General features: G+C 73.5%; 48 protein-coding genes and 3 pseudogenes (1 of these 51 only partly in view). 37 read left to right on the top strand and 14 right to left on the bottom strand.

Annotation, left to right across the window (positions count from 1 at the left end):
* Positions 1 to 1,035: the 5' portion of an FAD-dependent oxidoreductase gene (locus ACZ518_RS30660; RefSeq protein WP_469116277.1), read on the bottom strand. 198 nt of this gene lie to the left of the window's left edge; only the first 1,035 of its 1,233 coding nucleotides appear in the window; the start codon lies at positions 1,033 to 1,035; its stop codon lies off the left edge, out of view.
* Between the two features lie 380 nt (positions 1,036 to 1,415).
* Here ACZ518_RS30660 and ACZ518_RS30655 point away from each other — a divergent pair, with 380 nt between their 5' ends.
* Positions 1,416 to 1,640, top strand: coding sequence for a hypothetical protein (locus tag ACZ518_RS30655; protein ID WP_469116276.1), 225 nt, complete (start codon positions 1,416 to 1,418; stop codon positions 1,638 to 1,640).
* A 109-nt stretch (positions 1,641 to 1,749) separates the two neighbouring features.
* On the opposite strand, the pseudogene ACZ518_RS30650 reads toward ACZ518_RS30655, so the two are convergent.
* A pseudogene (locus ACZ518_RS30650) lies at positions 1,750 to 1,947 on the bottom strand (isocitrate lyase); the annotation flags it as partial.
* Between ACZ518_RS30650 and ACZ518_RS30645 the strand changes: the two are divergent.
* The 3 genes and pseudogenes from ACZ518_RS30645 to ACZ518_RS30635 form a co-directional block, all read left to right on the top strand.
* Positions 1,945 to 2,462: pseudogene (locus ACZ518_RS30645) on the top strand (ImmA/IrrE family metallo-endopeptidase); the annotation flags it as partial. The pseudogenes ACZ518_RS30650 and ACZ518_RS30645 overlap by 3 nt on opposite strands.
* Positions 2,463 to 2,733: 271 nt before the next feature.
* The gene (locus ACZ518_RS30640) at positions 2,734 to 2,961 is read left to right on the top strand and encodes a CbtB domain-containing protein (protein WP_469116275.1); all 228 of its coding nucleotides are present in this window, start codon (positions 2,734 to 2,736) and stop codon (positions 2,959 to 2,961) included.
* Between the two features lie 13 nt (positions 2,962 to 2,974).
* On the top strand, positions 2,975 to 3,805 hold the full coding sequence (locus ACZ518_RS30635) for a CbtA family protein (RefSeq protein ID WP_469116274.1): 831 nt from the start codon (positions 2,975 to 2,977) through the stop codon (positions 3,803 to 3,805).
* 139 nt (positions 3,806 to 3,944) lie between these two features.
* Here the strand turns inward: ACZ518_RS30635 and ACZ518_RS30630 are convergent, their stop codons facing one another.
* The 3 genes from ACZ518_RS30630 to ACZ518_RS30620 form a co-directional block, all read right to left on the bottom strand.
* Positions 3,945 to 5,069, bottom strand: coding sequence for an MFS transporter (locus tag ACZ518_RS30630; protein ID WP_469116273.1), 1,125 nt, complete (start codon positions 5,067 to 5,069; stop codon positions 3,945 to 3,947).
* 123 nt (positions 5,070 to 5,192) lie between these two features.
* Positions 5,193 to 6,500, bottom strand: coding sequence for a DegT/DnrJ/EryC1/StrS family aminotransferase (locus ACZ518_RS30625; protein ID WP_469116272.1), 1,308 nt, complete (start codon positions 6,498 to 6,500; stop codon positions 5,193 to 5,195).
* On the bottom strand, positions 6,494 to 7,537 hold the full coding sequence (locus tag ACZ518_RS30620; RefSeq protein WP_469116271.1) for an NAD-dependent epimerase/dehydratase family protein: 1,044 nt from the start codon (positions 7,535 to 7,537) through the stop codon (positions 6,494 to 6,496). The genes ACZ518_RS30625 and ACZ518_RS30620 overlap by 7 nt, the downstream gene beginning before the upstream one ends.
* A 915-nt stretch (positions 7,538 to 8,452) precedes the next feature.
* Here ACZ518_RS30620 and ACZ518_RS30615 point away from each other — a divergent pair.
* The 21 genes from ACZ518_RS30615 (at position 8,453) to ACZ518_RS30515 (ending at position 36,123) form a co-directional block, all read left to right on the top strand.
* Entirely contained in the window at positions 8,453 to 9,937 is a 1,485-nt protein-coding gene (locus tag ACZ518_RS30615) for a sugar transferase (RefSeq protein ID WP_469116270.1), read from the top strand.
* An 88-nt stretch (positions 9,938 to 10,025) separates the two neighbouring features.
* Positions 10,026 to 11,342, top strand: a complete 1,317-nt coding sequence (locus ACZ518_RS30610; RefSeq protein ID WP_469116269.1) for a nucleotide sugar dehydrogenase — start codon at positions 10,026 to 10,028, stop codon at positions 11,340 to 11,342.
* A complete protein-coding gene (locus ACZ518_RS30605; RefSeq protein ID WP_469116268.1) occupies positions 11,332 to 12,612 on the top strand; it encodes a glycosyltransferase family 4 protein in 1,281 nt (426 codons plus the stop codon). The genes ACZ518_RS30610 and ACZ518_RS30605 overlap by 11 nt, the downstream gene beginning before the upstream one ends.
* Entirely contained in the window at positions 12,609 to 13,985 is a 1,377-nt protein-coding gene (locus ACZ518_RS30600) for a Wzz/FepE/Etk N-terminal domain-containing protein (protein WP_469116267.1), read from the top strand. The genes ACZ518_RS30605 and ACZ518_RS30600 overlap by 4 nt, the downstream gene beginning before the upstream one ends.
* Positions 13,982 to 15,532, top strand: coding sequence for a Wzz/FepE/Etk N-terminal domain-containing protein (locus ACZ518_RS30595; protein WP_469116266.1), 1,551 nt, complete (start codon positions 13,982 to 13,984; stop codon positions 15,530 to 15,532). The genes ACZ518_RS30600 and ACZ518_RS30595 overlap by 4 nt, the downstream gene beginning before the upstream one ends.
* A 3-nt stretch (positions 15,533 to 15,535) precedes the next feature.
* Complete coding sequence (asnB, locus tag ACZ518_RS30590) at positions 15,536 to 17,470, top strand: asparagine synthase (glutamine-hydrolyzing) (RefSeq protein ID WP_469116265.1); 1,935 nt, start codon at positions 15,536 to 15,538, stop codon at positions 17,468 to 17,470.
* Between the two features lie 19 nt (positions 17,471 to 17,489).
* Complete coding sequence (locus ACZ518_RS30585) at positions 17,490 to 19,691, top strand: bi-domain-containing oxidoreductase (protein WP_469116264.1); 2,202 nt, start codon at positions 17,490 to 17,492, stop codon at positions 19,689 to 19,691.
* Entirely contained in the window at positions 19,688 to 21,658 is a 1,971-nt protein-coding gene (locus ACZ518_RS30580) for a heparinase II/III family protein (protein ID WP_469116263.1), read from the top strand. The genes ACZ518_RS30585 and ACZ518_RS30580 overlap by 4 nt, the downstream gene beginning before the upstream one ends.
* 16 nt (positions 21,659 to 21,674) lie before the next feature.
* Positions 21,675 to 23,219 carry a right-handed parallel beta-helix repeat-containing protein gene (locus tag ACZ518_RS30575; protein ID WP_469116432.1) on the top strand — a complete coding sequence of 515 codons (1,545 nt, stop codon included), beginning with the start codon at positions 21,675 to 21,677 and terminating at the stop codon, positions 23,217 to 23,219.
* 1 nt (position 23,220) lies between these two features.
* A complete protein-coding gene (locus ACZ518_RS30570; RefSeq protein ID WP_469116262.1) occupies positions 23,221 to 24,444 on the top strand; it encodes an O-antigen ligase domain-containing protein in 1,224 nt (407 codons plus the stop codon).
* A gap of 2 nt (positions 24,445 to 24,446) precedes the next feature.
* A complete protein-coding gene (locus ACZ518_RS30565) occupies positions 24,447 to 25,718 on the top strand; it encodes a glycosyltransferase (protein WP_469116261.1) in 1,272 nt (423 codons plus the stop codon).
* On the top strand, positions 25,719 to 26,954 hold the full coding sequence (locus tag ACZ518_RS30560; protein ID WP_469116260.1) for a class I SAM-dependent methyltransferase: 1,236 nt from the start codon (positions 25,719 to 25,721) through the stop codon (positions 26,952 to 26,954).
* Entirely contained in the window at positions 26,951 to 27,760 is an 810-nt protein-coding gene (locus tag ACZ518_RS30555) for a glycosyltransferase family protein (RefSeq protein ID WP_469116259.1), read from the top strand. The genes ACZ518_RS30560 and ACZ518_RS30555 overlap by 4 nt, the downstream gene beginning before the upstream one ends.
* Positions 27,757 to 28,404, top strand: a complete 648-nt coding sequence (locus ACZ518_RS30550; protein ID WP_469116258.1) for a PIG-L deacetylase family protein — start codon at positions 27,757 to 27,759, stop codon at positions 28,402 to 28,404. Before ACZ518_RS30555 ends, ACZ518_RS30550 begins: the two co-directional genes overlap by 4 nt.
* A 3-nt stretch (positions 28,405 to 28,407) precedes the next feature.
* On the top strand, positions 28,408 to 29,433 hold the full coding sequence (locus ACZ518_RS30545; protein WP_469116257.1) for an NAD-dependent epimerase/dehydratase family protein: 1,026 nt from the start codon (positions 28,408 to 28,410) through the stop codon (positions 29,431 to 29,433).
* On the top strand, positions 29,421 to 30,704 hold the full coding sequence (locus ACZ518_RS30540) for a DUF4910 domain-containing protein (RefSeq protein WP_469116256.1): 1,284 nt from the start codon (positions 29,421 to 29,423) through the stop codon (positions 30,702 to 30,704). The genes ACZ518_RS30545 and ACZ518_RS30540 overlap by 13 nt, the downstream gene beginning before the upstream one ends.
* Positions 30,701 to 32,029 carry a hypothetical protein gene (locus ACZ518_RS30535; protein ID WP_469116255.1) on the top strand — a complete coding sequence of 443 codons (1,329 nt, stop codon included), beginning with the start codon at positions 30,701 to 30,703 and terminating at the stop codon, positions 32,027 to 32,029. Before ACZ518_RS30540 ends, ACZ518_RS30535 begins: the two co-directional genes overlap by 4 nt.
* The gene (locus ACZ518_RS30530) at positions 32,026 to 32,973 is read left to right on the top strand and encodes a glycosyltransferase family 2 protein (protein ID WP_469116254.1); all 948 of its coding nucleotides are present in this window, start codon (positions 32,026 to 32,028) and stop codon (positions 32,971 to 32,973) included. Before ACZ518_RS30535 ends, ACZ518_RS30530 begins: the two co-directional genes overlap by 4 nt.
* On the top strand, positions 32,970 to 34,232 hold the full coding sequence (locus ACZ518_RS30525) for a polysaccharide pyruvyl transferase family protein (RefSeq protein ID WP_469116253.1): 1,263 nt from the start codon (positions 32,970 to 32,972) through the stop codon (positions 34,230 to 34,232). Before ACZ518_RS30530 ends, ACZ518_RS30525 begins: the two co-directional genes overlap by 4 nt.
* Positions 34,229 to 34,780, top strand: a complete 552-nt coding sequence (gene rfbC, locus ACZ518_RS30520) for a dTDP-4-dehydrorhamnose 3,5-epimerase (protein ID WP_469116252.1) — start codon at positions 34,229 to 34,231, stop codon at positions 34,778 to 34,780. The genes ACZ518_RS30525 and rfbC overlap by 4 nt, the downstream gene beginning before the upstream one ends.
* A gap of 8 nt (positions 34,781 to 34,788) precedes the next feature.
* A complete protein-coding gene (locus ACZ518_RS30515; RefSeq protein WP_469116251.1) occupies positions 34,789 to 36,123 on the top strand; it encodes a glutamate-1-semialdehyde 2,1-aminomutase in 1,335 nt (444 codons plus the stop codon).
* 53 nt (positions 36,124 to 36,176) lie between these two features.
* Here ACZ518_RS30515 and ACZ518_RS30510 read toward each other — a convergent pair whose 3' ends face one another.
* Positions 36,177 to 36,854: a phosphatase PAP2 family protein gene (locus ACZ518_RS30510; protein WP_469116250.1), complete on the bottom strand. Its 678-nt coding sequence runs from the start codon at positions 36,852 to 36,854 to the stop codon at positions 36,177 to 36,179.
* Positions 36,855 to 36,974: 120 nt separating this feature from the next.
* Here ACZ518_RS30510 and ACZ518_RS30505 point away from each other — a divergent pair, with 120 nt between their 5' ends.
* Positions 36,975 to 38,219, top strand: a complete 1,245-nt coding sequence (locus tag ACZ518_RS30505) for a cytochrome P450 (RefSeq protein ID WP_469116249.1) — start codon at positions 36,975 to 36,977, stop codon at positions 38,217 to 38,219.
* A 19-nt stretch (positions 38,220 to 38,238) separates the two neighbouring features.
* On the opposite strand, the gene ACZ518_RS30500 is transcribed toward ACZ518_RS30505, so the two are convergent.
* From ACZ518_RS30500 to ACZ518_RS30485, 4 genes are all read right to left on the bottom strand, one after another.
* The gene (locus ACZ518_RS30500; RefSeq protein ID WP_469116248.1) at positions 38,239 to 41,445 is read right to left on the bottom strand and encodes an ATP-binding protein; all 3,207 of its coding nucleotides are present in this window, start codon (positions 41,443 to 41,445) and stop codon (positions 38,239 to 38,241) included.
* Positions 41,446 to 41,513: 68 nt separating this feature from the next.
* The gene (locus ACZ518_RS30495) at positions 41,514 to 42,254 is read right to left on the bottom strand and encodes a class I SAM-dependent methyltransferase (RefSeq protein ID WP_469116247.1); all 741 of its coding nucleotides are present in this window, start codon (positions 42,252 to 42,254) and stop codon (positions 41,514 to 41,516) included.
* A 295-nt stretch (positions 42,255 to 42,549) separates the two neighbouring features.
* Entirely contained in the window at positions 42,550 to 43,245 is a 696-nt protein-coding gene (locus ACZ518_RS30490) for a response regulator (protein ID WP_469116246.1), read from the bottom strand.
* Positions 43,246 to 43,264: 19 nt separating this feature from the next.
* Positions 43,265 to 44,449 carry a sensor histidine kinase gene (locus tag ACZ518_RS30485; RefSeq protein ID WP_469116245.1) on the bottom strand — a complete coding sequence of 395 codons (1,185 nt, stop codon included), beginning with the start codon at positions 44,447 to 44,449 and terminating at the stop codon, positions 43,265 to 43,267.
* Between the two features lie 354 nt (positions 44,450 to 44,803).
* Here ACZ518_RS30485 and ACZ518_RS30480 point away from each other — a divergent pair, with 354 nt between their 5' ends.
* From ACZ518_RS30480 to ACZ518_RS30455, 6 genes are all read left to right on the top strand, one after another.
* Positions 44,804 to 45,331 carry a hypothetical protein gene (locus tag ACZ518_RS30480; protein WP_469116244.1) on the top strand — a complete coding sequence of 176 codons (528 nt, stop codon included), beginning with the start codon at positions 44,804 to 44,806 and terminating at the stop codon, positions 45,329 to 45,331.
* A 30-nt stretch (positions 45,332 to 45,361) separates the two neighbouring features.
* Positions 45,362 to 46,360, top strand: coding sequence for a penicillin-insensitive murein endopeptidase (locus tag ACZ518_RS30475; RefSeq protein WP_469116243.1), 999 nt, complete (start codon positions 45,362 to 45,364; stop codon positions 46,358 to 46,360).
* A 22-nt stretch (positions 46,361 to 46,382) separates the two neighbouring features.
* Positions 46,383 to 46,784, top strand: coding sequence for a hypothetical protein (locus ACZ518_RS30470; protein WP_469116242.1), 402 nt, complete (start codon positions 46,383 to 46,385; stop codon positions 46,782 to 46,784).
* Between the two features lie 129 nt (positions 46,785 to 46,913).
* A complete protein-coding gene (locus ACZ518_RS30465; RefSeq protein WP_469116241.1) occupies positions 46,914 to 48,590 on the top strand; it encodes an NAD(P)/FAD-dependent oxidoreductase in 1,677 nt (558 codons plus the stop codon).
* Between the two features lie 26 nt (positions 48,591 to 48,616).
* Entirely contained in the window at positions 48,617 to 50,053 is a 1,437-nt protein-coding gene (locus ACZ518_RS30460) for an ATP-binding protein (RefSeq protein ID WP_469116431.1), read from the top strand.
* A complete protein-coding gene (locus tag ACZ518_RS30455; protein ID WP_469116240.1) occupies positions 50,050 to 50,421 on the top strand; it encodes a UBP-type zinc finger domain-containing protein in 372 nt (123 codons plus the stop codon). Before ACZ518_RS30460 ends, ACZ518_RS30455 begins: the two co-directional genes overlap by 4 nt.
* Here the strand turns inward: ACZ518_RS30455 and ACZ518_RS30450 are convergent.
* Together ACZ518_RS30450 and ACZ518_RS30445 are read right to left on the bottom strand one after the other, a co-directional pair.
* Positions 50,330 to 51,292 carry an aldo/keto reductase gene (locus tag ACZ518_RS30450; protein ID WP_469116239.1) on the bottom strand — a complete coding sequence of 321 codons (963 nt, stop codon included), beginning with the start codon at positions 51,290 to 51,292 and terminating at the stop codon, positions 50,330 to 50,332. The two genes, ACZ518_RS30455 and ACZ518_RS30450, sit on opposite strands and share 92 nt — an antisense overlap.
* A gap of 15 nt (positions 51,293 to 51,307) precedes the next feature.
* Positions 51,308 to 52,276, bottom strand: coding sequence for an NAD-dependent epimerase/dehydratase family protein (locus ACZ518_RS30445; RefSeq protein ID WP_469116238.1), 969 nt, complete (start codon positions 52,274 to 52,276; stop codon positions 51,308 to 51,310).
* 70 nt (positions 52,277 to 52,346) lie between these two features.
* On the opposite strand from ACZ518_RS30445, the gene ACZ518_RS30440 reads away from it, so the two are divergent.
* Positions 52,347 to 53,255, top strand: coding sequence for a LysR family transcriptional regulator (locus ACZ518_RS30440; RefSeq protein WP_469116237.1), 909 nt, complete (start codon positions 52,347 to 52,349; stop codon positions 53,253 to 53,255).
* Positions 53,256 to 53,271: 16 nt separating this feature from the next.
* On the opposite strand, the gene ACZ518_RS30435 is transcribed toward ACZ518_RS30440, so the two are convergent.
* A complete protein-coding gene (locus ACZ518_RS30435; protein WP_469116236.1) occupies positions 53,272 to 53,757 on the bottom strand; it encodes a dihydrofolate reductase in 486 nt (161 codons plus the stop codon).
* On the bottom strand, positions 53,754 to 54,551 hold the full coding sequence (locus ACZ518_RS30430) for a thymidylate synthase (RefSeq protein ID WP_469116235.1): 798 nt from the start codon (positions 54,549 to 54,551) through the stop codon (positions 53,754 to 53,756). Before ACZ518_RS30430 ends, ACZ518_RS30435 begins: the two co-directional genes overlap by 4 nt.
* Positions 54,552 to 55,080: 529 nt before the next feature.
* Between ACZ518_RS30430 and ACZ518_RS30425 the strand changes: the two genes are divergently transcribed.
* The 4 genes and pseudogenes from ACZ518_RS30425 to ACZ518_RS30410 form a co-directional block, all read left to right on the top strand.
* Entirely contained in the window at positions 55,081 to 56,286 is a 1,206-nt protein-coding gene (locus tag ACZ518_RS30425) for an acyl-CoA dehydrogenase family protein (protein WP_469116234.1), read from the top strand.
* A gap of 50 nt (positions 56,287 to 56,336) precedes the next feature.
* Positions 56,337 to 56,795 carry an RrF2 family transcriptional regulator gene (locus ACZ518_RS30420; protein ID WP_469116233.1) on the top strand — a complete coding sequence of 153 codons (459 nt, stop codon included), beginning with the start codon at positions 56,337 to 56,339 and terminating at the stop codon, positions 56,793 to 56,795.
* A 134-nt stretch (positions 56,796 to 56,929) separates the two neighbouring features.
* Positions 56,930 to 57,028 (top strand): putative leader peptide, encoded by a 99-nt coding sequence (locus ACZ518_RS30415; RefSeq protein ID WP_469116232.1) that lies wholly within the window; start codon positions 56,930 to 56,932, stop codon positions 57,026 to 57,028.
* A gap of 235 nt (positions 57,029 to 57,263) precedes the next feature.
* Positions 57,264 to 57,480 (top strand): annotated as a pseudogene (locus ACZ518_RS30410) (sulfate ABC transporter substrate-binding protein); the annotation flags it as partial.

The following is a 57,480-nucleotide window of genomic DNA, read 5'->3' as shown; positions in this document are numbered from 1 at the left end:
CATCACCGTGGTGGGCCAGCGGCGCAGTTGGACGCGCCGGACGTCGTGCAGCCCCACGGTTCCCGCGCGGAGCGGCCGCACCAGGTGGCGGGCCGCGGCCACCGCGTCCTGGACGGCCAGGTTGATGCCGATGCCGAAGACGGGCGACATGGCGTGGGCGGCGTCGCCGATGCAGAGCAGCCCCGGGCGGTGCCAGCGGCGCAGCCGGTCGAGCCGTACGTCGAGCAGCTTGACCTCGTCCCAGGAGGTGACGGCGCCGGCCCGGTCGGCCAGCCACGGCACGGCGCCCGTGAAGCGGGTCATGAAGCGCTCCAGCCCCTCGGCGCGGCGTTCGGTGTCCGTGCCCTTGGGGATGAGCGCCGCGCACTGCCAGTAGTCGCCGCGGTCGATGAGGGCGGTGAAGAACCGGTCGCCCAGGCCGCCGACGAGCCCGCTGGGGTCGTCCTCGTGGCGAGGCAGGCGGAACCACCAGGCGTCCATGGGGCAGGGGAAGCCCTCCAGGCCGAGTTCCGGCAGGGCCCGGGCCAGCGAGCCGCGGCCGTCGCAGGCCACGGTCAGTGTGGCCCGCAGTTCGCCGGTGCGGCCGTCGGCGGTCCGGTAGCGGACGCCCGCGACCCTTCCGCGTTCCATGAGGAAGGAGGTCGCCCCGGTGTCCATGCGCAGCCGGAAGGAGGGTTCCTTGCGGGCTTCGTCGGCGAGCAGGTCGAGGAGGTCCCACTGGGGCACCATCGCGATGTAGTTGTACTTCCCGGGCAGTGCCGCGATGTTCCCGACGGTGACCAGGGACCGGTCCGGCCCGAGGGGCAGCTGGACCGAGGACACCCGGCGCTGCGGCAGCCGGGCGAAGCGTTCGGCGAGGCCGATGTCGTCCAGGAGCGAGAGGGTCGTCGGGTGCACGGTGTCGCCGCGGAAGTCGCGCAGGAAGTCCCCGTGCTTCTCCAGCACCGTCACCTCGACCCCGGCCCGGGCCAGCAGCAGCCCCAGCACCATGCCGGCCGGGCCACCCCCCACCACACAGCACGTCGTGCGTTCCACAGCAGCAGCCACAGCGGCACACCCCTTCACCCGTAGCGGGAATTCCGGCGGGCCCGAGGAGACGTATACCGCACGGCAGCGGCGTGGTCGGTGACGCGCGCCGCGTCCCCGGATCCCGAGGTGACGATCCACACGTAGGTGACTAGCATGGACAGGAGACGGCCGCCATCGCGGGTACGGGCCTTTCGCCCGCGGTGATTCACACGGCCCGGGGAAAGCGCGATCCAGCCCCATGGTCCGCGGCTCGAACAGCCGCGTTGACGGCGGACACGCCCTCCACACCTTCACTGGCAAAGGCAGAACTCCGTGCTGTGGGCGGAAGGAGGTCGCACGCACTTCGCGCCGTATGGGCGGCGCAGTTTCGAGAAGGGTTTTGAACCATGCGAGCACTGAGAGTGAAGCGGCTCTTCGCGGCGTCCGCGATCGGAGTCCTGATGGCGGGCGGCGCCGCCATCGGAGCAGCGGGTACGGCCTCGGCGGCGGTGCCCACCTACTCGGTCGCCTCCGTCAGCCACGGTGGCGGCGGTTGGGACGACGACGACTACGGCCACGGCTGGTACGACGACGATGACGACTGGGGCGGAGGGTACGACGACGACTGCTGACGGCTGACCCGTCCGCGGGACTGTGCGGACCGCCGAGCCGACGGTCCGCACAGTCCCCTGCCCACTGACCGCCCGCGCGGGCGGCGCCGGTCCGGCCGGACAGCACGGCCTAGTGGAACTGCTCCTCCTCCGTGGAGCCGGTGAGCGCGGTGGTGGAGGAGGCCGGGTTCACGGCGGTGGAGACCAGCTCGAAGTAGCCGGTGCCGACCTCGCGTTGGTGCTTGACGGCGGTGAAGCCGTGCCGCTGTGCGGCGAAGTCGCGCTCCTGGAGGTCGACGTAGGCGGTCATGCCTCGCCGCCGGCCGCCACCGACCGGCTGCACCACTTCGACCGGCGGGCCCGGGTCCTGCACCTGTCCGGCCGGCTCCGGCCCGGCCAGCAGGCGTTCCGGATGGCCACCCAGCTCGCCCTGCTGGAGCACGGGGAGGAACTGGACCGGCTGGCCGCCGAGGACTTCGAGCACGGCTCCCCCGCACACGGCCTCGCCCGGATCGGCATCGCCAACTACTTCGCCGCCGCGCTGGTCCTGCCGTACGGTGCCTTCCACGCGGCCGCCGAGGAGTACCGGTACGACATGGAGCGGCTCACCGGCCACTTCGGCCTCGGCCACGAGACCGTCTGCCACCGCCTCAGCGCGCTCCAGCGGCCGCGGGCCGGACCTCGCCAACGCCTCCGCCGACACCCCCATCGGCATGGGCCTGCCGCCTCTGCGAACGCCTCGACTGCCCCCAGCGGGCGGTACCGCCCCTCGGCCGCGCCCTCACCGTCGACGAGAACAGCAGCAGCTTCGTCCCCTACCCGGTCGCCCCCGAGCGGACCTGAGCCGGCGCGGCGCGCCGTCTCGCGGCCCGGACGTCCTGTGTGATCAGCGACTCATCCGCTTGGTCGAAAGGCCCGTGGGGTTGTAGCGTCACGGCGACATAAAGACATAGCGACGACGGCGAGACGGAAGTCCGGTGTGAATCCGGCATGGTCGCGCCACTGTGTGCTGCGACGGCTCCCCTCCCCGGGGTGGCGGCGTGGCGAGTCAGACCCGAGGACCGTCGTACCGCACCACCACATGGGACGCGTTGATCCCCCAGGAGGTTCCCCCATGGCCGAGGCTCTCGCTTCCGCTGCCGTACCCGCCCCCGTCCTCTCGCCGTCCGCGCCGCTGCCCGTGCGCGCGGTGCTGCCCTGGGCTCTCTTCGTCGGCCTGCTGATGCTCGTGGCCCTGTACTTCGTCGGCGCGGAGCAGGGCGCCACCGCCGTGTTCTCCGGCGAGGGCGTCCACGAGTGGGTGCACGACGGCCGTCACCTGCTCGGTTTCCCCTGCCACTGAGAGGCGGCGCACCATGTACGCCTCCACTGTCAGAGGTCTCCTGGTCCGCGGCATGCTCGCGGGCCTGATCGCCGGTCTGTTCGCCTTCGCCGTCGCCTACGCGGTCGGTGAGCCGCCGGTGCGGGGCTCCATCGCCGTCGAAGAGGCGGCGGCCGCCAAGGAAGCCGTGCCCGCGGCCGGCCACGCCGGTCACGGCGGCGGCGACGCCCCCGCCGCGGCGGAGGAGGAGGAAGAACTCGTCAGCCGGCCCGTGCAGTCCACCGTCGGCCTCGCCACCGGCGTGCTGGTCTACGGGGTCGCGCTGGGCGGCATCGCCTCCCTCGCGTTCTCCTTCGCCCTGGGCCGCGTGGGCGGGTTCAGTGCCCGCGCCACGGCCGCCCTCACCGCCGGGGGCGCGTTCGCGCTGGTCTACCTGGTGCCGTTCCTCAAGTACCCGGCGACCCCGCCGGCCGTCGGGAACCCGGACACCATCGGCCAGCGCACCACGCTGTTCTTCCTGATGATCCTGCTCAGCGTGCTGCTGGGCGTCGGCGCGATCGTCCTGGGACGGCGCCTGGCACCGCGCCTGGGCAACTGGAACGCGACGCTGGCGGCCGGGGCGGGCTTCGTCGTCGCCACGGGGCTGGCCTTCCTGGTGCTCCCGGACAACACCGACGCCGTCAAGCCCGAGTTCCCCGCCGCCCTGCTGTGGGAGTTCCGGGTCGCCTCGGTGTCCGTCCAGCTCGTGCTGTGGGCCGTGTTCGGGATCGTCTTCGGAGTCCTCGCCCAGCGGCTGCTCGCCCAGCGCACCGATGCCGCCGGTGCGGAGGCGGCCGTGCCCCAGCCGGCCTCCGCCCTCGGCTGATCCACGCACCGCGCTCACCTTCAGAGCCCTGCCGCCCCGGACCTCCGGGGCGGCAGGGCTCTGTGCGTAGGGGTCATCCGCGGTCGCCGGCGAGGGCGGCGCGGACCTCACGGGCGGCGGCCACCAGGTCGACGCGGTGTCAGGGGCCGCGCAGGCGGGGGGCCAGGGCCGCCATCGCCGCCATCAGCGCCGGCAGGACCAGCATCGCCCACCGCAGGCTGGTCGCCTCCGCCAGGGCGCCGATGACAGGGGGGCCCGCGAGGAAGCCGACGTAGCCCACGGCCGAGACGGCGGCGATGGAGGAGCCGGTGTGCCCGGGGCGCAGGGCCGCCGCGTGGGCGAAGACGAGGGGGATGACCGCGGCCATGCCCAGGCCCAGCAGGGTGTAGCCGATGAAGCCCGCCGTGGTCGTGGCGTCGAGGATCGGGATCAGGGCGCCGGTGCCCGCCACGACGGCGCACAGGAACGTGAAGCGGGCCGTTCCGAGGCGGGCGCGCAGCCGGTCGGCGGTGAGGCGGCCGATGACCATGCCCGCGGAGAAGACGGCGTACCCCAGGCCCGCGCCGCCGGCCGAGGCTCCGGTCTCCTCCTTCAGGTACACGGCGCCCCAGTCGTTGACGACCCCCTCCCCCATCAGGGCGCAGAACGCCACGAGTCCGGGGATCCACAGGCCCGGTCCGGGGAGGGCCAGCAGGGGGCCGGTCCTGGCGTGGTCCGCGGCCGGCGGTGGTTCGGGGGCGAGGGCCGTGGCGGCCGTGCCCGCCACCACCAGCAGGACGAGGGCCGTCACCGTGAAGTGGGTCCGGATGCCGACTCCGGCGGAGGCCGCGAGGCCGCCCGCCGTGGCGCCGGCGATGCCGCCGAGGCTGAACATGGCGTGGAAGCCCCCGAGGACGGGGCGGCCGTAGGCGCGTTCGACCAGGACGCCCTGGGTGTTCATCGCGACGTCGACGGCCGTGTTGCCGCACGCGAAGACGGCCAGGGCGGCCGTCAGTACGGCGAGGTTCGGGACGAGGGGCAGGCTCGCGAGTGCGCCCAGGTAGGCGGCCATGCCGGTGCACAGGACCCTGCGGCTGCCGTACCTGGCCACCAGGCCGCCCACCAGCGGGAGCCCGGCGAAGGCGCCCCCGCTCAGGCCGACGAGGGCCACGGCCAGTTCCCCGGCGGACAGGTCCAGCCGGCTCTGGACGCCGGGTACCCGGGCCGCCCAGGTGGCGAAGGCCGCCCCGGTGACGAAGAAGACCGCGCAGACTGCCAGCCGCATCGTCCGGGGGCTCCGGCCGCGGTCAGGCGCGGGCGGTGCCGCGCGTCCGCCCGCGGTATCGGGCTCGTTGCGCATCTGCGTCCGTCCCCTTGTCGTTCGTGTCCGGGGCGTGCCCCCGGCCTGTCAGTGCGCCGAGCCGGCCATCCGCCGGGTCAGGGCGACCAGCCCGTCCCGTTCCTCGACAAGGACCTTGTACAGGACTTCGGCGTAGCGGTGCATCGTGGTGACGTCGTTGGGCGGGCCGAGGGAGCTGAGGCTCTGTCCGAGCACCAGGCGGCGCAGGCAGACGTCCTCGCTGACGGGGTACTGCGCCGGATCGTAGTGGTGACCGGGGCGGGCGTGCCCGCAGCTCCAGGGGCATCCGCGGCCGTAACCGCGCAGTTCCCGGAACAGGGTCTGCCCGGGGACGGGCTGGGGCTGCCAGCGCGTGATGTGCAGGCCTTCGGCGTTCACCGCCCGGGCGAGCGCGTCGCGGAAGGCGGCGACGGGCAGGCCGTCCAGGCCGAGTTCCTCGGGCGTGACCAGCAGTGGGTAGAAGAAGTACACGTGCGTGCGGTCCTCGGGCACGGCCGGCGTGCGGATGCCGGGTACCTCGGCGAGGGCCCGGGTGAGGGCCGCCCCGTTGGCCTGCCGGACGAGGGACATCTGTGGCAGGCGGGTGAGCTGGGAGCGGGCGAACGCGGCCGCGAGGACGTCTATGCGGTAGTTCCAGCCCATGATGCGGGCGTTGTAGTCGCGGCTCTGGCCCGGGAGTTCCTCGCCGAACATCAGCACCCGCCGGGCCAGCCGGTGCTGTTCCTCGTCGCGGGTCGCGAACAGGCCGCCCTCTCCGAGGGCGGAGAGCGTCTTGGACCCGTTGAGGCTGGCGCCGCTCAGGGTGCCGAGGGACCCGACGGGGCGGCCGCGGTAGGCGGCGCCGTGCGCCTGGGAGGCGTCCTCGATGAGGACGAGGCCGTGCCGGTCCGCGACCGTCCGCAGGGCGTCGTAGTCCGCGGGCAGGCCGTTGAGGTCCACGGCGACGACGGCGCGGGTGCGGTCGGTGATCCGTTCCTCGATCCGGGCCGGGTCGATGTTGAAGGTCTCGGGGTCGGTGTCCACGAACACCGGGATCGCGTTCGCCTGGAGCACGCAGGAGGCCGAGGCGAGGAAGGTGTCGGCGGGCACGAGCACCTCGTCGCCCGGTTCGACGCCCGCGGCGGCGATCGCCATGTGCAGTGCCGCAGTACCGGAGTTGGCGGCGAGGACGTAGGGCATGCCGGTGAACTCGGCCCAGGCGTGCTCCAGTTCACTGACCGTGCGCATGGGCCAGTGCCAGGGGGTGGCTTCGTCCAGCGCGTCGAGCACGGCCTTGCGGTCGGCGTCGGTGACGAGCGGCCAGGGAGCCGCCTCTTGCCCGGAGAGCAGCGGTGCACCACCGTCGACGGCTAGCACGTCCTGGCCTCCAGGCTCCCGCGCACCGGGGTCTCGCGGCGGAACACCGCCCTGGCCGAGGGGAGTTCGGGGAACCGCCCGAGCAGACCGGCGAGGTGGGCGAGGCCCTCGGCCAGGGTGACCCGCGGGGCGAAGCCCAGCCCTTCGAGCCGGGTGGTGTCGGCGAGGAGCGTGAAGCTGTCGGCCAGGCTGGAGGGGTCGGGGTCCAGCAGCGCCGGGCGGCCGGTCGCCGTACCCACCGCGTCGGCGAGCTCGCGCATCGAGACGGCGGTGCCGGTGCCGAGGTTGTAGGTCTCGCCGTCGGTGCCGCTGCCGGCCAGGGTGATCAGTGCCCGGCAGAGGTCCGCGACGTGGATGAAGTCGCGGCGCTTGCGGTCGATGTCGCCGACCACCGGGATGGGCTGCTCGTTGAGGTGCCAGCGCAGGAACTGCGAGACCTCTCCTCCCGCCCGGCGGGGGTCTTCGCCCGGGCCGTAGACCACGAAGGACCGGCCGATGACGACGGGCAGTCCGGCGGTGGCGTGCAGACTGCGCAGGGTCAGCTCGCCGGAGAGCTTCGAGGCTCCGTACGGGAGGAAGGGCTGTGCGGGGTGGTCCTCGCGGATCGGGCTGCGGCGCGGGGTGCCGTAGACGATGGCGGAGGAGAGGTAGACGAGGCGGCGCACCCCCAGCTCCAGGCAGGCGTTGCCGACGTTGCAGGTCGCGAGGGCGTTGAGGTGGAAGTCGTGGCGGGGATTGGCCACCGACTCGGTGCCGCTGGCGTTGCCGGCCAGGTGGAACACCGCGTCCGCGCTCCGCAGCGCCAGCAGGGTCTCGCCGTAGTCGCGCAGGTCGGCGCGGACGTGGGAGACGCCGGGCAGCTCCGCGAGGCCGGGGGGAAGGGGGGCGTGGTCGACGACGGTGATCTTCCGGGAGTGCGGGCCGAGGGCCGTGACGAGGTGCCGGCCGACGAAACCGGCTCCGCCGGTGACGGCCACTTCCTCGTAGCGCGTTTCGGGTGTGTCGGGTGTGTCGGGTGTGTCGAGGCGGGGGTGCACGATCACTCCATTCGAGGTCCGGTGGCCGGCGTGATCCGGCGTGATCCGGCGGGATCCGGGACGGGGGGAACGGCTGAAACGGACGGGCACGGACGTGGGCACGGACGGGAGTCACGTGGAACGCGCACGCCTGCCGCCGTGCACCCGGTGTGCGCCGGACCCGGGTGCCGTTCGGCTCCGGCCCGGACCCGCGGTGCCGCTCACGCACCTGATCGTCGCCGGCCCAGCCAGTGCACCACGCCTCCTCCCCGTCGGCGCAAGGGGTGCCCGGGAGACTGGCCGAGACCGCCTCCCGCCCGGCCGCGCGGCGGCGAGCAGGCGGAGCTGGTCCGTTTCCGCGCCCGCCGAAGGCGTAGGGAAGGCCTCCGCCCGAACCGGAAGCAAGGGGCGCACCACCGCACGGCAGACCACGTATGGCCGGTTCGGCGGGGTTGACCTGGGGTGACAGGAGGTGCTCCACGGCGGGGCGGGCCCGGGCGCCCACCGATCGGTGGAACCCTTCTGAAGGCTTGAACACGAATTTCACACATCTGCTCTTCATACCGGCCCGCGATGGTCTAGATTGACCGTGCTTCAGCTGTTCGTACACGAGCAACCAGTAAATGATCTACAGGTCGGGCGCTACGGAAAGCCGGCAATCACGTTCCCCCGTACGCGGCGTGGGGGATGATCAATTCTCGGGGCCCGGGAAAAGGCCTTGGGTGCGGGGGAGCACCCGGGGTTCCGGCGGGTTCTCGCGCACGTGGAAAGTCTGGCGGGGCACGCGGTCCGCTGCCGCCGGGGTGGGTTGTCCAAGCGGTTCCAGACGGCCGGGGGGGATCCCGGGAAGGAACAGCGCGGCCGGGAGGCGGGGGCCTCCCGGCGGAGCACAGTGATTGGCGAACACGTCGTACCACTGGGGACCTGGGGGGTTCTGTGCGGCAAGGGGGATTAGTCAGCCCGTTCCCGTCTGCGCGCGGGCGTCTGGCGAACGGGGCGATCAGTCGGCCCGCGAGTGACTGGGAGCAGCGGTACCGGCGTACCGTGATCACCAGCGATACCGTGGCCACCGCCCTCGTGGTGGGGGCCATCGGCAACTTCTTCGGGGCTCGGGACGCGGCCAACTGGCACGAGAAATGGGGAATTCTCGCATTCGGCACCGAACTTCTGGTATTGGCCGCACTGGCAGTCAACCGGTCATGGACTCCGGCGGTTCTCGGCCAGGGCGCCGAGGAATTCCGCCGGCTCGGCCGCTCACTGTTCACCGCGACCGTCCTACTGGCGCTCGGCGGGATCGCCCTCGCCTCGCGCAACATCAAACTCTGGATCTTCGTCGCGATCCCGGCGATCGCGCTCGTCACCATGACCACGCGGTATCTGCTGCGCCTCTGGCTGCACAAACAGCGGAAGGAAGGGCAGTGCCTGCGGCCGGTGCTCGCCGCCGGGAGCCCGGCCACCGTGCACGACCTGATCACCCGGACCCGCAAGTTCCCGCACCTCGGCTGGCGGGTGGACGCGGTGTGCACGACGGACGGTCTCGGGCTCGACGGAGACGGTGACCAGGTGGACGGCGTACCGGTCGTCGGCCCGCTGACCGACGTGGCCAACCACGTACGCCGCGACGGCTACCGTGTCGTCGCGGTCACTCCGGACCCGCACTGGTCTCCGGACCGGCTCCAGCGGCTGGCCTGGAACCTGGAGGGCAGCGAGGCCGAGATGGTCGTGGCCCCGGTACTCATGGAAGTGGCCGGACCGCGGCTGCACGTGGACGCGGTGCTGGGGATCCCGCTCCTGCGGGTCAGCATGCCGATCTTCACCGGCGGCCGCCGGGCGGTCAAAGAGGTCGTCGACCGGGTGGGCGCGGCGGTCCTCCTGCTGCTGTTCGCGCCCCTGATGGTGTTCGTCGGGCTGCTGGTGCTCGCGGACAGCCGGGGCGGGGCGGTGTACCGGCAGCGCAGGGTCGGCAAGGACGGACGCGAGTTCACCATTCTCAAGTTCCGCACCATGGTCGCCGATGCCGACCGGGTACGTGCCGAGCTGGCCGACCGCAACGAGGGCGCCGGCCTGCTGTTCAAGCTCCGCCGGGACCCGCGGGTGACCCGGGTGGGAGCGGTGCTGCGCCGGTACTCGATCGACGAACTCCCGCAGCTCTTCAACGTGTTGACGGGGTCGATGTCGCTCGTCGGTCCGCGGCCCCCGCTGCCGGAGGAGTCCGCCGCGTACGGTCCGGACATCCGGCGGCGGCTGCTGGTCAAGCCCGGACTCACGGGTCTGTGGCAGATCAGCGGACGCAGTGACCTGTCGTGGGAGGAGGCGGTCCGGCTGGACCTGCGGTACGTGGAGGACTGGTCGCTCGCCCTGGACACGGTGATCTTGTGGAAGACGCTGCGTGCGGTGCTCTACGGGCAGGGGGCCTATTGATGCGCGCCCTGTTGATGCGTGGGAACCGTCGTCGGGCAGACGCGCGGACCGCAGGCCGTGGGGGCCTGCATGGGGGGAGGAACGAGTCATGAGGGTCAGCGTTTTCGGGCTCGGCTACGTGGGCTGCGTCTCGGCCGCGTGCCTGGCCAGCATGGGGCACGAGGTCATCGGGGTCGACGTCAGCCAGGTGAAGGTGGACCTGGTCAACGACGGCAAGGCCCCGGTGGTCGAGGAACGGATCGGCGAGCTCATCGCCGAAGTCGTGCGGACGGGGGCCTTACGCGCCACCCGTGACGTCCGCGAGGCGATCATGGAGAGTGAGGTGTCGCTGGTCTGCGTGGGCACGCCGTCGGAGCCCAACGGCAGCCTGTGCACCACGTACTTGGAGCGGGTCGCCGAGCAGATCGGCGCGGCGCTGGCCGAGCGGGGCGGGCGGCACACCGTGGTGTTCCGCAGCACCATGCTCCCGGGCACCTGCCTGAACCTGCTGGTGCCGATCCTGGAGAAGTCCGTCGGCGGCACGGCCGGGGCGGATCTCGGAGTCGCGGTCAACCCGGAGTTCCTGCGCGAGGGCACGAGCGTGCGGGACTTCTTCGACCCGCCCAAGACCGTCATCGGCGAGCTGGACCGGGCGAGCGGCGACGTGGTGGCGGCGCTGTACGAGGGCCTGCCCGGCGAGGTGTTCCGGGTCCCGGTCCCGACGGCCGAGGCCATCAAGTACGCGGACAACGCCTTCCACGGCCTCAAGATCGGGTTCGCGAACGAGCTGGGCGCGGTGTGCCGGGCGCTCGGGGTGGACTCGCACCAGGTGATCGACGTGTTCCTGGCCGACCGCAAGCTGAACATCAGCCCGGCCTACCTGCGGCCCGGCTTCGCCTTCGGCGGGTCCTGCCTGCCCAAGGACCTGCGCAGCCTGGTCCACGCGGCGCAGCGGGCCGACGTCTCGGTGCCCATCCTCTCCCACGTGCTGCCGTCCAACTCCGACCACCTGCAACGCGCGGTGGAGCTGGTGGAGCGCACCGGCAAGCGCCGGGCGGGCCTGTTCGGGCTGTCCTTCAAGCCCGGCACCGACGACCTGCGCGAGAGCCCGCTCGTCGAGCTGGCGGAGCGGCTCTTCGGCAAGGGGTACGACCTGAAGATCTACGACGCGAACGTGAGCCTCTCCCGGCTGCTCGGCGCGAACCGCGAGTACATCGAGAACCGGCTGCCGCACCTCGCCCACCTGCTCGCCGATTCCGTCGACGAGGTGCTCGAACACGCCGAGGTGTGCCTGGTCGGGACCAGGGACCCGGACGTGCTGTCGGCGCTGCCCCATGGCGACGGCCCGGTGATCATCGACCTCATCCACCTTCCCGACGCCGACGCGCGCCGGACCGAACCGGGGTACGTGGGCCTTGCTTGGTGAGACATCGCGTGGTGCGGCCGGCGGCGGCCGCACCACCGGCCGGCGTGCGCTGGTCCTGGTGGAGAACCTGTCGGTGCCGTTCGACCGGCGGGTGTGGCAGGAGTGCACGACGCTGCGCGACGCCGGCTGGACGGTGGACGTCATCTGTCCCCGGGGGAGCAAGCGGGACACCGAGGCGGAGGCCGAGATCGACGGGGTGCGGATCCACCGCTACCCGTTGCGCGCGGCCACCGGAGGCCCGGCCGGCTACCTGAAGGAGTACGGATCGGCCCTGTGGCACACCATGCGGCTGGCCCGCAAGGTCGGGCCGGTCCACGTGGTGCACGCCTGCAACCCGCCCGACCTGCTGTTCCTGCCGGCCCTGTGGCTCAAGCGGCACGGAGCGCGGTTCGTCTTCGACCAGCACGACCTGGTCCCCGAGCTGTACCTGTCGCGGTTCGACCGCGGCGAGGACCTGCTCTACCGGGCCGTGTGCGCACTGGAACGGCTCACCTACCGGGCCGCGGACGTCGTGCTCGCCACGAACGAGAGCTACCGGGACGTCGCGGTGCGCCGCGGCGGCCGGCGGCCGGCGGACGTCTTCGTGGTGCGCAGCGCACCCGACACCGACCGCTTCCACCCCGTGCCGCCCGAGCCCGAGCTGAAGCGCGGCAAGGCCCACCTGCTGTGCTACCTCGGGGTCATGGGCCCGCAGGACGGCGTCGACTACGCCTTGCGGGCCCTGGCGAAGCTGCGCGACGAGGTCGGGCGCAGCGACTGGCACGCGGTGTTCGTCGGCGGCGGCGACACCTTCGACGCGATGGTGGAGCTGTCCCGGCGGCTCGGGCTCTCCGAGCAGGTGCAGTTCACCGGACGCGTTCCGGACGCCGAACTGGCGCGGTACCTGTCCACCGCGGACGTGTGCCTCTCCCCCGACCCGCGCAATCCGCTCAACGACGTGTCGACCATGAACAAGGTCCTGGAGTACATGGTGATGGGCCGGCCCATCGTCTCGTTCGACCTCAAGGAGGCGCGGGTCTCCGCCGGCGACGCCGCCGTCTACGCCCCCGCCAACGACGAGGGCGAGTTCGCCCGGCTCATCGCGCTGCTGCTGGACGATCCGGAGAAGCGGGCCCTGATGGGCAAGATCGGCCAGGAGCGGATCAGCGGGCCGCTGTCCTGGCGCAACTCGCAGGCTTCGCTGCTCTCCGCCTACGCCGCCGCCTGTGGTGACCGCGGTCCGGCGTCGGCGGGCTCCTCCGACCGTTCGGGGAAGAGGCCGCGCCGTTGAGCGATGACACGATACGCCTGGTCACGATCGGGCGGATCTTCCGCCGGCGCTGGCGCCTGCTCACCGTCCTCGCCGTGGTGGGTGCGCTCGTCGGTTACGGCACCTCCCTGCTGGTCCCGGCGCGCTACACGGCCTCGGCCTCGGTGCTGCTGCCGGGGGCGTGGGAGGAGCGCGAGCTGCTGACCCAGGCGGAGATAGCCGCCAGTTCGGTGGTGGTCGACCGCGCGGCCTCCGCGCTCGGCTGGACCAAGGTCAGCCGCAGCGAGCTGCAGGACCGGGTGAGCGCCAAGGCCGCGGACGGCAACATCATCAAGATCTCGGGCACGGCCGACACCCCGGAGCGCGCCCAGCGGCTCTCCGACCAGGTGGCGCAGCAGTTCGTCGCGTTCGCCGCGCGGATCTCGGGCGACAACACCGATCCCGAGGCGGCGGCGCGGCCCGAGGCGCTGCGGCAGCTGGTGACGCAGACCAGCCGCCGCATCTCCGAGCTGGCCGACGCGGCCGGCCGGGGGCAGACGGTGGAGAGCGTGCAGGCCCGCACCGAACTCGCGAAGCTGCGCACCACGCTCCAGGAGGCCATCGACAAGCTGGACCAGGCCGGCCCCGGCGCCGGCAAGGGCATCAAGGCCAACATGGTCGTCATGGGGCCGGCGGCCCGGCCCACCAGTGAGGCGCCGCCGACGAGGACGCAGCTCATCGTCGCCGGGGCGGTGCTGTTCCTCCTGCTCGGGATCATCGGCCATCTCGCCGCCACGCGGATGAACCGCCGGCCGCGCACCGAGGCGGAGATCGCCGCGGCGCTGGGCTCGGCGGTACTGGGCACCGTCGACGTGCCCGCCGAACGCCCCGGGGACCGGTCCGGGGGCCGTGGCCCCCGGACCGGGATCCGCCGGCTGCTCGGCCTCGACGTCCGGTGGGACGCACCGGCGCCGCGCGCGTCCGGCGACGAGGCCGGCAGGCAGGTCCGCTACCGGCGGGTGCACGCCCGCCTGAGGGACGGGCTGCCGGCCGCCCGGCGGCTGCTGCTGCTCGTCCCGGAGGGCGACGGCAACGCCCTGCGGGCCGCCGGGCAGCTCACCGCCGGCACCGAGGGCGATCCCCGGCTGAGCCTGGCCGGGGTCTCGGTGTCCCGGCCGATGGTCGCCGACCGCGACGACGAGTCCGGTGCCGTCGTCGTGCTCAGCCCCGGCAGCCGGACCGCCGGGGAGCTCGCCGGGATCGCCGAGGCGTGTGCGGACGCCGGGCACGAGATCGTCGGCATCGTCCTCGTCGGCACGGTCCAGGCCGGTCCGACGGGGTCCGCCGGCCGTCCCCGCAAGGCCGCCGCACCGGCACTCGCGGCAGGCGCCGACGCGACGGGAAGTTCAGGGTGACCATGAGTACGACTACGGAGCCGTCGCACGCCGCTCCGCTGCTGGACCTGCAGACGCTGGTGGTGGCCGTGCGCAGGCGGCGCCGCCTCTGGTGCTCCCTGGCGCTGCTGGGGCTGCTCATCGGCGCGGCCGTGGCGGTGCTGCTGCCGCCACCGCCCACCGCGGTGACCAAGGTGCTGGTCGCGCATCAGCAGGACCAGCCGAACGATCCCGGAACGCTGATCCGCACCGACGTCGCGCTGCTGCAGACCACGCGGATCGCCGAGAAGGCACTCCAGACCCTGAAGTCCCCGGACAGGCCGGAGGACTTCATGAAGGACTACGCGGGTACCGGCCTGACCAACAACCTGCTCCAGATCGATGTGACCGGCGACAGCGACGCGCAGGCCGTGGCCCGCGCCAAGGCGCTGGCCGACGCGTTCGTCGCGGACCACGTGCGGCGGATCCAGGAGGCCGCGGAGGCCGAGTCCAAGACCCTGCTCGACCAGCGCGACCGGCTGCGGGAGGAACTCGACCAGGTCAACAAGGCGATCGGGAACGGAACGCCGGAGACCGGGCCGAAGGCGCCGGCGAACACGGAGACGCTCTTCGCCCGCCGCGCCGAACTGACCGCCCGGATCACCGACTTCGGCCAGCGTGCCGCGGAGGCGCGCGTCGGCACGCCCCAACTCGTCGCCGGCACGCAGGTCGTGGACGCACCGCGCGCGGTGCGGCACTCCCTGCCCAGGGCCGCCGCCACCGACGCCGCGATCGGGCTGGTCCTCGGGCTGGTCCTCGGGCTCGCGGTGGCCGCGGTCGGCGCGGTGGTGGCCGACCGCCCCGTGCTGCGCCGGGAGATCGCGGCGAACCTGGGGGCCTCCGTCATCGCGGAGCTCCCCCGCGGGTCTGCCGGGCGCCTGAGGCGGCGCGGCACGCGGGCTGCGCGCGAGCGGCTCACCGCGTCCCTGGCCCGCTCGGTACGCGGCTCCGCGGAACCGGTGTCGCTGCTGGAGCTGGGCTGCGCGCAGGCCACGGCCCTGATCGCGCTGGACCTCGCCGGGGTCCTGGGGGCGGAGGGACGGGTGTCCGTCGTCGACGGACTGCCCGGCCTCCGGCTCACCGGCCACCGCCGCAGGCCCGGGGACCTGACGGTGGTCGGCGAGAGTGCCGCGGAAGCGGCCGACGGAGAGCGCCGGTTCGGCGTGGGCTCGGTCTCGCCCGGCACGGCGTGGACCGATCTCCAGTACCTCGGCACCCGCACCGTGCTCGTCGTGCGTGCCGGGCACGGCAGCGCCGCGTGGCTGCACACGGTGGCGCGGCAGCTCGCCGACCAGCGCATCACGGTGCTCGGTGTGGTGCTGATCGACCCCGATCCGCGTGACCGGACCGACGGCACCTTGTGGGACGGGCCGCACACAGCGCTGCGCGGCCAGAACGGGCGGCCGGCCCGGCAGAACGAGGGGGGTACCTCCCACGCCGTTCAGGCAGTGGGGGAGGGCGGGCAGCAGACGGAACGGCTGCCCGCGTGGGCGGCGCGCGTTCCGGACAGCGACCAGGAGGCACGGTAGGACATGTGTGGCATCGCAGGCACTTACCGGTGGCCGGACGGGAAGGCCGTGACCGACCGGCTCACGGAGACCCTCGCCCACCGCGGTCCGGACGGGGCGGGCCGGTACGGGCACCCCGTCGGTGACGGCGAGGTGCAGCTCGGTCACCGCCGGCTGGCCATCATCGACCTTTCCGAGACCGGCGCGCAGCCGATGGTCTCCGACGGGCTGGTCCTCACGTACAACGGCGAGCTGTACAACGCGCCCGAGCTGCGTGCCGAGCTGGCGGCCTCGGGGGTGCGCTTCCGGGGCACCTCCGACACCGAGGTGCTGCTGGAGGCGTGGCGGCGCTGGGGCGCGGACTGCCTGCCCCGGCTGCGCGGCATGTTCGCGTTCGGGGTCTTCGACGAGCGGACCGGTGAGCTGGTGCTCGCCCGCGACCAGCTCGGCATCAAGCCGCTGTTCCTGCTCCGGCGCGGCGGTGGCCTGGTGTTCGCCTCCGAGCTGAAGGCGCTCGCCGCCGCGACCGGGGGTTCGCTGGAGGTGGACCACGCGGCGCTGGTGGCCTCGCTGCTGTACTACTGGGTGCCGGACTCGCGGTGCGCGTACCGCGAGGCGGAGAAGCTGCCGCCGGGGAGCTGGCTGCGGTGCCGGCCCGACGGCCGGGTGGAGCGCGGCCGGTACTGGAACCTCAGGGACGTCGCCGCCGAGGGCCGGGAGCGGGCCCGCGCCGGTGAGCTGCCCGACCTGGCCGCCATCGTCGAGGAGTCGACCCGGCGGCACCTGCTCTCCGACGTACCCGTGGCGACCTTCCTCTCCGGCGGCCTCGACTCCAGCTACCTGACCGCCCTGGCGGCCCGCCACCGGCCCGGGATGTCCGCCTACACGATCGGGTTCCGCGCCGAGGACGCCAAGTTCGAGGCGATGCCGGACGACCTGCGCTACGCCCGGACGGTGGCCGAGCGGTTCGGGGTCGACCTGCACGAGATCGAGATCGCCCCGGACGTGCTCGACCTGCTGCCGCGGATGACGTACCACCTGGACGAGCCGATCGGCGACCCCGCCGCGATCAACACCTTCCTGATCTGTTCGGCCGCCCGGGAGGCCGGGGTCAAGGTGATGCTCTCGGGGATGGGTGCCGACGAGCTGTTCGCCGGCTACCGCAAGCACCTGGCCAACGTGCTCGCGCTGCGCTACCAGCGCGTCCCGCGGCCCCTGCGGCGCGGCCTGTCCGGCGCCGTGGACCGGCTGCCGGTCGCCACCGCCCGCCGCGGGTACCGGTCGGTGCGCTTCGCGAAGCGGTTCCTGTCCTTCGCCGATCTTCCGGAGGAGACGGCCTTCCGGCGCAGCTACACCATGTACGATCGCGGCGAGCTGCTCGACCTGATCGATCCGGACCTGGCCGGGACGGTCGACGAGGTACTGACCGAGCACGCGGACGTGTACGAGGACAACGACCTCGACGACTTCGTCAACCGCATGTGCCTGGGCGACTCCCGGATGTTCCTGCCGGGCCTGAACCTCGCCTACACGGACCGCTCCAGCATGGCCGCGTCGACCGAGGTGCGCGTGCCGTACGTGGACGTCGAGGTGGTCAAGGCCGCGTTCACGTTCCCCGGGGACCGCAAGATCGTCGGGCGGCAGGGCAAGGCCGTCCTCAAGGAGGCGGCGGCCTCGGTCCTGCCCCGGGAGATCGTCTACCGGCCCAAGGGCCTGTTCAGCGCCCCGCTGCGCGCCTGGATGAGCCGGGACCTGGCACCGCTGGTCCGCGAGGTCATCCACGACGGCGAGCTCGTCCGTTCCGGTTTCCTGCGCCGCGACGCCCTGGCGCGGCTCGCCGCCGAGGACGCGGCCGGGCAGCGGGATTTCTCCAAGCATCTATGGCATGTGCTGACCCTCGAGTACTGGTATCGCGGCGCGACCTCCGGGTCCGGTCAGAGCGCCGGGTTCACGGCTTAGGAATTTCAGAGGAGTTCGGGTGAAGCAGGTCGTACAGAACTACAAGAGCGGCGAGCTGGCGGTGCTGGACGTGCCGGTGCCGGGTTGCAAGCCGGGCGGTGTGCTGGTCCGTACCGCCTACTCCCTGATATCCACCGGGACCGAGCTCATGAAGGTGTCCGAGGCCGGCATGTCGATGCTGGGCAAGGCCCGTTCCAGGCCTGACCAGGTCGCCAAGGTCATGCAGAGCGTGGCCACCAACGGGGTGCCCGCCACGTACCGCAAGGTGATGGGCAAGCTGGACTCCTACACGCCCCTGGGCTATTCGCTGTGCGGGGTGGTCGAGCAGGTCGGCGCCGGGATCGACGACGTGGCGGTCGGTGACGTGGTGGCCTGCGCGGGCAACGAGCACGCGCTGCACGCCGAGTTGAACTGGGTGCCGAAGAACCTGTACGCCCGGGTGCCGGACGGTCTCGCGCCGCGGCACGCGGCCTTCGGCACGGTCGGGTCGATCGCGATGCAGGGCGTGCGCCAGGGCGAGCCCCAGCTCGGCGAGGTGGCGCTGGTCATCGGCCTCGGGCTGATCGGGCAGCTGGTGGTGCAGCTCCTGACCGCCTCGGGGGTCCGCGTCGTCGGCGCCGACCCCGACCCGGTGCGCTGCGAACTCGCCGAGCGGCTGGGCGCCGCGGCGTGCGGCGACCCCGGGTCCGCGGCCGTGGAGGCCGCCGTCGCCGAGCTCACGGACGGGCACGGCGTGGACCAGGTGTACCTGGCGGCCGGCGGTGGCAGCAACCAGCCCGTCGAGCTGGCCGCCCGGCTCTGCCGGGACCGCGGCCGGGTCGTCGACATCGGCAAGTGCCGCCTGGACCTGCCGTGGAACGCCTACTACGAGAAGGAGCTCGACGTCCGGTTCTCCCGCAGTTACGGCCCCGGGCGCTACGACCCGGAGTACGAGCTCGAGGGGCGGGACTACCCGATCGGCTACGTGCGCTGGACCGAGCGGCGCAACCTGGCGTGCTTCCTCGACCTCGTCGCCCGCGGCAGGGTCGACGTGGAGCCGCTCGTCTCCCACGTCGCCGACTTCGATGACGCCGTCGAGACGTACCAGCGCCTCAAGGACGGCGATCTGAAGGCCGTGGCCGTGCTGTTCCGCTACCCCGGACAGGCGCCGGAGGCCGAGCCCCCGGTGCTGGCCGTGCCCGCGGTCAGGCGCTCCGGCGGCGGGGCGTCCACGCCGTCCCGGGCCGCAGGGACCCCGGTGCGCCTCGCGTTCGTCGGCGCGGGGAACTACGCCACGTCGATGCTGCTGCCGCACCTGGTGCAGCGCGAGGGGGTCGAGCTCGCGACGGTCGTCACCACGACGGCGCTGTCCGCGGCCAACGCCCAGCGCAAGTTCGGCTTCGCCGAGGCCACCACCGATCTCGACGCCGTGCTCGGCGACAAGTCCGTCGACGCGGTGTTCGTGGTCACCCGGCACAGCTCCCACGCCGAGCTGACCCGGCAGGCGCTGCTGGCCGGCAAGACGGTGTTCGTGGAGAAGCCGCTGGCGCTCACCGAGGACGAACTGGCCGGTGTCCTCGCGGCGGTGGAGGAGTCCGGCAACGACCGGCTGCAGGTGGGCTTCAACCGCCGCTTCTCGCCGCTGCTCCAGGAGGCCCGCAAGCGGTTCGGCAGCCGGACCGGACCGGCGAGCCTGCGCTACCTGGTCAACGCGGGCCGGCTCCAGCACGGCAGCTGGTACCTGCAGCAGGGCACCGAGGGCTCGCGGTTCGCCGGTGAGGGCGGGCACTTCATCGACACGGCGAGCTGGCTGCTGGGCGCCGACCCGGTCTCGGTGTACGCGGCCGCGACGTCCGGCAACGAGGACCTCCAGGTCGTGCTGCGCTACCCGGACGGCTCCACCGCCACGATCAGCTACGTCACCACGGGCGCCCCCGGCTTCCCCAAGGAGACCCTCGACCTGGTCGCCGACGGCAAGGTGCTGCGCCTGGACGACTTCGTCCGCGCCTCGGTGTACTTCGAGAAGAGCACGGACGGGCGCAAGCGCTGGGTCAGCTCGCGGCTGCCGCAGGCCCGGGACAAGGGCCAGCTCGCCGAACTGGCGGCGTTCGTCCGGGCCGTGCGGACGGGCGGGCCGATGCCGGTGCCGCTGGAGTCGCTGGTCGCCACCACGGCGGCCACCCTCGCCGTGCGGGCCGGCCTGGCCGGCGGCGTGCCCGTGACCCTGGCGGACGGCCGATGACTGTGATCTCGGGGAGTCCGGGCTGGTACCTGCGGCGGCTGTCCCGGATGGGGCCGCAGGAGGTCGGCGGCCGGGTGGGCGACACGGTGCGCAGGCGGCGGTGGCGGTCGGCGCCGCCGGACGCCCCGGCCGTGAGCGGCGCCCGGTTCACCGCGGTGCTTCCCGCGGGGACCGCCGACGCGGTGCCGCCGGACGCCGCCAAACGGCTCGTCGCCGAGGCGGACCGGCTGATGGCCGGGCACGGCGCGTTCTTCGGGGTGGACCGCGACGACCTGGTCGACCCGGACTGGTTCTTCGACCCGAAGACCGGCCTGCGGGCCCCGCAGGGCTACGCCTTCGACGTGCCGTACCGGGACGAGGACGCGGTCGGGGACATCAAGCAGATCTGGGAGCCGTCCCGGCACCAGTACCTCACCGTCCTGGCCGCCGCGTACGCGGTCACCGGGGGCGAGCGGTACGCCGAGCGGGTGGCCGCGCACCTGCGGTCGTGGTGGGCGGCCAATCCGCCGCTGCGCGGGGTCCACTGGACCAGCGGCATCGAGCTGGGCATCCGGCTGCTGTCCTGGGTGTGGGTCCGCCGGCTGCTCGACGGCTGGCCGGGCGCGGCCGGGCTGTTCGAGGAGGACCCGGTGGCGCGGAACCAGGTCTGGCACCACCAGCGCTGGCTGGCCGCGTTCCCCAGCCGGGGGTCCTCGGCGAACAACCACGTCATCGCCGAGGCCGCCGGGCAGTTCGCCGCGGCCTGCGCGTTCGGCTGGTTCCCCTCCTCGGAGCGCTGGCGGGCCGACGCGCTGCGGTCGCTGGAGCGGCACCTGCGCGGCAACACCTTCGTCTCCGGCCTCAACCGCGAGCTGGCCTCCGAGTACCACGGGCTGGTGCTGGAGCTGGGCCTGGCCGCGCTGGCCGAGGCGGACGCCGCCGGCGTGCCGGTCCCGGCACCGGTGCGGCTGGTCCTGCTGCGGATGACCGACGCGCTCGCGGCCGTCGTGGACAACCGGCTGCGGCCGCCGCGCCAGGGGGACTCGGACGACGGGCACGGTCTGGTCGTGGACGGTCCGGGGACCGACCGCTGGGGCTCGCTGCTGGCCACCGGGGACGCCGTCTTCGGCCGGCTCGACTGGTGGCCCGCGGTGACCGGCACCGATGTGCGCACCGCGCTGCTGGCCGCGCTCCTCCGGCCCGGCGCGCCGGCGGTGACCCGGCCGGCGCGCCGTCCGGTCCACTTCCCGGACGCCGGCATGACGGTCCTGCGCGGTCCCGGCGGTCCCGGGGAGCTCTGGGTCCGCTGCGACGGCGGTCCGCACGGCTTCCTGTCCATCGCCGCGCACGCCCACGCGGACGCGCTGTCCGTGGAGGTCCGGCACGACGGGGTCGACGTACTGGCCGACCCGGGGACGTTCTGCTACCACGGGCAGCCCGAGTGGCGGCAGTACTTCCGCTCGACGCTCGGGCACAACACCCTGCAGCTGGACGGCGGTGACCAGTCCGTCTCCGGCGGGCCGTTCCTGTGGACCCGGCACGCCCGGACCCGCGTCCTCGTCGCGGACACCTCCGACGAGGGGGTGTTGCGCTGGTGCGCCGAGCACGACGGCTACCGGCCCTCCGTGCACCGGCGCCGGGTGGAGCTGACGGCCGCGCGCCGGGAGCTGCGGGTGGTCGACGAGGTGAGCGGCCCGCGCCGGGCCGTGCGCCTGGCCTTCCACCTCGGCCCGGCGATCAGCGCGGAGCTGGAGGGCGACCGGGCGCTGCTCACCTGGAGCCGGGACGGCGAGGGCCGCTCCGCGGTCCTCGACCTGCCCGGTCAGCTCTCCTGGCGGGCGCACCGCGGCGAGACCGGCCCGCCGCTGGGCTGGTACTCCGCCGGCTTCGGGCGCAAGGAGCCGGCCACGACGCTGGTCGGCACCGGCTTCGCCGACGGCACCGCGATGCCGGGGGAGTTCGTCACCGTGCTCGGGTTCGGCAGCTAGACGGAGGGGGGTGGTTCTGGTGATCAAGTGGCGGAACTGGGCGTTGCCGGCGGTGCCGGTGGCGTTGGTCCTGCTGGCGGCGACCGGCTGTGACAGCGGTCCGGGCACCCCGGCGGCGAAGCCGGCCGTCTCGCCGTCCCCGTCCGCGTCCGCCGCCGCGGACGCGGCCGCCCGGGTGTGCGCGGGCCCCGCGGCCGGGCCCGCGCAGGCGCCGGCGGGCGCGGTGACGGTCGACCCCGCGGTGGTCGGTGATCTCGCCGCGAAGACCAAGAGCAGTCCCCCGAAGACCACGTTCTGGCTCATGCCGGGTACGCACAGGCTGGACCCGGACCGCTTCGCCCAGGTCATCCCCAAGGAGGGGGACAGCTACCTCGGGGCGCCGGGCGCGGTGCTCGACGGCGGGAAGACCAACCAGTACGCGTTCGGCGGCGCCGCCCCCGACGTCTCCATCCGCCACCTGACCGTGCAGAACTTCGTGGCGCCGCCGGACGAGGGCGTGGTCAACCACGAGTCGGCCGACGGGTGGGTGATCGAGCACGCCACCGTCCAGGACAACTCCGGGGCGGGGCTGATGGCCGGCGCCCGCCAGCAGGTCCGTGCGAGCTGCCTGCGCGGCAACGGCCAGTACGGGATGAACGCGTACAAGGGCGGCGGGCCCATCGGCGGCCTGGTGATCGAGGGCAACGAGATCACGGGCAACAACAAGGACGACTGGGAGCGGCGCAAGCCGGGGTGCGGCTGTACCGGGGGCATCAAGTTCTGGGCCGTCAACGGCGCCGACGTGCGCGGCAACTGGGTGCACGACAACCGCGGGGCCGGGTTGTGGGCGGACACCAACAACAACGACTTCCGCATCGAGGACAACGTGCTGGAGGCCAACGACGGCGCGGCGCTGATCTACGAGATCAGCTACAACGCGGTCGTCCGGAACAACGTGATCCGGAAGAACAACTGGGTCGAGGGCCGCAGGTCCGCCGAACGCGGCGACGACTTCCCGTTCGCGACCGTCTACCTGTCCGAGTCCGGTGGCGAGCCGCGGGTCCGCGCCCGTACGGACCGGATCGAGGTCTACCGGAACGTGCTGGAGAACAACTGGAACGGGATCACCCTCTGGGAGAACGCCGACCGGTTCTGCAACAGCCCGGCCAACACCTCGTCCGGTGTCTGCACGCTGCTGGTGGACCGCGCCGACCGCTGCACCGCGCCGGGCATCGCCGGCGCGCCGCTGTACGCCGACTGCCGGTGGAAGACCCAGCGGGTGGACATCCACGACAACCGCTTCGTGCTGGACACGTCGGTGGTCGACTGCACCGCGAAGTGCGACCGCATGGCGGTGCTGGCCAACTACGGCACCTACCCGGACTGGTCGCCGTACCAGGGCGGCCAGGTGGCCGAGGAGATCTCCCTCAAGCAGCAGAACCGCTGGCACGACAACGTCTACGTCGGACCGTGGAAGTTCGTCGCCCACGACCCGAGCCGGGTGCTCGACTCCGGGCAGTGGCAGGGCCCTCCGTACCAGCAGGACCAGGGCAGCACCTTCGGCCCGCGGGCCGGTGGTTGAGATGGGCGAGAGGAGGACCGTCGGGATCGTCTGGGGACTGCTGGTCCTCAACACGCTCGGCTCGGCCGGGGCGAAGACCATCATTCCGCTCCCCCGGTCCCTCATCCAGATGGCCACCATGGGCGCGCTGGTCGCCGCCTTCGCACTGGCGCTCTCGGTCAACCTCCGGCTGCGCTTCCGGCCCAGCGCCTACGTGTTCCTGCTCACCCTGCTGCTGGTGCCGAGCGTGATCTCCAGCGCGCACCTGGAGTCCGGGTTCGGCGCGCTGTTCCGCTGCGCCCGGCTGGCCCTCTTCGTCGCCACGCTGTGGCTGCTCAGCCGCTGGTGGGACGGCGGCCTGACGTTCGTCCGGCACCACGTCCGGATGTACCTGGCGGTGCTCGGATCGGTGGCCGCGGGGCTGCTCGTCTCGCCGGGCGCGGCGATGCCCGACCTCTACGGGGGGCGGCTGGTCGGCGCGCTGTGGCCGCTGACCCCGCCGCAGATCGGGCAGTACGCCGCGGTGATCACCGGGCTCACCGTGCTGCTCGTACTGGGCCGCAGGACCGACCGGGCCGGCGCGGCGGTGGTCATCGTGCCGTCCCTGGTCCTGCTCGCGCTGACCCACACCCGGACGGCGACGCTCGGCCTGTTCATCGGGCTGGCGCTGGCGATCGGCTCGCTGATGCTGACCAGCTCCGCCGCCCGCCGGTTCTTCGCCTGGGCGGTGCTGTGCGCCACGGTGGCCGCGGTGGGGTTCGCCTCCGCGCTGCAGTCGTGGTTCCTGCGCGGGCAGAGCCGGGAGAACTTCTCCAACCTCACCGGCCGGGCCAAGGTGTGGGACGCCCTGCTGGCGGCCCCCCGGTCGGCCTCGGAGGAGCTGTTCGGCATGGGCCTGGGCGACAAGTCGTTCGGCGGGCTGCCGATCGACAACAGCTGGCTGGCCGTCTACAACGAGCAGGGGCTGACCGGCACCGCGATCGTGGCGGCGGTCTTCGTCGTGCTGGGCGGCGTCGCGCTGCTGCGGCCCCCCTCGCTGGAGCGGGCCTGCGCGATCTTCCTGATCAGCTACTGCGCGATCGCCTCGTACACCGAGGCCGGGCTGGGCGACGCCTCCCCGTACCTGCTGCACCTGGCCGTGGCCGCCTCACTGCTGGCGGTGCCCGCCACGGCCGCGCCGCTCCCGGCGGCCGAAGGCCCCGCACGGCGTATCCCCCGATGGACCCCGGACCGGGAGGTGACCTGAACATGCACGTCCTCGTGGTGCACAACCGCTATGCCTCGGCGCAGCCGAGCGGGGAGAACAAGGTCGTCGACCAGGAGGTGGAGCTGCTGCGCGCGGCCGGCCACCGGGTCGAGGTGTTCGAGCGGCGCAGCGACGACATCGGCGCCCTGTCCCTGCCGGCCAAGGCGGCGCTGCCGCTGCTGGTGCCGTGGAACCCGGCGGTCCGCAAGGAGCTGGCCGCCCGGCTGCGCGCCGGGCGGCCGGACGTGGTCCACGTCCACAACGTCTTCCCGCTCCTGTCGCCCGCGGTGCTGGCGGCCTGCGCCGACGCCGGCGTGCCCGCCGTCGCCACGCTGCACAACTACACCCAGGTCTGCCCGCCCGGCACGCTCCAGCGGGACGGCCGGCCGTGCACCGAGTGCGTCGGGGCGGCGCCGCTGCCCGCCGTCCGGCACGGCTGCTACCGGGGCTCCCGGGCGGCCACGGTGCCGCTGGCGGTCAGCCTGTCGGTCAACCGGCGGCGGTGGTGGTCGGGGGTGGAGCGGTTCCTGTGCATCTCCGCGGCGCAGCGCGACGTCCTGGTGCGGGCCGGCATGCCGCCCGGGCGGCTGGCGGTGAAGCACAACTTCGTACCCGACCCCGGGATCCGCCGGGAGGGCGCCGGCGAGCAGCTGCTCTACCTGGGCCGGCTGGCGGAGGCCAAGGGCGTCCGGCTGCTCATGGCCGCGTGGGACGAGCTGGCCGCGGAAGGCGGTGTGGGCGTACCGCTCGTGATCGCCGGCACGGGGCCGCTGGAGCGGGAGGTGACCGCCTGGGCGGCGGGCCGGGACGACGTGCGCTACGCCGGCCTGTACGACCCGGAGCAGTGCCGGCGGGCCGTCGCCCGGTCGGTGGCCGTGGTGGCCCCCTCGACCTGGCTGGAGGCGTTCGGCCTGGTGGTCGTGGAGGCGATGGCGGCGGGGGTCCCGACCGTGGCCGCCGGTCACGGCGCCTTCGTCGAACTCGTCGACGACGGGGTGACCGGGCTGCTCCACCGGCCGGGCGAGTCCGCGTCGCTCGCGTCGTGCATGCGCCGTATCACGGCCGATCCGGCCCGGAACCAGGAGATGGGGCGGGCGGGCCGGCGCCGCTACGAGCGGGACTTCAGCCCGGCGGTCGGGCTGGAGCGCCTGCTGGACGAGTACCGGTCCGCGATCGCGGGCCGGTCCGGTGGCGGGGAAGTCCCGCCACCGGTTGGGGAACAGAGGACTGGCCCGCGGCGGGGCAACCCGCCGCGGGAGGGATGGGGGCAGTAGATGACACGATGCCGACTCTGCGGTTCGGCGGCGCTCGCGAGCGTCGTCGACCTGGGGGCGACCCCGCCGTGCGAGAGCTTCCTCGCCGCGGAGCAGCTGGACCTGCCGGAGCCCGCGTACCCGCTGCACCTGCGGGTCTGCACGGACTGCTGGCTGGCGCAGATCCCGCCGCTGATCACGCCGGAGGAGACGTTCAAGGAGTACGCGTACTTCTCCTCCTTCTCGACCTCCTGGGTGGAGCACGCGCGGACCTTCGTCGCCGACGCCGTGCAGCGGGTGGGTCTGGGCCCGGACTCCTTCGTGGTCGAGGTCGCGAGCAACGACGGGTACCTGCTGAGGCACGTGGTGGACCGGGGGATCCGCTGCCTCGGCATCGAGCCGTCGGTGAACGTCGGCGCCGCGGCGCGGGAGGCGGGTGTGCCCACGCTCACGGAGTTCCTGGACCCGGCCACCGGCGCCGGCGTCCGCGCCGAGCACGGGCCCGCGGACCTGGTCGTGGCCAACAACGTGTACGCGCACATCCCCGACGTGGTCGGGTTCACCCAGGGGCTGCGCTCCCTCGTCGCCGACGACGGCTGGGTATCGATCGAGGTGCAGCACCTGCTGACCCTGATCGAGGAGAACCAGTACGACACGATCTACCACGAGCACTTCCAGTACTACACGGTCGCGTCCGCGGCCCGGGCGCTGGCGAGCGGCGGACTCACGCTCGTGGACGTCGAGCTGCTGCCCACGCACGGCGGCTCCATCCGGCTGTGGGCGCGGCCGGCCGGGGCGGCCGGTGAGCCGACCCGGCGGGTGGCCGAGGTGCTGGACCGGGAGAAGGCGGCCGGGCTCCAGGAGCTGTCGGGCTACGCCGAGTTCTCCGCCCGGGTGGCCAAGGTGCGCCGGGACCTGCTGCGGTTCCTCATCGAGGCGGCCGAGCGCGGTGAGACGGTGGTCGGCTACGGCGCGCCCGGCAAGGGCAACACCCTGCTCAACCACTGCGGCGTCCGGCCCGACCTGCTCGCGTACACGGTCGACCGCAACCCCTACAAGCACGGCAGGTTCACCCCGGGCACCCGCATCCCGATCCTGGCGCCCGAGCAGATCGCCGCCGACAGGCCGGACTACGTCCTGGTCCTCCCGTGGAACCTGCGGGCGGAGCTGGTCGAGCAGCTGTCCTTCGTGCACGAGTGGGGCGGCCGGCTGGTCTTCCCCATCCCGGAACTGAGCATCGTCGAGGTGAAGTCGTGAAGGTCGTACTGTTCTGCGGCGGTTACGGGATGCGGATGCGCAGCGGCGCCGCGGACGACGTGCCCAAGCCGATGGCGATGGTCGGTCCGCGGCCGCTGATCTGGCACGTCATGCGCTACTACGCGCACTTCGGGCACAAGGAGTTCATCCTGTGCCTCGGGTACGGGGCCCATCACATCAAGGACTTCTTCCTCAACTACGAGGAGACGACGTCCAACGACTTCGTGCTGCGGGGCGGGCGGACCGAGCTGCTGTCCACCGACATATCCGACTGGACGATCACGTTCGCGCAGACCGGCGTCGAGTCGCCGATCGGGGAGCGGCTGCGCCGGGTGCGCCACCACCTGGACGGCGACGAGATGTTCCTCGCCAACTACGCCGACGTGCTCACCGACGCCCCGCTGCCGGAGATGATCGACCGGTTCTCCCGGCGCGACGCCGGTGCCTCGATGATGGTGGTGCCGCCCCAGTCCTCGTTCCACTGCGTGGACCTGGGCGAGGACGGCCTGGTGGGGGGCATCACCCCGGTGAGCGAACTGCCGCTGTGGGAGAACGGCGGCTACTTCGTGCTCCGCCAGGAGGTCTTCGACCACATCCCGGAGAACGGGGACCTGGTCGCCGACGGATGCGCCCGGCTGGCCAAGAGCGGCCGGCTGGTGGCGCACCAGCACCGGGGCTTCTGGAAGCCGACCGACACCGTGAAGGAGCGGGCCGCGCTCGACGAGGCCTACGCCCGGGGCGAGCGCCCGTGGGCCGTGTGGGAGCGGGACGGCGCCGGGGCGGCCGCCGGGGCGGGGACCGCATGATCAAGCTCAGTGCCGGGCGCGTGGACCGGCTCGTCGCGGTCGGCGCGCACTGCGACGACATCGCCATCGGCGCCGGCGGGACCCTGCTGACGCTGTGCCTGGCCCGGCCGGGCATCCGCGTCGAGGCGCTGGTGCTCTCGGGGGGCGGCAGCGCGCGGGAGCAGGAGGAGCGGGCGGCGCTCGCCGCGTTCTGTCCGGGCGCCGACCTGAGCCTGACCGTGCTCAAGCTGCCCGACGGCCGGCTGCCGACGCACTGGGACGAGGCCAAGGCCGCGGTCGAGGAGCTGCGCGGGCGGAGCGATCCCGACCTCGTGCTCGCCCCGCGCGCCGACGACGCGCACCAGGACCACCGCGGCCTGGCGCGGCTGGTGCCCACGGCGTTCCGCGACCACCTCGTGCTCGGCTACGAGATCGTCAAGTGGGACGGCGACCTCGGCCGTCCGTCGGCGTACCAGCCGCTGTCGCCGGAGACCGCCGAGCGGAAGGTGCGGCTGCTGCAGGAGCACTACCCCTCGCAGCGGCACCGCCCGTGGTACGACCGGGAGGCCTTCCTCGGGCTGGCCCGGATCCGCGGCATCGAATGCCACGCGCGCTACGCCGAGGCGTTCGCCGTCACCAAACTCACTCTGAACCTGGGGGATTGAACCTTGCGCGTACTGCTGACCGGACACCAGGGCTACCTGGGCACCGTGATGGCCCCGGTGCTCTCGGCCGCCGGCCACGAGGTCGTCGGCCTGGACTCCGGCCTGTTCGCCGACTGCGTGCTGGGTCCGCGGCCCGCGGACCCGCCGGGGCGGCGGGTGGACCTGCGTGACGTCACCGCCGAGCACGTGGCCGGGGTGGACGCGGTGATCCACCTGGCCGCGCTGTCCAACGACCCGCTGGGATCGCTGGCGCCGGAGCTCACGTACGACATCAACCACCACGCGTCCGTGCACCTGGCCCGGCTGGCCCGCGACGCGGGGGTGCGGCGCTTCCTGTACGCCTCGACGTGCTCGGTCTACGGCGCCGCCGGCGGCGACGTCCTGGTGGCCGAGGACGCCCCGCTGCGCCCGGTGACTCCGTACGCGGAGTCCAAGGTGCGGGTGGAGGACGACCTGCACGCGCTGGCCGACGGCGACTTCAGCCCGGTGTACATGCGCAACGCCACCGCCTTCGGCTACTCCCCCCGGCTGCGCGCCGACATCGTCGTGAACAACCTGGTGGGCCACGCCCTGCTGTCCGGCGAGGTGCTGGTGATGTCCGACGGCACCCCGTGGCGCCCGCTGGTGCACGCCGCCGACATCGCACGGGCCTTCACGGCCGCGCTGGGCGCGCCGCGCGAGGCGGTGCACGACCTGGCGTTCAACATCGGCAGCGAGACCAACAACGTCACCGTCGCCGAGATCGCCGCTCAGGTGGCCGACGCGGTGGCCGGCTCCAAGGTGGTGATCACCGGGGAGACCGGCGCCGATCCGCGGTCGTACCGGGTGGACTTCTCCCGGTTCCGCGCCGCGGTGCCCGGCTTCGAGTGCGAGTGGACGGTGAAGCAGGGCGCGCTGGAACTCGCCGACGCCTACCGCGAACACGCGCTGACCCGGGAGGACTTCGAGCAGCGCTTCACCCGGCTGGCCGTGCTGCGCGCGGCGGCCGAGGCCGGTGCCGTGGACGACACCCTGCGGTGGCGCCGGTGACCGCGCTCGGCCAGGAGATGCACGCGCTGGTGGAGCGGCTGTACCCGCTGTGCCGGAGCATCACCGGCGACGGTGTGCGCGCCACCCTGGACATCGTCGGCGAGTACGTCCCGCTGGAGGTGCACGAGGTACCGACCGGGACGCGGGTACTCGACTGGACGGTGCCGCAGGAGTGGAACATCCGGGACGCGTACGTCGCCGACGCGTCCGGGAAGCGGGTCGTCGACTTCGCCGCGTCCAGCCTGCACGTGCTCGGCTACAGCGTGCCGGTGTCGGCGACGATGCCGCTGTCCGAGCTGCGCGCGCACCTGCACACCCTGCCCGAGCACCCGTCCTGGGTGCCGTACCGCACCAGCTACTACAAGCCGGAGTGGGGGTTCTGCCTGGCCCAGGAGACCCTGGACGCGCTGCCGGACGGGGAGTACGAGGTGCGCGTCGACTCCACGCTCGCGGACGGCCACCTCACCTACGCCGAGCACGTGGTCCCCGGGCAGGTCGCCGACGAGGTGATCGTCTCCTGCCACGTCTGCCACCCGTCGCTGGCCAACGACAACCTGGCCGGCATCGCGGTGGCGGTCTTCCTGGCCCGGGCGCTGGCGGAGCGGACCCCGTACTACACCTACCGGTTCCTGTTCGCGCCCGGCACCATCGGGGCGATCACCTGGCTGGCCCGCAACGCGGAGCGGATCGACCGGGTCAGGCACGGCCTGGTGCTGGCCTGCGCCGGCGACCCGGGCCGGCTGACGTACAAGCAGAGCCGGCGGGGCGACGCGGAGATCGACCGGGTGCTGCGGCACGTGCTGCGGGCCTCCGGACGCCCGCACCACGTCGCGGAGTTCACGCCGTACGGCTACGACGAGCGGCAGTTCTGCTCGCCGGGGTTCGACCTCGGTGTGGGCTCGCTCAGCCGTACCCCGTACGCCGGGTACCCCGAGTACCACACCTCGGCGGACAATCCGGACTTCGTCACGCCGGAGGCGATGGCGGACACCCTCGCCCTCTGCCAGGAGGCGTTCGCCGTGCTGGACCGCAACCGGCGGTACCAGAACCTCAGCCCGTACGGCGAACCCCAGCTGGGCCGGCGCGGGCTGTACGACTCGCTCGGCGGCCGCAGCGACGCGAAGGAGGCCCAGATGGCCATGCTCTGGGTGCTCAGCCTCTCCGACGGCGAGCACAGCCTGCTGGACGTCGCCGAGCGGTCCGGGCTGGCGTTCGACACGGTGGCCGCCGCGGCCGGCGCGCTGCACGGCGCCGGACTGATCAAGGCATGACGCCGGTGCCCACCGAGGGGGAAGAGACGACGGCACCGGCGGCCCCCGCGGCCCCGGACGCGGACACCGCCCCCCGGACCGCCAAGCGGGCCGTCCTCGGCCGTCTCTCCTGGGGACTGGCCGACCAGGCGGCCTCCAGCGTGTCCAACTTCGCGGTGGGCATCTACGTGGCGCGCTCCCTGGGGCTGGCCGCGTTCGGCGTGTTCAGCCTGGCCTGGGTGACCTACGGGGTGGTGCTCAGCGTCTCCCGGGGGCTGGCCACCGACCCGCTCGTGGTGCGCTTCAGCGGTGTGCCGGAGGGGTCCTGGCGCGGGGCGGTGGCCCGGTCGTCGGGTACCGCGCTCGGCGTCGGCGTCGCCGTCGGCGCCGTCTGCCTGGTCGTCGGACTGGGACTGGGCGGGCTCGTGGGGACCGCCTTCGCCTGCCTGGGCGTGGTGCTGCCGGGGCTGCTGCTCCAGGACGCCTGGCGGTACGCGTTCTTCGCCGCCGGGACCGGGCGCAAGGCCTTCGTCAACGACGTGGTGTGGGGCGTCGCGCTCGTCCCGGCCATGGTGGTGGCCGCCCGCGCGGGCAGCGTGGCCGCCTTCGTGCTCGCCTGGGGCGCGTCCGCCGCGGTGGCCGCGGCGTACGGCTGCTTCCAGTCCGGGATCCGGCCCCTGCCGGCCGGTTCCCGCGAGTGGGTACGCGACCACCGCGACCTGGGCTACCGGTACCTGGCCGAGAACACCTGCGTCAGCGGCGCGAGCCAGCTGCGGGCGTACGGGCTCGGCGCGATCGTCGGGGTCAGCGCGGTGGGCGTGGTCCGGGGAGCCGAGCTGCTGCTCGGCCCGTTCCTCGCCGTGCTGATGGGGCTGTCGCTGGTCACGGTCGCGGAGGCGGCCCGGGTGCTGCGGCGGGCCCCGCACCGCCTCGGCGTGTTCTGTCTCCTGCTCGGCGGCGTGCAGGCCGTCGCCGCGCTGCTCTGGGGCGCGGCGCTGCTGCTGGTGCCGGACCGGCTCGGCGGGCTCGTGCTCGGCGACGTCTGGGACGCGGCCTCGCAGCTGATCGTGCCGGCCACGCTCGGCGTCGCGGGCGCCGGCCTCGGCACCGGCGCGGCGGCCGGGCTGCGCGCGCTCGGCGCGGCCCGGCGCAGCCTGCGCAGCCAGTTGTTCGCCTCCGCCTGTTACGCCGTGGGCGGGCTCGGCGGTGCCGTCCTGGCCGGCACGGTCGGCTCGGCCTGGGGCGTGGCCGCCGCGACCGCCTGCGGCTCGGCCGTGTGGTGGCTGCACCTGCGGTCCGCCCTGCGCGAGCGCACGCATTCGATCCGCGAAGTGAGGACCTCATGAACGACCGTCCCAGGCTGAGCGTCGGCCTGCCCGTCTACAACGGCGAGGAGTACCTCGCCGAGTCGCTCGACGCCCTGCTCGGCCAGACCTACGAGGACTTCGAGCTGGTGATCTCCGACAACGCCTCGACCGACGGGACCCGGGACATCTGTCTCAAGTACGCCGCGCGGGACTCGCGCATCCGCTACCTGCGGCTGCCGCGCAACATCGGCGCCGCGCCCAACCACAACCACGTGTTCACCGAGTGCCGCGGCGAGCTGTTCAAGTGGGCCTCGCACGACGACCTGTACGCCCGGGACCTGCTGAAGCGCTGTGTGGAGGCGCTGGACGAGCGGCCGGAGGTGATCCTCGCGCACAGCGGCCAGGCCGTCATCGACGGCGACGGCCGGGTGAAGGTCCCGTACGAGTACGGGATCGCCACCGACTCGCCGAGCGCGCCGGAGCGCTTCCGCAGCTTCCTGTTCGCGCCCGGTGGCGACGACTTCTACGGGGTGATGCGGGCCGACGTGCTGCGCCGGGTGAAGCCGCACGACAGCTACCACCACGCGGACCGCACGTTCGTCGCCGAGATCGTCCTGAACGGGCCCTTCCACCAGGTGCCGGAGCTGCTGTACTTCCGCCGCGACCACCCCACCCGCGCCGAGCGGGCGAACCCCGGCAAGCGCTCCCGGTGCGTCAACCTGGACCCGCGCCGGGCGGGCGCGCTGCACCCGACGCCCCGGCTGCTCGCCGAGTACGTCCTCGGGTTCCTCGGGGCGGTCGGGCGGGCGCCGCTGTCGGCGGCCGACCGGCGCGCCTGCTACCGCCACCTGGCCGTCTGGATGGCGAGCCGGGCCCGGCCGGGGGCCGGCGAGCGGGTCGAGGACCGTGCCCCGGTCGTCCCGGCCCGGCTCGCGGTCTCCGTCGACGACCTCGTCGCCGGGCGCGAGGGGAGGGGGGCATGAGGTCCGCGTACGGAACCCCGGTGCGGGTCGGCGTGTTCGGCCTGCTCGGCTCCGGGAACCTCGGCAACGACGGGTCGTTGGAGGCCGTGCTCGGGTACCTCCGCGACGCGCACCCGGAGGCGGCCGTGGACGCCCTGTGCGGCGGACCCGAGGTCGTCGCGGCCCGGTACGGGATCCCCGCGACGCGGCTGCACTGGTACCGCGGGGAGTACCGGACCGCGTCCCGTGCGGGGGCGGTCGCCGGCAAGGGCCTGGGCAAGCTGGTCGACGTCTTCCGCACCGCCGCGTGGGTGCGCCGGCACGACGTGGTGATCGTGCCGGGCATGGGCGTCCTGGAGGCCACGCTGCCGCTGCGGCCGTGGGGCTTCCCGTACTCGCTGCTGCTGCTCTGCGCGAGCGGGCGGCTGCTGGGCACCCGGGTCGCGCTGGTCGGCGTGGGCGCCGCCCCGATCGGCGACCGGCCGACCCGGGCGCTGGTGCGCTGGTCGGCCCGGCTGGCCGCGTACCGGTCGTACCGGGACGGCCCGTCCCGCGACGCGATGCGGGCGATGGGCGTGGACACCTCGCGCGACGAGGTCTACCCGGACCTCGCGTTCGCCCTGCCGTCGCCTCCGGCGGGCGCGGCCTCGGACGCGCCGGGGCCGGTCTGCGTGGGCGTCATGGACTTCCACGGCGGCAACGACGACCGGGCCCGGGCCGAGGAGATCCACCGGCGCTACCTCGACGGGACGACCCGCTTCGTCCGCGCGCTGGTCGAGGAGGGCAGGCCGGTCCGGCTGCTCACCGGCGACGCGTGCGACGCCCCGGTGGTCGCCGCGATCCTCGAAGCGGTGGACTCGCCGCTGGTCACCGCCGCCGGGGCGGACTCGCTCGACGGCCTGATGAAGGAGGCGGCGGCCGCCGACGCCGTGGTGGCGACCCGCTACCACAACCTGGTCTGCGCGCTGAAGGCCGGCACGCCGACGCTCGCGCTGAGCTACGCGGCGAAGAGCGACGCGCTCATGGCCCGGATGGGGCTGGACGGGTTCACCCACCCGGCGCGCGAGGTCGACGCCGGCCGGCTGCTCGGGCAGTTCCGGGAGCTGGAGGAGCGGTCGGCGGAGTTGCGGCGGACCCTCGCCGAGCGGAACCTGGCCGCCGCCCGGCTCCTGGAGGACCAGTTCGCCGCCCTGACCGCGGCCCTGTTCCCGGCGGGCGGGCGCCCCCGGGGCCGCACCTCCGGCCATGTCCACGCCCACGCCACACGGGAGACCCCTTGAAAGCGACCGAAGTCCCGGCGATCGCCGGCGCGTACCTGTTCGAACCGACGCCGTACGCCGACGAGCGCGGCTTCTTCTGCCGCACCTTCGACGCCGACGTGGTCCGCTCGGTGGGCCTCGACCCGGACGTCTTCATCCAGGACAGCGTGTCCCGTTCGGTCCGGGGCGTGCTGCGCGGCCTGCACCTGCGCTCCGGCGCCGGCGAGGCCAAGCTGGTGCGGTGCTCGTACGGGAGCATCTTCGACGTGGTCGTGGACCTGCGGCCGGACTCCCCCACGTACCGCAACCGGGCCTTCTTCGAGCTGTCCGGCGAGACGCAGGCGACCCTGTACGTCCCCGCCGGGTGCGCGCACGGTTTCCAGGCGCTGAGCGACACCGCCGACACCTCGTACCGGATCGACCGCCCGCACGATCCCGCCGAGGACGTGACGATCGCCTTCGACGACCCGGAGCTCGCCGTTCCGTGGCCGCTGCCGGTCACCTTGATGTCCCGGCGGGACCGGGAGGCTCCGAGCCTCGCCGAGGTCCTGAAGCAGAACGAGAGCTGAGGCGGGCATTGGACACCTACGAGAACCGAGAGCTCGCCCTGCCGCTGTCGCGGGCGGCGAACGAGCGGCTGCACGCCCTGGTCCCCGGGGGCGCGCACACCTACGCCAAGGGCGACGACCAGTACCCCGAGGACCTGGCCCCGGTCATCAGCCACGGCCGCGGTGCCCACGTGTGGGACGTCGACGGCAACCGGTACGTCGAGTACGGCTCCGGCCTGCGGTCGGTCAGCCTCGGCCACGCCCACCCGCGCGTGATCGAGGCGGTACGGCGCGAGATCGACCGGGGCAGCAACTTCGTGCGGCCGTCCGTCGTGGAGGTCGAGGCCGCGGAGCGCTTCCTCGCGACGGTGCCGACCGCCGAGATGGTGAAGTTCGCGAAGAACGGCTCCGACGCCACCACCGCCGCGGTACGCCTCGCCCGCGCCGCCACCGGGCGCCGCCGGGTGGCGATCTGCGCCGACCATCCGTTCTTCTCCACGGACGACTGGTTCATCGGCACCACGCCGATGTCCGCCGGCATCCCGGAGCCGGTCAACGAGCTCACGGTGGCGTTCCCCTACGGGGACCTGGCCGCCACGGAGGAGCTGCTCAGCCGGTACCGGGACGAGGTCGCCTGCCTGATCCTCGAACCCGCCACCCACACCGAGCCGCCGCCCGGATACCTCGCCGGCCTGCGCGAACTGGCCGCCCGGCACGGCTGCGTGCTGGTCTTCGACGAGATGATCACCGGCTTCCGCTGGTCGGAGGCGGGCGCCCAGGGCCTGTACGGCGTGGTCCCCGACCTGTCCACGTTCGGCAAGGCGCTGGGCAACGGGTTCGCCGTCTCCGCTCTGGCCGGGCGCCGCGACCTGATGGAGCGGGGCGGGCTGCGGCACTCCGGCGACCGGGTCTTCCTGCTGTCCACCACGCACGGTGCGGAGACGCACTCCCTGGCGGCCGCGATGGCCGTGCAGGCCACCTACGTCGAGGAGGGCGTCACCGCGCGGCTGCACGCCCTCGGCGAGCGGCTGGCCGCCGGTGTCCGCGAGGCCGCCGCCGGCATGGGCGTCGGCGACCACCTCGTCGTCCGGGGCCGGGCCAGCAACCTGGTCTTCGCCACCCTCGACGGGGACGGGCGGCCGTCGCAGGAGTACCGCACCCTGTTCCTGCGCCGGCTCCTCGCGGGCGGGGTGCTGGCCCCGTCGTTCGTGGTGAGCAGCGCGCTCACAGAGGCCGACATCGACCACACCGTCGACGTGGTGGCCCAGGCGTGTGCGGTGTACCGCAAGGCTCTGGACGCCGCCGACCCCGCTCCCTGGATGGCGGGACGGCCGGTGAAGCCCGTCTTCCGCCGCCTGGCATGACGTGACGTGAGGTGAGGTGGGCGGCACGGCGTGGGCGGCGTGGGCGGCGTGCGTCAGCGGCGCTCACGCCGGCGGCCGGCGTCGGCCGTCCGGTCCACCAGCCACGCGGTCGCCGGCACCACCGCCAGCGCGGTGCACCAGCCGCCCAGGACATCGGTCGGGTAGTGGGCGCCGAGGGCGACCTGCGCCCAGCCCATGGCGGCGCCGGCGACCAGCGCCGCGGCGAGCAGGAGCGCCGTGCCGGCCGTCCTGCCGAGGCCGAGCCGGCCGGCCGCGAGCATCGCCACCACGAGGGCGAGCGCGGTGGCGAAGGCGGTGTGCCCGCTCGGGTAGGACAGGTTGTCGCCGTGGATGGTGCGTCCCACCAGGGACTTGAGCAGGGTCGCCGTCCCCACGGCCAGGGCGGCGCCCGCCACGACGAGCACCGCCGCCCGAGGACGCCGGAGCAGCAGGCAGAGCGTCACGGCGGCTCCGACCACCACCGCCGCTCCCACCGGCTCGCCCAGGAAGTCCGTGGCCAGGGCGACGTACCGCCAGGACGGCCCCACCCCGTACACCGCCGCCCCGATCCGCGCGTCCACGGTGCCGGGCTCGCCGGCGCCGGCGTACAGGAGCCCGAGCCCGAGGACCACCAGGGCGGCGAGGGCCGCGATCAGCCCGAGCCACACACGTAACAGCGGGGGTATCACCGCGGGCGCCGGCCGGCGGCTCTTCAGCAGGATTCCAAACACGCCAAAACCCTAACCAACGCCGCGTTCTCACGAGGGGCATCGATGAAACCGGCGTGAAGCCGCGTTGAAGCCGGGCGGCCGCAAGCTCCGTGGACACCCACCGCCACGAGAGGACCCGCCATGAGCGAGACCATCCACCACCTGTCCCCCGACCGGCTCCAGGACCCCGGGCCCGGGTACGCCGGCCTCCGCGAGGAGGGCGGTCTGCCCCGGGTCGTGCTCCCGGGCCTGCGGACGCCCGTACGGCTCGTCACCCGCTACGAGGACGTCAAGGCCGCGCTCACCGAGCCCCGGCTGATCAGGGACCGGAACAGGGTGCCCGGTGGCGTCGAAGGACCCGACGCACAGGAGGAGCTGCTGGAGCCGCTGGGCGGGCTCCCGCCCGAGCACGTGCGGTACGTCTCCGCACACCTGGCCTTCTTCGACGGCGAGGAGCACGCCCGCCGCCGGGCCCCCCTCACCCGTGCTTTCACCGCGCGGCGCGTCGCGTCCCTGCGGCCGTTCGTCGAGGAGACCGCGGAGCGGCTGATCGGCGAGCTGGCCGGGCGGGAGGAGGCCGACCTGCTGAACGAGTTCGCCTATCCCCTGGCCACCTCCGTCATCTGCGAGCTGGTCGGTGTCGACGCCGCGGACCGGGCCCAGGTCTGTGACTGGATCCGGGACTTCGCGTACGGCGACGGCAGCCGGATGAGCGACGGGCTCGCCGGCGTCGTCGAGTACGTCAAGTCCCTGATCGGGAGGCGGAAGGCCGTCCCCGCCGACGACCTGATCACCGCCCTGCTGGAAGGCGCCCGCGAGGGCGGCGCGGACGCGCTCACCGAGGACGAGATCGTCGCCATGGTCTTCCTTCTCGTCAACACCGGGATCACCCCGCCGGCCCTCTTCCTCGCCCACGCGGTCCTCACCCTGCTCGACCACCCCGGCGAACTGGCCCGGCTCCGCGCCGAACCGGAGCTGCTGGGGCGGGCCGTGCCCGAACTCCTGCGGCACGTCACGCTCCTGCGGATCGGTGCCTCGCTGTACGCCACCGAGGACTTCGTCTTCGCCGGGACCGCGCTGCGCAGGGGCGAGGCCGTGACCGTGGCCCTGCTGGCGGCGAACCACGACCCGGCCGTGTACGGCGAGGAGCCCGGGCGGCTCGACATCGGCAGGGAGGCCGAGCGGGGCAGGACCCACCTCGCCTTCGGGCACGGTGCGCACCACTGCATCGGCGCCGCGCTCGGGAGCCTGGTCACCGGCGTGGTCTTCGACCGGCTGCTCGTCCGGCGGCCGGTTCCGGAACTGGCCGTCGCCCGCGAGGACCTGGAGTTCGGGCACTGGCCCGGGGACGGCTTCCACCTGATCCGGCTGCCGGTGCGGCTGTGATCCCGGAAAGGTGAGCCGGTCAGCCGCGCTCCCCTTCCCGGTCGCGCAGCAAGTCGAGGGCCGCTCGCCGTAGTTCGTCCCGGCCGAGGGCGGCGTACCGGGACACCGCGTCCTCGTACGCCGCCCGGTCGGCGCGCAAGGCCGCCTCCCGGGCACGGGTGGAGGACATGGTCGGCTGGAAGGTCCGCAGGCACCGGAAGGACTCCGTCAGAGCGAGCAGCCGTACGCCGCCGCGGACCGTGGCCGGGCGGCCCTGCGCACCTCCCCGGACGAGGTCGGCCGTCCCCAGCGCGAGCAGCAGCGCGCCGCAGACCGGCAGGTCCGCCGGGGCGCCCCGCTCCAGCCGGGCCCTCGCGCGCTCCGGGAGGCGGGCGGTGAGCGGCTCGACCAGGTCGAGCCGGCCGTGCTGCGCGTGCGCGGTCACGGCGGCCGCCCGTATCTCCAGCACCCAGGGCTCCAGGTCCACTTCGAGGCCGAGGACCGGTTCGCCGGACCGCTCCGGGAGGGCCGCGGCCCGGCGCCAGAGCATCAGGCCCTTCTCCGCATCGCCCCGTGCGAGCTCGATCTCGGCACGCGCCCCCAGTTCCGGGGTCGGGACGTCCGCGGTCTCCTCCGGCCGGTTCCGCACGGCCAGCTCCAGCCACCGCTCCGCCTCGTCCACTTCCCCGGTCTGGAGGTGACCCAGCACCATGCCCCAGCGCAGGCCCATCGTGTCGGGCCGGTCGCCGAGCCGGTCCAGGACGCGCACGGCCTCGTGCAGGTGGCGCAGCGCCTCCCGCCCCCGCTCCGTGTGCAGGCACAGCTCGCCCAGCCGGGACAGGGCCGTGACCTGGAGCCACGGGATGCGGTGGCCCCCGATGGCGGCGAGCATCCGCCGGGCGGCCGCCAGGGCCCGCTCCGGTTCGTCCTCGTTCTCCCACAGGTAGCCGGCCAGTGCCTCGGCGACCCCGGCGAGCAGGGGCTCGCCGCTGCGGCAGAACGCGTCCAGCAGCGAGCGGTCGGTCCCGAAGACCTCGGGGGCGGCGCGCAGGACGGTCGCGAGCGCCCTGGCGGGGGTGTCCGCGGGGGCCGGCGGCAGCCTGCGCAGGAGGACGAGGAGGCGGGGCGGGGCGGGGGCGCCGCCCAGCAGCGGGTTGACGGCGAGGAGCACCGCGGCGGTGCGGGCCGCCTCGACGTGGGCGGGTTCCGGCCGGTAGTGGGAGAGCAGTCCGCCGACTTCCGCCGAGAGGGGGATCAGCCGCGCGTAGTTCGCCTCGGTGGCCCACAGGCTGCACAGCGCGGCGCCGGCCGCGGCGACCGTGGGCGCGTCCTGGCGGGCGAGGCCCAGCCGCAGGGCGTGGACGAGGTTGTCCTGCTCGGCCTTGATCCCCTGCCACGCGGCGTACGGGTCGGGGCCGAAGGGCGCGTCGTGCCGGGCGAGGCCGAAGTCCCGCGCCCAGAACAGGAACCGCCCGGTGACGTGTTCCGTCCCGCCGGCCCGGTCCCGGTGCGCGGCGGCGAATTCCCGTACGGTCTCCAGCATCCGGAAGCGGGTGCCGGAGCCGGTGTCGGAGACCTTGAGCAGGGACTGGTCGACCAGGTCCGCCACGACGTCCACGACGTCCGGGACGGCCGGGACGTCCGGGGCCTGGGGGACGTCGTCACCGAGCAGGTACGCCGCCGCCTCGGCCGTGAAGCCGCCGGGGAAGACGGACAGGGCGCTCAGGGCCGTCCGCCCGGCCGGTTCGAGCAGGTTCCAGCTCCAGTCGACGACGGCGTGCAGGGTGCGGTGCCGCCGGGGCGCGTCCCGGGCCCCGCCGCGCAGCAGTGCGAACCGGTCCTCCAGGCGGCGGGAGATCTCCGCGACGGACATGACCCGCACCCGCGCGGCCGCCAGCTCCACGGCGAGCGGCAGCCCGTCCAGGCGGCGGCAGAGCTCCGCGACCTGGCGGACGGGGAGTTCCACGCCGGGACGCGCGGCACGGGCCCGTTGTTCGAACAGCCGTACCGTCGTGGCCTGATCGAGCTCGGGCAGCAGGTGGACCGCTTCGGAGGACAGGCCGAGCGGGGCCCGGCCGGTGGTGAGGATCCGCAGCTCACTGGTCCTGGCGACCAGCGCCCCGACCAGTTCGGCGGCCCCGGCGAGCACGTGCTCGCAGTTGTCCAGTACGAGCAGCACCGGGCCGGGGCCGAGGGCGCCGACGATGCCGGTCACCATGTCGGCGGGCGGGCCGGAGCCGCCCGGAGGCAGGAGACGGGGCTCGGCGACGCCGAGGGCGGAGGCGACCTCGCCCGCGACGTCCGCGTCGCTGGTGACACCGGCGAGGGCGACCAGGTGGACGGTGCGCTGTGCCGCGTCACGGCCGACGGCGGCGGCCAGCCGGGTCTTGCCGAGCCCGCCGGGTCCCACGATCGAGGTGACGCGGGAGGTGCGCAGCAGCCGCCTCACCGCGGCGATGTCGCCCGCGCGGCCGAGGAGTTCGTTGGGCTCGTGCGGCACCCCGTGGCGTACCGCCGGCGCGTCGGCCCGCAGCAGTTCCCGGTGCAGGGCGCGCAGAGCCGGCCCGGGGTCGGTGCCGAGGTCTTCGCGCAGTGCGCGGCGGTGGCGGTCGTAGGTGGCCAGTGCGGCGGAGGCGCCCGCGCCGGCCGCCTCGCAGCGGACCAGCTCCAGCAGCAGTTCCTCGTCCCGGGGGAATTCCCGAACGAGCTCCGCCAGCGGTTCCAGCGCCTCGGGCTCCCGGCCGGTGCGGGCCAGTCCGAGCGCCCGGGCCCGGAGCAGCGAGCGGTACGCCGGGCGCCGTCCGGCCCTGAGGGCGGACAGCGGATCGCCGAGTACGGGTTCCCCGTGCCCGGCGCCGGCCGCACCCCACAGCGCCAGCCCCGCTTCGGCTTCGGCGAGGGCCCCGGCGTGGTCGCCGGAGCGGGACTTCTGCGCGCAGGCGGCGGTGTGCAGCAGCACGGCCGAGGCGTCGACCCGCTCCTCCCCGAGGGCGAGCCGGTACCCGCCCGGCGTACTGGCGATGACCCCGGGCCCCAGCTGCGTACGCGCCCGTGCGACGAGGACCTGCAGCGCCTTGACCGGATGCGCCGGCTGCTCGTCCGGCCAGAGCGCGTCGATCAGCCGGGCGGTGCCGCATCCCGCGCGCAACTCGCCGGCGAGCAGGGCGATCAGCCCCCGCAGCCGGGGTGCGGTGATCTCCCGGCCCCGGAAGGCCACCGTCGTCAGAGTGGTCAGCTCCATGGTCACCGGAGCAGCGTAGAACGACGGACCGGCCCGGCCCCCGAGGGGGCCGGGCCGGTGTCCGGAACCCTCGGTCAGGCGGTGCAGCGGATCATGGTCAGCGGCCGGTTGGCGGTGTAGTCCGCCCAGTACTCCTCGCCGTACTTCTCCACTCCGGCGTCCGACACTTCGAGGGTGACCCACTCGATCCCGGTGAATCCGGCCGCCTTCAGCGTCTGCTCGTACGTCTCCTTCGAGGGCGTGGTGGCCTCGAAGGAGACCGGCGGGTCGAGCAGGGCGGTGAGCCGGATCCCGATGCCGATCTCGTTGTCCTTGCCGGTCGATTCGAGCAGGAACCCGTACTTCTCCAGGGACGGGCCGCCGAAGTCGTAGCCGGGGTCCTGCACGAACAGGTGGAACGAGCCGCCGGCGACGAGGCTGCGCCGGATGTTGTGCATCATCCGCTCGATCTCGGCCACGTCACCCGCGTAGTTGAACGCCTGCACGGCGATGGCCACGTCGAACGGCTGGTCGAACTCGCGCAGGGTGGTCGTGTCCGCGACCTCGTAGTCGATGCCGAGGGGCTCGGCGCCTTCGATCGCCTTGGCCGCGTCGACCATCGCGCCGGAGATGTCGAAGCCGAAGACGCGGGACGCGCCGCGGCGCTTGAGCTCACGGCTGTAGAAGCCGGTGCCGCAGGCGATGTCGAGCACGGACTTGCCGGTGACGTCGCCGACCAGGCCGAGGAAGCCCGGCACCTCGGCGTAGCGGATGATGGGCAGGGTCTTGAAGCCTTCGAACGCTTCGCCGATACCGTCGTACAGCTGACCACTCATCGCGGTGGTTCCCCCTCGTTCTGTGGCGTCGGCTCCCATGACGAGCCGCGGCCCTCGGCGGGAAGTCTGCTCCGTCGGCGAGGGGAGTTCGTACTGGCGGAACGCACGAACCTGCTGGTCATGTCACCGAGGTGCACACAAAAGGAACGCTGTTCCTCCAGCTCGGTGAGCTCCGCCCCAACGGGCCTGCGGGGCCCGCTGGTTGGACCCGCCGCGGCGTTCCGCTTCCACTCCGACGATCAAGGAACGCCATGGGGTGCGGGACACCCCGCCCTTCCGCTTCGGCAGCGGGGGATCAACAGGGGTGGCCGACGGGCCTGCCCGGCACCACCAGTCCGGCCTCGTAGGCGACGGCGACCGCCTGCGCACGGCTGCGCAGCCCCAGTTTGGTCATCGTGCGGTGCAGGTGCGTCTTGACGGTGGCCTCGGTGACGACGAGCTCGGCGGCGATCTCGTCGTTGCCGAGCCCCCTGGCCACCAGCCGCAGCACGTCCTGTTCCCGGTTGGTGAGCCGGGACAGGGTGTGGTCGTCGGCGCACGGCCCCTCGGTGCGCGCGCTGTAGGCCTCGATGAGGCGCCTGGTCACGGCGGGCGCGAACAGCATGTCGCCGCCGGCGATCGTGGTCACCGCGGAGATCAGCCGCTCGGGCGGGGTGTCCTTGAGGAGGAAGCCGCTCGCTCCCGCGCGCAGCGCCGCGTACACGTACTCGTCCACGTCGAAGGTGGTGAGGACGATGATGCGCGACCGGTTGCCCTGCTGGCCGGCGAGGATGCGTTCGGCCGCGGTGATGCCGTCGATGCCCGGGAGGCGGATGTCCATGAGGATCACGTCGGGCCGGTGGGCCAGTGCGGCGGCCACCGCGGACTCGCCGTCCGAGGCCTCCGCGACCCCGGTGAATCCGGGCGCGGCACGCAGGAGTGCGGCTATGCCCCCGCGGATCAGGTCCTGGTCGTCGACAACGAGCACGTCCGTCACTGCCGTCCCCCTCATGTCCCGTTACGGCCGGGCGTCATGCGTCCTCCGGGAGCTCCGAGCCGGTCGGAAGGGAGAGACGGACCTCGAATCCCCCTTCACCCAGAGGCCCGGCGGACAGCCTGCCGCCGCAGATCCTCACCCGTTCCCGCATGCCGATCAACCCGTGTCCGGAGACCGGATGAGCGATGGCCGGTTTCCCCTCGCCCCCGTCATCACGCACCCGGATGGTCAACCGGTCCGCCAGATAGGCGATATGTACGTCCACACGGGCACAACGGGCGTGTTTCACCACATTGGTGAGGGCCTCCTGGAGCACCCGGTAGGCACATACCTCAAGGCCCGGATCGAGTTTCCGCGGCAGGCCGGTTGTCCGTATGTCGACGCTCACTCCCGCCGCTCCGACCCGCCGGGCGAGCTCCCCCACCCGGCTGAGTTCCGGCAGCGGGCCGAGCGGCGCGGACGACGGGTCGGCCTCCGGGCCGAGGTCGACCCGGAGCACCGTGAGCAGCCGGCGCAGGTCGTTCAGCGCTTCGCGGGCGGCGCCCGCGATCGTGGTGAGCGCCGACCGGGCCGTGGCGGGGTCCGAGGCGAAGACGTAGTCGGCGAGACCGGCCTGGACGGAGATCACCGACATGTGGTGGGCGACCACGTCGTGCAGCTCGCGCGCGATGTGGATCCGCTCGTCGACCACCGCGCGCCGGGCCCGTTCGCGCTGCTCGTGGGCGAGCGCCTCGGTGAGCCTGACCAGTTCGGCGTTCTGCAGGGCGACTTGACGCCGTCCGTGGCCGAACGCCAGACAGACGACCGGGACGATCACCGCCTGCCCGAGGACCAGCAACGGGCTGAGGCCGCCCGCGAACCCGCTGAACAGCACGGTCGCCGCGGCGAGGACGGTGCCGGGCACCGATAGCCGCAGCGGACACCGGGAGGCCGCGCTGACGAGGGCCACGGTGACCGCCCACCAGTTCAGCGACGGCTGGTAGCCGGCGGCGAGGTAGAGCGAGTACCCGAGGCAGCAGGCGGTCAGCGCCGTCATGGGCCGGGCCCGCCGGACGACGAGCGGCAGCGCGGTGAGACAGGTGAGCAGGTACGCCGGCACGTCGAACGACGCCCAGTCGGCGTGCGGGTACTCCTCCCCCGCGACACAGCCGCCCACCGTGAGGACGACGGGGAGCGCGCTGTCGAGAAGGGCTTGCCGCAGGCGTGACCGGGTGCTCATCGCTGGAAGGTATGCGGATCCGCCGGAGGCGTCGTCCACCGTGGGGTTGATGTCCGCGGGGGGCGGCAGGACGGCCGGTCACGTCAACCCAGGAGCGTGCCGGGGCGTCAACCGCCGGGTTGAGACGGGCCCACACGTCAACTCCCGGGTTTACACCCGCGGTTGCGAACCTCCACCCGTCAGCGGACGTGCGGGCACGGGGCCCTCTCCTAGCCTTCCAACCGTCAACGCCGGCAGCCACCGGGCGACAACGGCCTCGGCGCCGACGGGACCGCGGGGCCGTCGACGACGTCCGCGATGGGAACGGCCCGGTCCTTCTCCGCACGAACCCCTACCACCTCCCAGGAGTCCACCATGCGCACCCTGCACCGCTTCGCCCTGACCGCGGGCGCCATCGGCGCGGCCACGGTTCTGGCCCTGCCCGGCAACGCGTTCGCCGTCTCCAAGCTCTCCCAGTCCCAGGCCGCGTCCCAGCTGCGGGCCGCCGGTTACACCTGGTCCTCCAGCGGTGGCTGCACGAACCGGCAGAACCCCACCTGCACCTCCTTCGAGCAGATCAACCGGGCCACGGTCGAGGGCCTCAAGACGCTCAAGAGCGCCAGCCGGTGCGCGATGAAGATCACCGGAGGCACCGAGCGCGGGCACTCGGGCGAGAGCAACCCCCGCTCGTACAGCCACTACAACGGCTACAAGGTGGACATCGGCACTCCCAACGACTGCATCACCGACTACATCCAGCGCAGCTTCACGCGCATCGCCGACCGGGGGACCTACCCCCGCTACCGGTCCTCGGCCGGGAACGTCTACACCTGGGAGAAGCAGAAGAACCACTGGGACATCACCTTCTGCGGTGGCGACAGGACCTGCACGGCGAACAGCTGATCCCCTCCTCCGCATTCGGAAGGCACCCTCATGACCCTGTCCCGAACCTCCCGGAGAGCGGCGGTCCTGCGCGCCGCCCTCGTCGTCCCGGCCGCCGCCCTGCTGGCGTTCGCCGGTCCCGCGCAGGAGTCCCTCGCCTACGGGCGGGCCCAGTACTCCGCGCAGTCCGCCGGCAACCGGGGCACCGACGTCCTGGCCCTCCAGCGGCTGCTCGTCTCGAAGGGGCAGTCCACCCCGGCCGACGGGGTGTTCGGGGCCTCGACCACGGCGGCCGTCAAACGCTTCCAGGCCTCGCGCGGGCTCGCCGCCGACGGCGTCGTCGGCGCCGGAACCTGGGCGGCCCTGGCCCCGACGCTGAAGGAGGGTGCCTCGGGGCCCGCCGTGTACGCCCTGCAGAGCGAGCTCAACGCCAAGGCCGGGGCCGGCCTCGGCGTGGACGGGGCGTTCGGTGCCGGGACCAAGGCGGCGGTGCGCAGGTTCCAGACCGCCGCGGGGCTGGCCGCCGACGGCGTCGTGGGTCCGGCGACCTGGAAGAACCTGCTCTGGCACTACGAGCGCGTCACCTTCTCCGGCAACAACCTGTGCGACCAGAACCCTGACGGGAACAAGACGGCGAACTGGGGCACGGCCGCGGCCGTCGCCCAGCTGGAGGCCGCCGGGCGCGCCTTCGCCTCCGCCGGCCGCGGCCGGGTCCCGGTGGGTGACCTCGGGCTCGAACTGGGCGGGAACATACCCGGCCACGCCAGCCACGAGCAGGGCCTGGACGCGGACCTCTGGCCCGTCCGCGACGACGGCGCCCAGTGCACCGCCGCCCGCATCACGTGGAAGTCCGCCGCCTACGACCGCGCGGCCACCCGCCGCCTGGTCCAGGAGATCCGCCGGGCCGCGCCCGGGCACGTCAAGGCCGTCTTCTTCAACGACCCCCAGCTGATCTCCGAGGGCCTGACCACCTCGTGGGCGGGCCACGACAACCACCTGCACGTCCGCTACTGCGAGCCCGCCCACCCCAACGCCGCCTACCGCTGCTGACCCTCCAGAGGAGAACCGCGTCGTGAACACCACCCGCACCACCACCGCCGCCGCGGCGGGCATCGCCGCCGCGGCGGGCCTGCTGGCGCTCACCGCGGCCCCGGCCTCGGCCGCCGCCGCGCCCCACGGCTGCGCCTCGTCCAATGTCTGCTTCTACCTGAAGACGGCGGACTACAACGCCAACCGCCCCACCGCCACGTACAAGGACGTCACCAGCAGCTTCCTGACCCTGGGGGCGCGCGCCAAGGGCGCGAGGGCCGTCGTCAACAACCGCGGCGGCCGGGTCCGGGTCCGCTACATCGACGGCGGGCGCTCGTACACGGCCTGCCTCGACGCACGGGTGACCTGGGCCCCGGTGCAGTCCGGGTTCACGGTGACCGCCGTGAAGCCGGAGAGTGCTCCGGCCTGTCCCGACAAGCCCTGACGGGCGGGGGCCGGCCGGACACCTTCCGCACCGGCCCGCGCTCCGCAGGCAACGGGGGAACAGGCCGCTCCGGGGGCACGCACCGCGCCCCCGGAGCGGTCCCGGCCCGTCGAACATACGATGGGCCGTATGGCACAGGCCGCGGAGACGGCGCGGACCGTCATCCTGACCGTGGACGACGACCCGGGCGTCTCCCGCGCCATCGCCCGTGACCTGCGACGACGCTACGGCCCCGGGTACCGGATCGTGCGCGCCGAGTCCGGTGAGTCCGCGCTGGAGGCGCTGCGCGAGCTGAAGCTGCGCGGTGATCTGGTGGCCGTGATCCTCGCCGACTACCGCATGCCCCGGATGAACGGGATCGAGTTCCTCGAACAGGCGCTGAACGTGTTCCCGGGGGCGCGGCGCGTGCTGCTGACCGCGTACGCGGACACGAACGCGGCGATCGACGCGATCAACGTGGTCGACCTCGACCACTACCTCCTCAAGCCCTGGGACCCGCCGGAGGAGAAGCTCTATCCGGTCCTGGACGACCTGCTCACGGCCTGGCGCTCCAGCGACTACCGGCCGGTGCCCGCCACCAAGGTGGTCGGGCACCGCTGGTCGGCCCCGTCCTCACGCGTGCGGGAGTTCCTGGCCCGCAACCAGGTGCCGTACCGCTGGTACTCCTCGGACGAACCCGAGGGCCGGCGGCTGCTGGAGGCGGCCGGGGCCGACGGGCACCGTCTGCCGCTGGTGGTCACCCCGGACGGCACCGCGCTGATCGAGCCGGAGACGGCCGAACTGGCCGCCCGCGTGGGGCTCGCCACCACCCCGGCGGCCGAGTTCTACGACCTCGTGGTCATCGGCGGCGGCCCGGCCGGGCTCGGCGCGGCGGTGTACGGGGCCTCCGAGGGGCTGCGTACGGTACTGGTCGAGCGGTCGGCGACCGGCGGGCAGGCCGGCCAGAGCTCCCGCATCGAGAACTACCTCGGCTTCCCGGACGGGGTCTCGGGCGCGCAGCTGACGGAACGCGCCCGCCGCCAGGCCGCCCGCTTCGGCGCCGAGATCCTCACGGCCCGCGAGGTCACGGGCCTGGAGGTCAGGGGCCCGGCGCGGGTGGTCCGCTTCTCCGACGGTTCGGCGGTCGCCGCGCACAGCGTGATCCTGGCGACCGGTGTCTCGTACCGGCACCTGGGGGCGCCCGGCTGCGACGAGCTGACCGGCCGGGGGGTGTACTACGGCTCCTCGCTCACGGAGGCGGCCTCCTGCGCGGGGCAGGACGTGTACGTCGTGGGCGGCGCCAACTCGGCCGGGCAGGCGGCGATGTACCTGGCGCGGGGCGCGAGGTCGGTGACGCTGCTGGTGCGCGGGGAGTCGCTGACGGCGTCGATGTCCTACTACCTGGTCCAGCAGATCGAGGAGGCCGCGAACATCTCGGTGCGCACCCGGACCGTCGTCGAGGCGGCGCAGGGTGACGACCACCTGGAGCGGCTGGCCCTGCGGGACGTGGACAGCGGGGCGACGGAGCTGGTCGACGCCCAGTACGTGTTCGTGTTCATCGGCGCGGCCCCGCTGACCGGCTGGCTGGACGGCACGGTGCTGCGCGACGAGCACGGCTTCATCCTGGCCGGGCCCGACCTGACGCCGGACGGGCGGCCGCCGGAGGGGTGGGAGCCGGACCGGCTCCCGTACCACCTGGAGACCAGCGTTCCCGGCGTGTTCGTGGCGGGCGACGCGCGCGCCGAGTCCGCGAAGCGCGTCGCGTCCGCCGTCGGAGAGGGAGCCATGGCCGTCATGCTCGTCCACCGGTACCTGGAGCAGTCGTGAACGGGCAGGGCGGCGGCGGGCAGGTCATGCCCTGCGCGCCGCACGAGATCGCGTCCCTGTTTCTGTTCGAGGAGCTGTCCCCGGAGCAGCTCGGGCGGCTGTGTGCCGAGGGGCGGGTGGAGCGTTTCGAGGCGGGTCCGGTGTACACCGAGGGAGAGCCCGCCACCTGCTTCTACGTGATGATCGAAGGCACCGTCGTACTGTCGCGGCGGGTCGGCGGCGACGACGTCGAGGTGAGCCGCACCTCGCAGCGCGGGGTGTACTCGGGCGCGATGCAGGCCTATCTGGGCGAGCGGGTGCCCCAGACGTACACCAACTCCATGCGGGTGACGGAGCCGACCCGCTTCTTCGTGCTGCCCGCGCAGTCGTTCGCGGACATCATGCGGGAGTGGTTCCCGATGGCGGCGCACCTGCTGGAGGGACTGTTCTTCGGTTCGAAGAACAGCCAGCGGGCCATCGGGCAGCGGGAGCGGCTGCTGGCGCTCGGTTCGCTGTCCGCCGGTCTCACCCACGAGCTGAACAACCCGGCCGCGGCGGCCGTCCGGGCCACGGCGACGCTGCGCGAGCGGGTCGGCAAGATGCGGCACAAGCTGGCGCACATATCCCAGGGCCAGTACTCGCGCGAGGCGATCGCCGATCTCATCGAGATCCAGGAGCGTACGGTCGAACGGGTCGCGAAGGCCCCGGTGCTGAGCCCGCTGGAGGCCTCCGACCGGGAGGACGAGCTGGCCGACTGGCTGGAGGACCACGGGTTCCCGGAGGGCTGGCGGGTCGCGCCGGCCTTCGTGCAGGCCGGGCTGGACACGGACTGGCTGGAGCAGGTCGCGGCGGGCGTGGCCGAGGACCTGCTGCCGGCGGCGGTCGGCTGGCTCGGCTACACGGTCGAGACCGAGCTGCTGATGAGCGAGATCGAGGACTCGACGGCCCGCATCTCCCACCTCGTCGACGCGGCCAAGCAGTACTCGCAGCTCGACCGGGCCCCGCACCGGGTCGTGGACGTCCACGAACTCCTCGACAGCACGCTGCTGATGCTGTCCGGCAAGATCGGGCCCGGGGTGCGGGTGGTCAAGGAGTACGACCGCTCGGTGCCGGACGTGCCCGCCTATCCGGCCGAGCTCAACCAGGTGTGGACGAACCTGATCGACAACGCCGTGTCCGCCATCGCGGAGACCGGCGGCGAGGGCACGCTGACGGTCCGCACGGCGCGGGAGGGGGACCGGCTGCTGGTCGAGTTCCGCGACACCGGCCCGGGGGTCCCGGCCGAGATCCGCAGCCGCATCTTCGACCCCTTCTTCACCACCAAACCCGTCGGCGAGGGCACCGGACTCGGCCTGGACATCTCCTGGCGGATCGTGGTCAGCAAGCACCACGGCAGCCTCCAGGTCGAATCCGTCCCCGGCGACACCCGTTTCCAGGTGCTGCTGCCGCTGACCCCACCGGACACCCCCGAGGAGACCGCATGACCGAGATCGACGGGATCGACGGGATCGACGGGATCGACCCGAGCGTTCCGCCCTCCGGCACCGGCTGCGTCGAGTGCGAGGAGGTGCACGGCTGGTGGTTCCACCTGCGCCGCTGCGCCCAGTGCGGCCACATCGGCTGCTGCGACTCCTCGCCGGCCCAGCACGCCACCGCCCACTGGAAGGCCACCGGCCATCCCCTGGTGCAGAGCTTCGAGCCGGGCGAGGACTGGTTCTGGAACTACGGCACGAACGCCCTCCACCAGGGCGGCCCGGAACTCACCCCGCCGTCCGAGCACCCCCCGACCCAGCCGGCCCCGGGCCCCTCCGACCGGGTCCCGCAGGACTGGACGAGACGGCTGCACCCCTGAAGGCCTCCAGCCGCGCCAGCTCCTCGCCGGTCAGCGAGAGCTCCGCCGCCCCGGCCGAGTCGGCGATCGAGGCCGGCCGGCCGGCTCCCGGTACCGGGATGACGGCGGCGGAGCGGGCCAGCAGCCAGGCCAGGGTGATCTGCTGGGGGCTGACGCCGCGCTCGGCCGCGACCCGGTGGAAGGGCGTGCCGGCGGAGGTGCCGCCGGAGGGGCCGTCCAGGGAGCTGCGCGAGATGCCGCCGAGCGGGCTCCAGGGCAGGAAGGCCAGCCCCAGCCGGGTGCTCAGCCGCAGCTCGTCCTCGCTGTCGCGGACGGCGGGCGAGTACTGGTTCTGCACGGAGACGAGTCCGTCGCCGAGGATCCGGTGCGCCTGGAGGATCTGGGCGGAGGTGACATTGGAGATGCCCGCGGCCCGGATCGTGCCGGCGTCGAGCAGCTCGCGCAGCGCGCCGACGGACTCCGCCCACGGTACGGCGGGGTCCGGCTTGTGCAGCTGGTAGAGGCCGATGGCGTCGACGCCCAGGCGCCTGGCGGAGGCTTCGGCGGCGCGTTTGAGGTGTGCCGGGGAGGCGTCGACGGTCCAGCTGCCGTCGCCGGGGCGGCCGCGGCCGCCCTTGGTGGCCACCAGCACGCCCGAAGTGTCGCCGCCGTAGCGGGACAGGGCGCGGGCGATCAGCCGCTCGTTGTGGCCCTCCTCGCCGGCGTGCCAGTGGTAGCTGTCAGCGGTGTCGATGAGCGTGACGCCGGCGTCGAGGGCGGCGTGGACGGTGGCGACGGCCCGTGCTTCGTCGGGGCGGTGCTCGATGGACAGGGGCATGGCGCCGAGGCCGATGGCGCTGACGGCGGTGTGGCCGATGGTGCGGTACCGCATGATGGCTCCGTTTTCTCAGGCGCCGGGTGACGGCTCGGTGGGGGACGGCTCGGTGGGTGACGGCTCGGTGGTGAGGGCTTCGGCGATGGCGCCGGGCAGCCATTCGGCGGTGCGGGAGAAGCGGAAACCCAGCTCCTTCGCGCGGGAGTTGCTCATGGCGTAGTGGCGGTCGAAGGAGAACGGCGATGCGTCCTCGCCCGCCGGTACGGTCCGGTGGACGGGCTCCCGGCCGGCCTGCGCGGCGATCGCGGCGACGAGGCCGTGCACGTCGAGCGGGCCGTCGGAGCAGGCGTTGACCGGGCCGGTGAAGTCGGCCGTGGCCGCCCACAGCAGGAGGTCCGCCAGCTCCTCGTGGTGGATGAAGACCGTGGGCAGCGGCTCGGCGTGCACGGTGATCTCCTCGCCCCGGGTGACGCGGCCGGTGTAGTGCGCCAGCCGGCCGGTGAACTCCAGCGCGCCGCCGCCGAGCACGTGGGCGCTGCGCACGCTGGCGAACTCGAAGCCGCCGGCGGCGGTGAGGACGGACTCCGCCTGGCGCTTGCCCTCGGCGTAGTGCGCCTCCAGGTACGCGTGGTCGTGCCAGGGGAGGTCCTGGGCCGCCCGCCAGGCGGCCGGGTCCACGGTCGATTCCGGCACCGGCGTGCCGGCGGGTACGGCCGGGAGGGCCGCGGTTCCGGGGTCGTAGACCTCGATCGTGGAGGTCATGACGTAGCGCCGGGTGCGGCCGGCGAAGACGCGGGCGGCGATGGCGGCCTGCACCGGGGTGTAGCAGACCTGGTCGACCACGACGTCGAAGGTCCGGCCGTCGAGCGCGGCCCTCAGGGCGGCCTCGTCGTCCCGGTCGACGACGAGGTGCTCGACCCCCTCGGGCGGCGGGGTGGAACCCCGGTTGATCACGGTGACCTGGTGTCCCGCGGCGTGCAGGCGCTCGACCAGGAGCCTTCCGAAGTACCGGCTCCCGCCGATGACGATGATCTTTTGCATGCCCTCATCGTGGAGGCCTATCGTCACCAGTAGAAGTCCTGATCTGCTGGTCGCGTGTTAAGGAAAACTGTTGATCGACGTACAGCGGCTCCGCGTCCTGCGGGCGGTGGCGGAGCACGGCAGTTTCAACCGGGCGGCCTCGGCCCTGCGCCTCACCCCCTCGGCCGTCTCCCAGCAGATCGCCGCCCTGGAGCGCGGCCTCGGCGCCCGGGTCGTCGACCGCAGCACCCGTGGCGTCACCCTCACCCAGGCCGGCCGGATCATGGTCGGCGCCGCCGAGAGCGTCGCGGCCGAGCTCGAACACGCGCGACGGCAGGTCGACCGGCTCAGCACGGGCCGCACCCGGCTCACCGTGGCCACCTTCACCAGTGGCGGCAGGCTGCTGCTGCCGGCCGCGCTGACCCGGCTGACGGCGGAGCACCCGCGTACCGTGATCCACATCAGGGAGGGCGAACCCGAGGACACCCTGCCGCTGGTCCGCCAGGGCGCCGTGGACCTCGCCCTCGCCTACCGCTTCGACGGCCCGCTGCCCGTCGGGCCGGGGTCCGGCTCCGGCCTGGAGTGGACCCCGCTCATGGAGGACCCGCTGTACGTCGTCCTGCCGCGCGGGCACCGGTTCGCCGGGCACGGGGCCCTGGACCTCTCCGAGCTGGCGGGCGAACCCTGGGTGCTCGGCTGCATGCGCACCGAGGCGTACCTGCGCCGGTACGCCGGGCTCGCCGGCTTCGATCCCGAGGTGCGCGGGACCACCACCGACTACTTCTTCGCGCAATCGCTCGTCGCCGCGGGCATGGGGATCTCCCTGATCCCCTCCATCGCGCTCGGCCCGGAGGTCCCGGGCCTGCACGCCGTCCCGGTCAGAGCGCCGGGACCCGTCCGCCACATCGGCGCCGCCACGCTCGGCCGCGGCGGCCGGCCCCACGTCGCGGCGCTCGTCGACGCCCTCCGCGAGGAGGCCGCGCGGCACGCGGGGCACTGATCCGCCGGCGGTCCGGCTACCTCGTGTACCGGCGGATCCGGTAGCGCAGCCCGGAGGTGGAGGTGTGCCAGGCGTCGTCTGCGCCGGCGGTCCATTCCGGGCCGGGTACGGGGGCGTGGGTGTCGCCGTCCACCTTCGTGTCGATCTCGGTCACCGAGAGCACCGTGGCGTGTTCCAGGGCGGCCCGGTAGATCTCGCCGCCGCCGATCACCCACGTCTCGGCGGCGCCGGCCGCGAGCTGAAGGGCCTCGGTGACCGAGCCGGCGCGCAGCGCGCCCTCGGCCTCCCACCGCGGGTCGCGGGTGACCACGATGTTGCGCCGGCCGGCGAGCGGGCGGAACCGCGGGGGCAGCGAATCCCAGGTCTTGCGGCCCATCACCACGGGATGGCCGAGGGTGGTGGCCTTGAAGTGCGCCATGTCCTCGGGCAGCCGCCACGGGATCGTGTTGTCCGCGCCGATGACGCCGTCGAGGGTCTGCGCCCAGATCAGTCCGACGTTCACACCGCCACCGGTGCCTTGATGGCCGGGTGGTGCCGGTAGTCGAGCACCTCCACGTCGGAGTAGGCGTAGTCGAAGATCGAGTCGGCCTGGCGCAGGCGCAGCTCGGGGAAGGCGTACGGCGTGCGCGAGAGCTGCTCGGTCACCTGCTCGACGTGGTTGTCGTAGATGTGGCAGTCGCCGCCGGTCCAGATGAAGTCACCCGGTTCGAGGCCGGCCTGCTGCGCCACCATGTGGGTGAGCAGGGCGTAGCTGGCGATGTTGAACGGGACGCCGAGGAACAGGTCCGCGCTGCGCTGGTACAGCTGGCAGGAGAGCTTGCCGTCGGCCACGTAGAACTGGAAGAAGGCGTGGCACGGGGCGAGTGCCATCTTGGACAGCTCGGAGACGTTCCAGGCGGAGACGATCATCCGGCGGGAGTCCGGGTCGCGCCGCAGCGTGTCGAGCACCTCGGTGATCTGGTCGACGTGCCGGCCGTCGGGGGTGGGCCAGGACCGCCACTGGACGCCGTAGACCGGTCCGAGCTCACCGTCCGCGTCGGCCCACTCGTCCCAGATGGTGACGCCGTGCTCCCGCAGCCAGCCGACGTTCGAGTCGCCGCGCAGGAACCACAGCAGCTCGTACACGATCGACTTCAGGTGCACCTTCTTGGTGGTGATCAGGGGAAATCCCTGTGAGAGGTCGTAACGCAGCTGGTGCCCGAACACGCTTCGGGTACCGGTGCCCGTCCGGTCGGCCTTCGCCGTCCCGGAGGTGAGCACATGCCGCAACAGGTCTTCGTACTGGGTGTCCGCCACAACCGTCGAGTTTACGAGCCCGCGGGTGGTGCCTCGACCAGGGTGCCGGGCTGGTCCTCGGCGGCGGCGCCGCCATTCCCCGGCCGGCGTGGGGAAGGGGACGGGAACTCGGCAGCCGTGGTGCCGGGCACGTGCCCCCCCGATCCGACGGCGATCTCGTCGGCCGGGCGAACTCCCCCGCCCCGCGGGTTCCCTGACGGGGAGTCCTGCCGCACCCCCTCCCCCGAGCGGCCGTCGGCAGGCTTGCGAGCTGCGGCGTCTTTCATCCCGAGACCGCGTTGTCCACGATCCGGTCGCGGTCTTGCCGGAGGGCCGCCCCCGGGCGAGTATTCCTATCAATCCGATGGGAAAAGTGGGGATCTCGGTCCGGCCGGCTCCCGTCCCTCGCGCGCCCAGGCCTCCCGGCAACCGGCGGGCGCCACCGACAACGTCCCGGAGCAGCCGACATGACCACCGCCGCCCCTCCTGGCAGCGCCCTCCGCCCGTCCCCCACGCCGTGCCGCGGCTCCCGGGCCCGCCGGTGACGCCCGTGCCCACGACCCCGAGCACCACCGGCCAGCCGTCCGACGCCGCACGCCGCCGCGTGCTCCTGCGCACCGCCCGCGACGTGGCGGAGGACCTGGCCGCCGACTCCGTGGCCCGCGAGCAGGCGGGCAGGCCGCCGGTCGACGAGACGGCCCGGCTGCGCGAGGCGGGCCTGCTGGCGGCCCTCACCCCGCCCCGGCCGGGGCGAGGGGCGGACTGGCGTACCGGATGCGCCGTCATACGGGAGATCGCCGCGGCGGACAGCTCGCTCGGCGAAGTACTCGCCCGCCACTACGTGCACGCGTGGGGCGGACGGTTCTACGCGGCCGACCACCGCGCCCCCGCCCTCGAAGAGGAGTCGGCGCGCGAGCAGTGGCTGTGGGCCGGCACGGTGCACGCTCCCGCGCCGGGCGACGACGCCGGCCGGCCGGACCTCACGCTCAGGCCGCGCGGCGGCACGGGCTACGTGCTGAGCGGACGCCGTCCCGTGGACACCGCGGTGGCCGCCGCCGACCAGATCGCGGTGGACGCCGTATGCGCCGCGACGGGTGACGTCCTGGTCGTACGGATCCCGCCCGGCGCGCGGGGCGTGAGCCTCGAACCCGCCCCCGACCGCCTCGGCCAGCGCGTCGCGGGCGCCGGCGCGGTGGTGTTCGACCGCGTCGCCGTCGCGGCCGGGCAGGTGCTGGGCCGCCGGCCGCACGACGAGGAGTCGACCGCGCCCTTCACCGCGCTCGCCGAGCCGGCGCTGCGGCTCGCCCTCTGCCACGTCGGCCTCGGCATCGCCGAGGGCGCCCTCACCGAGGCGCGCGACCTCAGCAGGGGCGGCCGCGCGCACCGGCCGCCCGGCGAGGACCCGGACCTCTTCCTCGCCTACGGGGAGCTCGCCTCCGCCGCCCAGACCGCCACCGCCGTGGTCGACCGGGCCACGGAGGTGATGGCGCAGGCCCTCGACGCGGGTGAGCAGCTCGACGCCGAGGAGCCCGCGGGCGTCGCCGCGCTGGTCGCGACGGCCGAGACCGTGACGTCGAAGGCCGCCCTGCACATCGCCGCCAGAGTGCTGGAATTCGCCGATGCCCCGGGCCTGGACCGGTTCTGGCGCAACGCCCGCGTCCTGACGGCCCACCGCCCGGTCGCGCACCGCCTGCGCTCGATCGGCGAGCACTATCTCAACGGCCCCCACCGCGTGGTGGCGGCGGCCTTCCGCTGACGCGGGGCCCGCGCGGGACGCCGGCCGGAGCCGTACGGGATAATGTCCGCATGCGGATCTCAGCCAGGGCGGACTACGCGGTACGTGCCGCACTGCAGCTCGCCTCGTCGCCGGACGACGGGCCGCTGAAGGCCGAGGCCATCGCCGACGCCCAGGACATCCCGCACAAGTTCCTCGAAGGCATCCTGAACGACATGCGCCGGGGCGGTCTGGTACTCAGCCAGCGCGGCGGCAACGGCGGCTACCGACTGGCCAGGCCGGCCCGGTCCATCAGCATCGCCGACGTCATCCGCGTCGTGGACGGACCCCTCGTCTCGGTGCGCGGGGTCCGCCCGCCCGACCTCTCCTACACCGGCCCCGCCGAGTCGCTGCTCCCCCTGTGGATCGCGCTGCGGGCCAACGTACGAGAGATCCTCGACGGCGTGTCGCTCGCCGACGTCGCGTCGTCGCACCTGCCCGCCACGGTGTCCGCGCTGACCCGGGCCCCGGACGCCTGGGCCAATCCCTGAGCGTCTGACCTGCGTCTTCTCGTATCACGAGACAGCAGCGTCCATCATCTGGTCAACCTCTTGGGGCGGGTGCCCCGGTCTGCCAAGATGCCTACCAACCAGGTGGGAAAACTAGGAATCCAGGGAGGGCGGCCGTGCGAGCACTGCGTCACGCACTCCGGACCCCGTCCCTGATCTCCCGCCGGCACATCGACCTGGTCCGTACGTCCAGCGCCATCTGTCAGCCTGCCTGACAGCCCTCACCAGGCCTGAACTCGCAGGCAGGGCGCAGCCCCCGGGCGCTGCGCCGCCGCCCACTCGTCGTGCCGGCCGGCCCTCGATTCCCGGGGCCGCCCGACGCCCCGCCGTTCCCCGGCCGCCTGCGACCGTCATCCGGCCACCGACCGCCGCGCGCGGGTGCCGTGTGTACCGGTGGCTTCGAGACGCCCGTCTCATCTTCTTGAACCCATCCCGTGAAAGGACACCTCCGTGTCTGCCGCAAGATCGCTCACCACCCTGCGCGCCATCGCCGTCACCGCGGCGCTCCCGCTGCTGCTCACCGCTTGCGGCTACGGTTCCGAGGCCGAGAAGACCGCCGACAAGGACGAGAAGCCGGCCGGCGCCACCGCTTCCGAGGGCGGTCAGAAGCTCTCGGCGTCCGAGGTCCGCATCGGGTACTTCCCGAACCTGACCCACGCCACCGCCC

This window comes from Streptomyces sp. NPDC033966, from assembly GCF_055575955.1.
Note: the sequence above shows the minus strand (reverse complement) of the source record. Positions and strands in the feature narration are given on the sequence as shown.

Coding starts and splice junctions, on each gene's coding strand:
- ACZ518_RS30655 (WP_469116276.1), top strand. CDS start 1,416: ATGCGAGCACTGAGAGTGAAGCGGCTCTTCGCGGCGTCCGCGATCGGA.
- ACZ518_RS30640 (WP_469116275.1), top strand. CDS start 2,734: ATGGCCGAGGCTCTCGCTTCCGCTGCCGTACCCGCCCCCGTCCTCTCG.
- ACZ518_RS30635 (WP_469116274.1), top strand. CDS start 2,975: ATGTACGCCTCCACTGTCAGAGGTCTCCTGGTCCGCGGCATGCTCGCG.
- ACZ518_RS30630 (WP_469116273.1), bottom strand. CDS start 5,069: ATGCGGCTGGCAGTCTGCGCGGTCTTCTTCGTCACCGGGGCGGCCTTC.
- ACZ518_RS30610 (WP_469116269.1), top strand. CDS start 10,026: ATGAGGGTCAGCGTTTTCGGGCTCGGCTACGTGGGCTGCGTCTCGGCC.
- asnB (WP_469116265.1), top strand. CDS start 15,536: ATGTGTGGCATCGCAGGCACTTACCGGTGGCCGGACGGGAAGGCCGTG.
- ACZ518_RS30580 (WP_469116263.1), top strand. CDS start 19,688: ATGACTGTGATCTCGGGGAGTCCGGGCTGGTACCTGCGGCGGCTGTCC.
- ACZ518_RS30570 (WP_469116262.1), top strand. CDS start 23,221: ATGGGCGAGAGGAGGACCGTCGGGATCGTCTGGGGACTGCTGGTCCTC.
- ACZ518_RS30565 (WP_469116261.1), top strand. CDS start 24,447: ATGCACGTCCTCGTGGTGCACAACCGCTATGCCTCGGCGCAGCCGAGC.
- ACZ518_RS30560 (WP_469116260.1), top strand. CDS start 25,719: ATGACACGATGCCGACTCTGCGGTTCGGCGGCGCTCGCGAGCGTCGTC.
- ACZ518_RS30550 (WP_469116258.1), top strand. CDS start 27,757: ATGATCAAGCTCAGTGCCGGGCGCGTGGACCGGCTCGTCGCGGTCGGC.
- ACZ518_RS30535 (WP_469116255.1), top strand. CDS start 30,701: ATGACGCCGGTGCCCACCGAGGGGGAAGAGACGACGGCACCGGCGGCC.
- ACZ518_RS30530 (WP_469116254.1), top strand. CDS start 32,026: ATGAACGACCGTCCCAGGCTGAGCGTCGGCCTGCCCGTCTACAACGGC.
- ACZ518_RS30525 (WP_469116253.1), top strand. CDS start 32,970: ATGAGGTCCGCGTACGGAACCCCGGTGCGGGTCGGCGTGTTCGGCCTG.
- ACZ518_RS30505 (WP_469116249.1), top strand. CDS start 36,975: ATGAGCGAGACCATCCACCACCTGTCCCCCGACCGGCTCCAGGACCCC.
- ACZ518_RS30495 (WP_469116247.1), bottom strand. CDS start 42,254: ATGAGTGGTCAGCTGTACGACGGTATCGGCGAAGCGTTCGAAGGCTTC.
- ACZ518_RS30490 (WP_469116246.1), bottom strand. CDS start 43,245: ATGAGGGGGACGGCAGTGACGGACGTGCTCGTTGTCGACGACCAGGAC.
- ACZ518_RS30485 (WP_469116245.1), bottom strand. CDS start 44,449: ATGAGCACCCGGTCACGCCTGCGGCAAGCCCTTCTCGACAGCGCGCTC.
- ACZ518_RS30480 (WP_469116244.1), top strand. CDS start 44,804: ATGCGCACCCTGCACCGCTTCGCCCTGACCGCGGGCGCCATCGGCGCG.
- ACZ518_RS30475 (WP_469116243.1), top strand. CDS start 45,362: ATGACCCTGTCCCGAACCTCCCGGAGAGCGGCGGTCCTGCGCGCCGCC.
- ACZ518_RS30465 (WP_469116241.1), top strand. CDS start 46,914: ATGGCACAGGCCGCGGAGACGGCGCGGACCGTCATCCTGACCGTGGAC.
- ACZ518_RS30460 (WP_469116431.1), top strand. CDS start 48,617: ATGCCCTGCGCGCCGCACGAGATCGCGTCCCTGTTTCTGTTCGAGGAG.
- ACZ518_RS30455 (WP_469116240.1), top strand. CDS start 50,050: ATGACCGAGATCGACGGGATCGACGGGATCGACGGGATCGACCCGAGC.
- ACZ518_RS30450 (WP_469116239.1), bottom strand. CDS start 51,292: ATGCGGTACCGCACCATCGGCCACACCGCCGTCAGCGCCATCGGCCTC.
- ACZ518_RS30445 (WP_469116238.1), bottom strand. CDS start 52,276: ATGCAAAAGATCATCGTCATCGGCGGGAGCCGGTACTTCGGAAGGCTC.
- ACZ518_RS30420 (WP_469116233.1), top strand. CDS start 56,337: ATGCGGATCTCAGCCAGGGCGGACTACGCGGTACGTGCCGCACTGCAG.